General features: G+C 62.7%; 63 protein-coding genes (2 of these 63 running past the window's edge). 24 read left to right on the forward strand and 39 right to left on the reverse strand.

What is annotated here, in order from left to right:
• The 11 genes from V5N12_RS02645 to thpR all read right to left on the reverse strand — a co-directional run.
• Positions 1-385: the 5' portion of a magnesium transporter gene (locus V5N12_RS02645; RefSeq protein ID WP_332897602.1), read on the reverse strand. Its footprint begins 173 nt before the window's first position; only the first 385 of its 558 coding nucleotides appear in the window; the start codon lies at positions 383-385; its stop codon lies beyond the left edge, outside the window.
• Positions 386-964, reverse strand: a complete 579-nt coding sequence (locus V5N12_RS02650; protein ID WP_332897603.1) for a magnesium transporter — start codon at positions 962-964, stop codon at positions 386-388.
• A gap of 46 nt (positions 965-1,010) precedes the next feature.
• Positions 1,011-2,399, reverse strand: a complete 1,389-nt coding sequence (locus V5N12_RS02655; protein WP_332897604.1) for a signal recognition particle protein Srp54 — start codon at positions 2,397-2,399, stop codon at positions 1,011-1,013.
• A gap of 60 nt (positions 2,400-2,459) precedes the next feature.
• Positions 2,460-3,653, reverse strand: coding sequence for a signal recognition particle-docking protein FtsY (ftsY, locus tag V5N12_RS02660; RefSeq protein ID WP_332897605.1), 1,194 nt, complete (start codon positions 3,651-3,653; stop codon positions 2,460-2,462).
• A 6-nt stretch (positions 3,654-3,659) separates the two neighbouring features.
• Complete coding sequence (gene pfdA / locus V5N12_RS02665; protein WP_332897606.1) at positions 3,660-4,115, reverse strand: prefoldin subunit alpha; 456 nt, start codon at positions 4,113-4,115, stop codon at positions 3,660-3,662.
• Entirely contained in the window at positions 4,112-4,303 is a 192-nt protein-coding gene (gene rpl18a / locus V5N12_RS02670) for a 50S ribosomal protein L18Ae (RefSeq protein WP_332897607.1), read from the reverse strand. Before rpl18a ends, pfdA begins: the two co-directional genes overlap by 4 nt.
• 101 nt (positions 4,304-4,404) lie before the next feature.
• On the reverse strand, positions 4,405-5,070 hold the full coding sequence (locus V5N12_RS02675) for a translation initiation factor IF-6 (protein WP_332897608.1): 666 nt from the start codon (positions 5,068-5,070) through the stop codon (positions 4,405-4,407).
• Positions 5,071-5,074: 4 nt separating this feature from the next.
• A complete protein-coding gene (locus tag V5N12_RS02680; protein ID WP_332897609.1) occupies positions 5,075-5,353 on the reverse strand; it encodes a 50S ribosomal protein L31e in 279 nt (92 codons plus the stop codon).
• Positions 5,354-5,355: 2 nt separating this feature from the next.
• Positions 5,356-5,508 (reverse strand): 50S ribosomal protein L39e, encoded by a 153-nt coding sequence (locus V5N12_RS02685; protein WP_276245889.1) that lies wholly within the window; start codon positions 5,506-5,508, stop codon positions 5,356-5,358.
• A gap of 66 nt (positions 5,509-5,574) precedes the next feature.
• Entirely contained in the window at positions 5,575-6,372 is a 798-nt protein-coding gene (locus tag V5N12_RS02690; protein ID WP_332897610.1) for a ZIP family metal transporter, read from the reverse strand.
• Positions 6,373-6,433: 61 nt separating this feature from the next.
• A complete protein-coding gene (gene thpR / locus V5N12_RS02695) occupies positions 6,434-6,988 on the reverse strand; it encodes an RNA 2',3'-cyclic phosphodiesterase (RefSeq protein WP_332897611.1) in 555 nt (184 codons plus the stop codon).
• 83 nt (positions 6,989-7,071) lie between these two features.
• On the opposite strand from thpR, the gene V5N12_RS02700 reads away from it, so the two are divergent.
• From V5N12_RS02700 to V5N12_RS02715, 4 genes are all read left to right on the forward strand, one after another.
• Entirely contained in the window at positions 7,072-7,806 is a 735-nt protein-coding gene (locus V5N12_RS02700; RefSeq protein WP_332897612.1) for a tetratricopeptide repeat protein, read from the forward strand.
• Complete coding sequence (locus tag V5N12_RS02705; protein WP_332897613.1) at positions 7,803-8,096, forward strand: DUF424 domain-containing protein; 294 nt, start codon at positions 7,803-7,805, stop codon at positions 8,094-8,096. The genes V5N12_RS02700 and V5N12_RS02705 overlap by 4 nt, the downstream gene beginning before the upstream one ends.
• A 136-nt stretch (positions 8,097-8,232) precedes the next feature.
• Positions 8,233-9,486, forward strand: coding sequence for an aminotransferase class V-fold PLP-dependent enzyme (locus V5N12_RS02710; RefSeq protein WP_332897614.1), 1,254 nt, complete (start codon positions 8,233-8,235; stop codon positions 9,484-9,486).
• Positions 9,487-9,975: 489 nt separating this feature from the next.
• Complete coding sequence (locus V5N12_RS02715; protein WP_332897615.1) at positions 9,976-10,395, forward strand: iron-sulfur cluster assembly scaffold protein; 420 nt, start codon at positions 9,976-9,978, stop codon at positions 10,393-10,395.
• Between the two features lie 73 nt (positions 10,396-10,468).
• Here V5N12_RS02715 and radA read toward each other — a convergent pair whose 3' ends face one another.
• From radA to htpX, 3 genes are all read right to left on the reverse strand, one after another.
• Entirely contained in the window at positions 10,469-11,503 is a 1,035-nt protein-coding gene (gene radA, locus V5N12_RS02720; RefSeq protein WP_332897616.1) for a DNA repair and recombination protein RadA, read from the reverse strand.
• 124 nt (positions 11,504-11,627) lie between these two features.
• Positions 11,628-12,233, reverse strand: a complete 606-nt coding sequence (gene pspAB, locus V5N12_RS02725; RefSeq protein WP_332897617.1) for a PspA-associated protein PspAB — start codon at positions 12,231-12,233, stop codon at positions 11,628-11,630.
• Positions 12,234-13,115, reverse strand: a complete 882-nt coding sequence (htpX, locus tag V5N12_RS02730) for a zinc metalloprotease HtpX (protein ID WP_332897618.1) — start codon at positions 13,113-13,115, stop codon at positions 12,234-12,236.
• A 107-nt stretch (positions 13,116-13,222) separates the two neighbouring features.
• Here htpX and V5N12_RS02735 point away from each other — a divergent pair, with 107 nt between their 5' ends.
• Positions 13,223-14,332: a 60S ribosomal export protein NMD3 gene (locus tag V5N12_RS02735; RefSeq protein ID WP_332897619.1), complete on the forward strand. Its 1,110-nt coding sequence runs from the start codon at positions 13,223-13,225 to the stop codon at positions 14,330-14,332.
• Positions 14,325-15,326, forward strand: a complete 1,002-nt coding sequence (locus V5N12_RS02740) for a class I SAM-dependent methyltransferase (RefSeq protein WP_332897620.1) — start codon at positions 14,325-14,327, stop codon at positions 15,324-15,326. Before V5N12_RS02735 ends, V5N12_RS02740 begins: the two co-directional genes overlap by 8 nt.
• On the opposite strand, the gene V5N12_RS02745 is transcribed toward V5N12_RS02740, so the two are convergent.
• Entirely contained in the window at positions 15,327-17,150 is a 1,824-nt protein-coding gene (locus V5N12_RS02745) for an ATP-dependent DNA helicase (RefSeq protein WP_332897621.1), read from the reverse strand.
• Positions 17,151-17,193: 43 nt separating this feature from the next.
• Positions 17,194-17,391 (reverse strand): DUF7561 family protein, encoded by a 198-nt coding sequence (locus tag V5N12_RS02750; RefSeq protein WP_332897622.1) that lies wholly within the window; start codon positions 17,389-17,391, stop codon positions 17,194-17,196.
• A 204-nt stretch (positions 17,392-17,595) separates the two neighbouring features.
• Between V5N12_RS02750 and V5N12_RS02755 the strand changes: the two genes are divergently transcribed.
• The 4 genes from V5N12_RS02755 to V5N12_RS02770 are packed head-to-tail and all read left to right on the forward strand — an operon-like array spanning position 17,596 to position 22,106.
• The gene (locus tag V5N12_RS02755; RefSeq protein ID WP_332897623.1) at positions 17,596-19,548 is read left to right on the forward strand and encodes a beta-propeller domain-containing protein; all 1,953 of its coding nucleotides are present in this window, start codon (positions 17,596-17,598) and stop codon (positions 19,546-19,548) included.
• Between the two features lie 39 nt (positions 19,549-19,587).
• On the forward strand, positions 19,588-20,460 hold the full coding sequence (locus tag V5N12_RS02760) for a YkgJ family cysteine cluster protein (protein ID WP_332897624.1): 873 nt from the start codon (positions 19,588-19,590) through the stop codon (positions 20,458-20,460).
• A 25-nt stretch (positions 20,461-20,485) separates the two neighbouring features.
• Complete coding sequence (locus tag V5N12_RS02765) at positions 20,486-21,391, forward strand: NAD(P)H-binding protein (RefSeq protein ID WP_332897625.1); 906 nt, start codon at positions 20,486-20,488, stop codon at positions 21,389-21,391.
• A complete protein-coding gene (locus V5N12_RS02770; RefSeq protein ID WP_332897626.1) occupies positions 21,384-22,106 on the forward strand; it encodes a DUF7530 family protein in 723 nt (240 codons plus the stop codon). The genes V5N12_RS02765 and V5N12_RS02770 overlap by 8 nt, the downstream gene beginning before the upstream one ends.
• Here the strand turns inward: V5N12_RS02770 and V5N12_RS02775 are convergent.
• Complete coding sequence (locus V5N12_RS02775) at positions 22,084-22,260, reverse strand: DUF5786 family protein (protein WP_332900065.1); 177 nt, start codon at positions 22,258-22,260, stop codon at positions 22,084-22,086. The two genes, V5N12_RS02770 and V5N12_RS02775, sit on opposite strands and share 23 nt — an antisense overlap.
• A 132-nt stretch (positions 22,261-22,392) precedes the next feature.
• On the opposite strand from V5N12_RS02775, the gene V5N12_RS02780 reads away from it, so the two are divergent.
• Entirely contained in the window at positions 22,393-23,394 is a 1,002-nt protein-coding gene (locus V5N12_RS02780) for a DUF5784 family protein (RefSeq protein WP_332897627.1), read from the forward strand.
• Here the strand turns inward: V5N12_RS02780 and V5N12_RS02785 are convergent.
• Positions 23,391-23,681 carry a DUF5789 family protein gene (locus tag V5N12_RS02785; RefSeq protein WP_332897628.1) on the reverse strand — a complete coding sequence of 97 codons (291 nt, stop codon included), beginning with the start codon at positions 23,679-23,681 and terminating at the stop codon, positions 23,391-23,393. The genes V5N12_RS02780 and V5N12_RS02785 overlap by 4 nt on opposite strands.
• 132 nt (positions 23,682-23,813) lie before the next feature.
• Here V5N12_RS02785 and V5N12_RS02790 point away from each other — a divergent pair, with 132 nt between their 5' ends.
• Both V5N12_RS02790 and V5N12_RS02795 read left to right on the forward strand, forming a co-directional pair.
• Complete coding sequence (locus V5N12_RS02790; RefSeq protein WP_332897629.1) at positions 23,814-24,623, forward strand: PHP domain-containing protein; 810 nt, start codon at positions 23,814-23,816, stop codon at positions 24,621-24,623.
• A gap of 7 nt (positions 24,624-24,630) precedes the next feature.
• Positions 24,631-24,786, forward strand: coding sequence for a DUF6757 family protein (locus V5N12_RS02795; RefSeq protein WP_332897630.1), 156 nt, complete (start codon positions 24,631-24,633; stop codon positions 24,784-24,786).
• A gap of 14 nt (positions 24,787-24,800) precedes the next feature.
• Here the strand turns inward: V5N12_RS02795 and V5N12_RS02800 are convergent, their stop codons facing one another.
• The 6 genes from V5N12_RS02800 to V5N12_RS02825 form a co-directional block, all read right to left on the reverse strand.
• A complete protein-coding gene (locus tag V5N12_RS02800) occupies positions 24,801-25,136 on the reverse strand; it encodes a 4Fe-4S dicluster domain-containing protein (protein ID WP_332897631.1) in 336 nt (111 codons plus the stop codon).
• Between the two features lie 124 nt (positions 25,137-25,260).
• Positions 25,261-25,992: a helix-turn-helix domain-containing GNAT family N-acetyltransferase gene (locus tag V5N12_RS02805; RefSeq protein WP_332897632.1), complete on the reverse strand. Its 732-nt coding sequence runs from the start codon at positions 25,990-25,992 to the stop codon at positions 25,261-25,263.
• Positions 25,993-26,017: 25 nt separating this feature from the next.
• Entirely contained in the window at positions 26,018-26,410 is a 393-nt protein-coding gene (locus V5N12_RS02810) for a hypothetical protein (RefSeq protein WP_332897633.1), read from the reverse strand.
• 1 nt (position 26,411) lies between these two features.
• Positions 26,412-28,076 (reverse strand): FAD-dependent monooxygenase, encoded by a 1,665-nt coding sequence (locus V5N12_RS02815; RefSeq protein ID WP_332897634.1) that lies wholly within the window; start codon positions 28,074-28,076, stop codon positions 26,412-26,414.
• The gene (locus tag V5N12_RS02820) at positions 28,073-29,578 is read right to left on the reverse strand and encodes an electron transfer flavoprotein subunit alpha/FixB family protein (RefSeq protein ID WP_332897635.1); all 1,506 of its coding nucleotides are present in this window, start codon (positions 29,576-29,578) and stop codon (positions 28,073-28,075) included. Before V5N12_RS02820 ends, V5N12_RS02815 begins: the two co-directional genes overlap by 4 nt.
• 2 nt (positions 29,579-29,580) lie before the next feature.
• Complete coding sequence (locus V5N12_RS02825) at positions 29,581-30,432, reverse strand: electron transfer flavoprotein subunit beta/FixA family protein (RefSeq protein ID WP_332897636.1); 852 nt, start codon at positions 30,430-30,432, stop codon at positions 29,581-29,583.
• Between the two features lie 276 nt (positions 30,433-30,708).
• On the opposite strand from V5N12_RS02825, the gene V5N12_RS02830 reads away from it, so the two are divergent.
• Positions 30,709-31,176, forward strand: coding sequence for a cupin domain-containing protein (locus V5N12_RS02830; RefSeq protein ID WP_332897637.1), 468 nt, complete (start codon positions 30,709-30,711; stop codon positions 31,174-31,176).
• Positions 31,177-31,191: 15 nt separating this feature from the next.
• On the opposite strand, the gene V5N12_RS02835 is transcribed toward V5N12_RS02830, so the two are convergent.
• The 4 genes from V5N12_RS02835 to alaS form a co-directional block, all read right to left on the reverse strand.
• On the reverse strand, positions 31,192-31,884 hold the full coding sequence (locus V5N12_RS02835; RefSeq protein ID WP_332897638.1) for a CPBP family intramembrane glutamic endopeptidase: 693 nt from the start codon (positions 31,882-31,884) through the stop codon (positions 31,192-31,194).
• A 52-nt stretch (positions 31,885-31,936) separates the two neighbouring features.
• On the reverse strand, positions 31,937-32,653 hold the full coding sequence (locus V5N12_RS02840) for a type 1 glutamine amidotransferase (RefSeq protein ID WP_332897639.1): 717 nt from the start codon (positions 32,651-32,653) through the stop codon (positions 31,937-31,939).
• A gap of 82 nt (positions 32,654-32,735) precedes the next feature.
• Complete coding sequence (locus V5N12_RS02845; protein ID WP_332897640.1) at positions 32,736-33,500, reverse strand: alpha/beta fold hydrolase; 765 nt, start codon at positions 33,498-33,500, stop codon at positions 32,736-32,738.
• A gap of 52 nt (positions 33,501-33,552) precedes the next feature.
• Positions 33,553-36,339 carry an alanine--tRNA ligase gene (gene alaS / locus V5N12_RS02850; RefSeq protein WP_332897641.1) on the reverse strand — a complete coding sequence of 929 codons (2,787 nt, stop codon included), beginning with the start codon at positions 36,337-36,339 and terminating at the stop codon, positions 33,553-33,555.
• A 353-nt stretch (positions 36,340-36,692) separates the two neighbouring features.
• Here alaS and V5N12_RS02855 point away from each other — a divergent pair, with 353 nt between their 5' ends.
• On the forward strand, positions 36,693-37,193 hold the full coding sequence (locus V5N12_RS02855; protein ID WP_332897642.1) for a TspO/MBR family protein: 501 nt from the start codon (positions 36,693-36,695) through the stop codon (positions 37,191-37,193).
• Here the strand turns inward: V5N12_RS02855 and V5N12_RS02860 are convergent.
• Positions 37,190-38,167, reverse strand: a complete 978-nt coding sequence (locus tag V5N12_RS02860) for a replication factor C small subunit (RefSeq protein ID WP_332897643.1) — start codon at positions 38,165-38,167, stop codon at positions 37,190-37,192. The genes V5N12_RS02855 and V5N12_RS02860 overlap by 4 nt on opposite strands.
• A 146-nt stretch (positions 38,168-38,313) precedes the next feature.
• Between V5N12_RS02860 and V5N12_RS02865 the strand changes: the two genes are divergently transcribed.
• From V5N12_RS02865 to V5N12_RS02875, 3 genes are read left to right on the forward strand one after another with little or no spacing between them, the layout of a single operon-like run.
• Entirely contained in the window at positions 38,314-39,408 is a 1,095-nt protein-coding gene (locus V5N12_RS02865) for a bactofilin family protein (RefSeq protein WP_332897644.1), read from the forward strand.
• A 39-nt stretch (positions 39,409-39,447) separates the two neighbouring features.
• The gene (gene samp2, locus V5N12_RS02870) at positions 39,448-39,645 is read left to right on the forward strand and encodes a ubiquitin-like small modifier protein SAMP2 (RefSeq protein ID WP_332897645.1); all 198 of its coding nucleotides are present in this window, start codon (positions 39,448-39,450) and stop codon (positions 39,643-39,645) included.
• Positions 39,645-40,007 carry a GNAT family N-acetyltransferase gene (locus V5N12_RS02875; RefSeq protein ID WP_332897646.1) on the forward strand — a complete coding sequence of 121 codons (363 nt, stop codon included), beginning with the start codon at positions 39,645-39,647 and terminating at the stop codon, positions 40,005-40,007. Before samp2 ends, V5N12_RS02875 begins: the two co-directional genes overlap by 1 nt.
• A gap of 3 nt (positions 40,008-40,010) precedes the next feature.
• Here V5N12_RS02875 and V5N12_RS02880 read toward each other — a convergent pair whose 3' ends face one another.
• The 5 genes from V5N12_RS02880 to larB form a co-directional block, all read right to left on the reverse strand.
• Positions 40,011-40,187, reverse strand: a complete 177-nt coding sequence (locus V5N12_RS02880) for a hypothetical protein (RefSeq protein ID WP_332897647.1) — start codon at positions 40,185-40,187, stop codon at positions 40,011-40,013.
• A 76-nt stretch (positions 40,188-40,263) separates the two neighbouring features.
• Complete coding sequence (locus tag V5N12_RS02885) at positions 40,264-41,637, reverse strand: phosphoglucomutase/phosphomannomutase family protein (protein ID WP_332897648.1); 1,374 nt, start codon at positions 41,635-41,637, stop codon at positions 40,264-40,266.
• Between the two features lie 57 nt (positions 41,638-41,694).
• Positions 41,695-41,931, reverse strand: coding sequence for a GIY-YIG nuclease family protein (locus V5N12_RS02890; protein ID WP_332897649.1), 237 nt, complete (start codon positions 41,929-41,931; stop codon positions 41,695-41,697).
• A 110-nt stretch (positions 41,932-42,041) separates the two neighbouring features.
• Complete coding sequence (locus V5N12_RS17125) at positions 42,042-42,200, reverse strand: DUF7563 family protein (RefSeq protein WP_442904922.1); 159 nt, start codon at positions 42,198-42,200, stop codon at positions 42,042-42,044.
• 116 nt (positions 42,201-42,316) lie between these two features.
• A complete protein-coding gene (gene larB, locus V5N12_RS02895) occupies positions 42,317-43,087 on the reverse strand; it encodes a nickel pincer cofactor biosynthesis protein LarB (RefSeq protein ID WP_332897650.1) in 771 nt (256 codons plus the stop codon).
• 129 nt (positions 43,088-43,216) lie between these two features.
• Here larB and V5N12_RS02900 point away from each other — a divergent pair, with 129 nt between their 5' ends.
• Positions 43,217-43,384: a DUF1931 family protein gene (locus V5N12_RS02900; protein ID WP_332897651.1), complete on the forward strand. Its 168-nt coding sequence runs from the start codon at positions 43,217-43,219 to the stop codon at positions 43,382-43,384.
• A gap of 78 nt (positions 43,385-43,462) precedes the next feature.
• Here V5N12_RS02900 and rpiA read toward each other — a convergent pair whose 3' ends face one another.
• Complete coding sequence (gene rpiA / locus V5N12_RS02905; protein WP_332897652.1) at positions 43,463-44,152, reverse strand: ribose-5-phosphate isomerase RpiA; 690 nt, start codon at positions 44,150-44,152, stop codon at positions 43,463-43,465.
• A gap of 81 nt (positions 44,153-44,233) precedes the next feature.
• Here rpiA and glmM point away from each other — a divergent pair, with 81 nt between their 5' ends.
• Positions 44,234-45,538 (forward strand): phosphoglucosamine mutase, encoded by a 1,305-nt coding sequence (gene glmM, locus V5N12_RS02910; RefSeq protein WP_332897653.1) that lies wholly within the window; start codon positions 44,234-44,236, stop codon positions 45,536-45,538.
• A 48-nt stretch (positions 45,539-45,586) separates the two neighbouring features.
• Complete coding sequence (locus V5N12_RS02915) at positions 45,587-46,297, forward strand: SDR family NAD(P)-dependent oxidoreductase (protein WP_332897654.1); 711 nt, start codon at positions 45,587-45,589, stop codon at positions 46,295-46,297.
• Here V5N12_RS02915 and V5N12_RS02920 read toward each other — a convergent pair.
• From V5N12_RS02920 to V5N12_RS02930, 3 genes are read right to left on the reverse strand one after another with little or no spacing between them, the layout of a single operon-like run.
• Positions 46,294-47,418 carry an ORC1-type DNA replication protein gene (locus V5N12_RS02920; protein WP_332897655.1) on the reverse strand — a complete coding sequence of 375 codons (1,125 nt, stop codon included), beginning with the start codon at positions 47,416-47,418 and terminating at the stop codon, positions 46,294-46,296. The genes V5N12_RS02915 and V5N12_RS02920 overlap by 4 nt on opposite strands.
• 58 nt (positions 47,419-47,476) lie before the next feature.
• A complete protein-coding gene (locus V5N12_RS02925; RefSeq protein ID WP_332897656.1) occupies positions 47,477-47,635 on the reverse strand; it encodes a hypothetical protein in 159 nt (52 codons plus the stop codon).
• A gap of 41 nt (positions 47,636-47,676) precedes the next feature.
• Positions 47,677-49,659, reverse strand: coding sequence for a MutS-related protein (locus tag V5N12_RS02930; RefSeq protein WP_332897657.1), 1,983 nt, complete (start codon positions 49,657-49,659; stop codon positions 47,677-47,679).
• A 204-nt stretch (positions 49,660-49,863) separates the two neighbouring features.
• Between V5N12_RS02930 and V5N12_RS02935 the strand changes: the two genes are divergently transcribed.
• Genes V5N12_RS02935 through larE form a run of 3 tightly spaced genes read left to right on the forward strand, consistent with a single transcriptional unit; the run spans position 49,864 to position 52,489 of the window.
• Positions 49,864-51,090, forward strand: coding sequence for an MFS transporter (locus V5N12_RS02935; protein WP_332897658.1), 1,227 nt, complete (start codon positions 49,864-49,866; stop codon positions 51,088-51,090).
• Positions 51,087-51,575, forward strand: coding sequence for a PaaI family thioesterase (locus tag V5N12_RS02940; RefSeq protein ID WP_332897659.1), 489 nt, complete (start codon positions 51,087-51,089; stop codon positions 51,573-51,575). Before V5N12_RS02935 ends, V5N12_RS02940 begins: the two co-directional genes overlap by 4 nt.
• A 44-nt stretch (positions 51,576-51,619) precedes the next feature.
• On the forward strand, positions 51,620-52,489 hold the full coding sequence (larE, locus tag V5N12_RS02945; RefSeq protein ID WP_332897660.1) for an ATP-dependent sacrificial sulfur transferase LarE: 870 nt from the start codon (positions 51,620-51,622) through the stop codon (positions 52,487-52,489).
• Here larE and V5N12_RS02950 read toward each other — a convergent pair.
• A protein-coding gene (locus V5N12_RS02950) for a histidine phosphatase family protein (RefSeq protein WP_332897661.1) crosses the window boundary here: on the reverse strand, positions 52,486-52,957 show its 3' portion. The gene runs 137 nt beyond the window's last position; the window shows 472 of its 609 coding nt (coding positions 138-609); the start codon falls outside the window, past its right edge; the stop codon is at positions 52,486-52,488. The genes larE and V5N12_RS02950 overlap by 4 nt on opposite strands.

Raw genomic sequence — 52,957 nt, forward strand, 5'->3', positions numbered from 1 at the left:
CCGAGACGAGCAACACCGTCAGTACCGAAAGGTCGGTGCCGACGGTGAGCCACGCGAGCACCCACGCGCCGATGCCGACGACCGGAAAGACGGTAAGCGCGAGGCCGATTGTCGCAAGCGCGTTTCCGAGAAGGGTTTCATCCGCCCGGCCAAAGGAGAGCAGTCCGAGGTGAAACGCCGTCGAAAGCCGCGCGGCGAGAATACTTCCAAGATTCCCCGCGGTGCCGATGGTGACGGGGACGAGCACGAGCAGCGAGGGGTGGCGAATAAGTGTGCTCTCGAACGTCCCGAGGACGAGTCCACTCCCGATTTCGACAAGCGTGAGCGGGAGTAAGACGGGCAACATCGCGCGGGTAATCGCTTTGATGGTCCACTCGGTGGGCATCTAGCCACCCCCCAGCGCGAGCACGGTTCGCACGGCGAGCAGGAGAAAGGCGAGACCGAACACGTCGCCGGTCGTCGTCACGACGGGGCCAACGAGCGTGTCCGGGTTGTGCCCGCGTCGGTACCCCGCGAAGACGACGGTCACGACGACCCCCGAGAGCGCAATCCCCGAGAGTAAGCCAGCGACGAGTGCAATCGCCAACAACGTCCCGAGCGGTGCGACCGGTCTCGACAGCCCATCGAGGACGAAAAACGCGACCGACGCTGCGAACAGACTGGCGAGAATCCCATTCGCCATCGCCGCCACCACCGCAGACTGGAGCCTGCGGTCACCGTTGAAGACGTGTGGCTCGACAAGCCCTTGGTGGAGTCCGGTTGCCAGTCGCGCGCCAAGCGAGCCATAGACGTTCCCGCGGGTGGCGAGAAGCGCAGGAATCAACACAAGCAGTCCGGCCACGTCCTGAAGTTCGGCGCGCATCCCACTGAGGACGACGCCCGCGAACAGGCCGCCCGCGACACTCGCAGTGAGCGCCGGGAGGGCTTCCCGGTACGCCTCTAGTGCGATGTCGCGGGCACTCATGGTCTGACTGTGCGCCCGCAGGGATAAAAAACCAGTTTACGGCGACTCAGAACGGTCCCATGCCGCCGAGGCCACCCATGCCGCCACCGCCTTGTTTTTCCATCCGCTTCATCATCCGCTGCATGTCGCCGTCGCCCATGCCACCGAACTGCTTCAGCGTCTGCTCCATCATCTTGTGTTGCTGGAGCAGTTCACGCACCTTCTCCTCTGAGGTGCCAGAGCCACGCGCAATCCGTTTGACCTGACTCGCGCTGATAGACCGCGGGTTCTCCAACTCGTTTTCGGTCATCGAATCCATGATGAACTCGAAGACGCGCATCCGGTCTTTGGTCACGTCCATCGCGTCGTCGGGGAGTTGGTCTTTGAGTCCGCCGCCGAGGCCGGGAATCATGTCGAGCACCTGGTCGAGTGGTCCCATCTTGTTCATCGCCTGCATCTGCCGGCGCATGTCCCGGAGGGTGAACTTGCCTTTCAGCATGTCCTCTGGGTCCCAGTCATCGTCTTCGTCCTGGGTTTCCGCCATCGCGCGTTCGACGCGCTCGGTGAGTTGTTTCAGGTCGCCCATCCCGAGCAGCCGCGAGATGAAGCCACTCGGCTCGAAGCGTTCGATGTCCTGGACCGTTTCACCCATCCCGAGGAAGGCAATCGAGGAGTTCGTCTCCTTGACCGCGGTGAGCGCACCCCCACCTTTGGCCGTCCCGTCGAGTTTCGAGATGATGACGCCGTTGATACCCACCGACTCGTCGAACTGCTGGGCTTGCGCTTTTGCGCCCTGCCCGATTGCCGCGTCAAGCACGAGCAGCGAGCGGTCTGGGTTCACTGCCGCGCGAATCTCCTCGATTTCTGCGATGAGGTCGTCTTCTAACGCGTGGCGACCGGCCGTGTCCACGATTTGCACGTCCGCATCCTTCGTCGCTTCGAGGCCCTCGCGGGCGATTTTGACGGGGTCTTCTTCGTCGGGGTCGCCGTAGAAATCGACTTCTGCTCGCCGACACATCTCTTTTGCCTGGTCGTAGGCACCCGGTCGGAAGGTGTCCGTTTGGATGACAGCGGGGCGCAGGCCTTTCTTCGAGAACCACCACGCCATCTTCGCGGCTGAGGTCGTCTTCCCCGACCCCTGTAAGCCTGCGAGCATGATGGTCTGTTTTTCGAGTGGCAGTTCGGTGCTCTCACCGACGAGGTCTACGAGTTCTTCGTAGACGATGCGCAGGACGTGGTCGCGCGCGGAGGTGCCCCCCGGCGGTTCTTCCTCCAGTGCGCGTTGTTTGATGTTGTCGGAGAGTTCCATCACGAGGCCGACGTCGACGTCGGCCTGCAGGAGAGAGCGCTGAATCTCCTTGACGATCTCCTCGACATCCTCCTTGCTGAGACGAGATTTCCCGCGGAGTTTGTCGAGGGTGCCCCGAAGGGAACTCCCGAGATTGTCAAGTACCATGTTACGCGAGCCTAGGCGGTCGAAGTGATAAAGGCTTTTTCTCGGGCGGTGGCCCCGAGATTACTCGCCAAGGAGGCGTTCGAGCATCTGCTCGGGGTCGAATCGCTCGATGTCGTCGTACCCCTGCCCGACGCCGAGGAAGAGAATTGGCTTGCCCGTGACGTGGGCGATGGAGATGGCCGCGCCGCCGTTCGAGTCGGCGTCGGCTTTCGTCAAGATTGCGCCGTCGATGGCCGCGGCGTTGTTGAACGTCCGGGCGCGTTCGACTGCGTCCTGTCCGGCCACCGCTTCGTCCACGAAGATGGTCATGTCCGGCCCGACGACGCGGTCGATTTTTTCGAGTTGCGCCATCAGGTCGTTGTTCGTGTGGAGTCGGCCGGCGGTGTCACCGAGCACCACGTCGATGTCGTTTGCCTTCGCGTACTCGACGGCGTCGTAGATGACCGCCGTCGGGTCGCTGCCTTGGTCGTGGGTGATGATTTTCTTCTCGAGCAGGCGCGCGTGTTCTGCGAGCTGCTCGTTCGCGCCCGCCCGATACGTGTCGCCGTTTGCGAGCACCGTCGAGAGCCCCTGTTTCTCGAAGTATTTCGAGAGCTTGGCGATGGAGGTCGTCTTCCCGACACCGTTTACACCCGTGAAGATGATGACGACGGGTTTGTCCGCCTCCTGAATCCGCCCGTCGAAGTCGAACTGCCCGACGCTAATCACGTCGTAGAGGGCGTCGTGCAGCGCTTCTTCGACGATGTCGCCCGTACTCCGTCCGCGGACGCGCGTCTCACCGACGAGTTTCTCGCGGATGCGGTCTAAAATCTCCTCTGCGACGTTCATCTCCACGTCGCTTTGGATGAGCGCCATCTCCAGATTCCAGAGCGGGTCTTCTAAGTCGTCTTCGTCGATGACAACCCGACCGGTGGCGAACAGTTTCGCGCGCTCGCCGAGGCTTCTGCCGTTCGATTTCTCGGCTTCCTCGGTTTCCACGTCTTCAGCTACGTCGACCGGTTCTGGCTCTGATTCGGACTCGGCTTCCAGTTCGGTCTCAGGTTCGGCCACCGGTTCCGGCTCGGCTGGCTCCGGCTCCGACTCCGGCGTCGCGTCGGGTTCGACAGATTCCGGCTCGGACGCGGCGTCCTGCACTGGCTCCTCGGTCGCGTCCGTATCGGCTGCGGGCGAGTCGTCGGCGTCCTCCTCGACTTCGGCCGACTCCTCGACGTCCTTTCGGAAGCTCGAAAGCTTCTCTTTTAGTCCATCGAACATCCTGCCTTATTCTTCGCCGCCTTCGCCCTGCTGTTGCATCTGCTGCATCTGCTGTTGCATCTGCTGTTGTTGCATCTGCTGGGCCTGCTGCTCTAACTGCGAGGACTGCTCTTCGATTTCTGCGACTTCGTCCTGAAGCTCGCTGATTTCTTCGTCGACCGTCTCTTTCTTGTGCTTCAGGGTTTCGATGGCGTCTTCCTGTTCGCGTTCTGCGGCGTAGCCGCCACCGAGGGTGACGACGACTTCGTCGATGTCCTGAATCTCTGCGCGGAGGTGTGCGCCGCCACCGAGTGGCACCTGCACCGTCGAGCCGGATTCTAAGAGTTCGAGGGCTTCGATTGCCTCGTCCATCGACTGCTTTTCTTCGCGCTTCTGCTCGATTTCAGCTTCGACTTCCTGACGCTCTTCATCGAGAGCCTGAAGCTGTTGGGAGAGCTGCTGCATCTGCTGTTGGGCACTCATGCTGCGACCTCCTCCGCCTCTTCGACGGAGTCAATGGTGATCTTCGCTCGGTTGAGACCGTGTTTCGAGCCGAACTGCGTGTAGATGCGCTCTTCTGCAACGTTCTCGTTTGGCGCGTCGATTGTTTTTGTGTACGACTCCCAGCCACGGCTTGTCTTGAACTGACCAGTCACGGTGAATTGACTCATGGAACAACTTTCGGAGAGCGAGCGGGAAGTATCTTCCCTTCTCCTCACGAGCGGGTGTCGCCTCGACTGCGGGCCGGAGAAAAATGGCGCTAGTCAGCCGGTTATGCGATGTAGTCAAGCGCGTCTTCGATACGGCCGAGTTCGGGGCCGGTCGTATCTTTGCCGGCGACGTAGCCGGTGTCGTTTGCGATGAGTCCGGAGCCAACGAGCGGGGCACCGTAGTTGATGGTGCCGATGTCGGCCGGGACGCCGAGCAGGGCTTCGATTGCGTCGAGTTCCTGGTCGGTCGCTTTCGGGTGACAGAGGACGCCCTTGTTGGTGGCGACCGCCGCCGCGCCAACGGTTCTGACGCCGGCGAGGTCGCCGCGTTCGACGGGCACAGAGAGGCCGTCGCGAACCGCCTCCACCGCCTCGTCGCTGAGGTCGGGGTGGACGTACGCGCCGGTGTCGTTTGCGAGAATCACGTTTCCAGCGGCGTTGATGCGCCCGGGCAGTTCGTACACCGGGACGGAGACGCCGTCTGCGAGACGCTCGTATTCGTACTCACTGATGCGGCTCGAAACGAGCAGGCCGTTTTCGTTTCCGGTGACGAGCGCGCCAAGCGCGCCCGACCCGCCGACGGTCGTTTGCACTGGGTCGACGCCGAGTTCGTCTGCGATATCGGAGACGAGGGTGTCCTCGACGTCGGGGCGAACGACTACGCAATCGTCAGTGGCCCGCGCGAAGATACCGACGTACGCGGAACCGGAGAATGCCGCACGAAGCACAGCGTTACTCTGCCGGTTCGGCTTCGACGATGTGGGCGCCGTCCTCTTCGAAGCGTGCTGCGCGAACGCGGAGTTTGCGCGGCGGACGCTTCTGACCCTGAGACCAGATGGCCTCGTTGATGGCTGGGTCGAGGCGGACGTCTTCTGCGTCGACTTTGAAGTTCTTTGCGAGGTGTTCGCGGATGATTTTCATCGCGCGGTTTGCTCGCTGGTGCTTTGCTACTGCCGTCACGTCACGAAGCGGCACCGTGATGATGCGCTCCTCGAAATCGCTTGCGCTCATGATTATTCGTCAGTGTCGCTTCGCCGCCAGCTGCGGCGCTTGTAGTTCTGTCGGACTTCCATGTCCGTCTTCATCATGACCCACGCGGGGACGCGCGTGTTCTGGCGAGTGAGTTTGGCCAGGCGCTTTTTCTTGGCCTTCGACTTCTTGCCCATAGTACACGGGCGTACCCCTTGATGGCTTAAATTCTTGTTCCTTTGACTCTGGCCACCCTCACTGGTTCAGATGAACGCGAGGGGCACCATGATGAGCACGCCCACGACGAGTCCGGAGACGAGTTCCGCCCGCCCACCGCCGGGCACTGCCTTGCCCAGTTCGAGCGCCTCGGGGATGAACTCAGAGAGGACGAGATAAATCATCGCCCCTGCGGCAAAGCCAAAGCCAAAGGGCAAGAACTCCCGCGCGATTCGGACGAAGTAGAAGGCAATCACCGCCCCGATTGGCTGGGGGAGGCTCGAAAACACGGCCCACCACACCATCCGCCACTTCGAGACGCCCATCGACTGCAGCGGGATGGAGATGGCGACGCCCTCGGGAATGTTGTGAATCGAGATGGCGATGGTCATGAAGATGGCGAGCAACGGCACGCTGAATCCGAGCAGGGAAAAGCCCCCGTCCAGATTCAGGTCGGCAAACGAGACGCCGATGGCCACGCCTTCTGGAAACGAGTGGACAGTGAGGATGCCGAGAATCAACAGGAGTTTGCGAAAATCCGCCTGCTCGTAGCGCTTTGGCGAGACTTCGACGCCCGAGATGATGCGGTGGCTCACGACGACGAGCACGACGCCCGCGGCGAGGCCAACGCCGAGTTCTGCGGGCGTTCCGTTCGCAAGCCCCTCGCTAATCAGCCCGAACAACGACGCAGACACCATGATGCCCGAGGCAAGCCCCCACAGCGCGACGTTCCATCGGTCGCTCACGCGTTCGACCAGAAAAAACGGCAACGCACCAATCCCGGTTGCCAGTGCGGTGATGAATCCCGCGACGAACACCAGCGTGAGATTCGCCAGTAGTCCCATACCCTTCCTTGTGCTGGCGCGGGCTTAAGAATTATCACTCAGTTGAAAAGTTTTGGCCGGCCTAAATCAGTTCGACCCGAGAACGCGTGACGTACACCGGGCCGTCGTCCGTAAGCAGACTCTCTTTGAGTCGCACCTCGGTCACCTGCATCGACCCCGCCGTCACCCCCTCTGCTTCGAGTGCGCGCTGTACCGTCTCTTTGCCCCCACCGTGGCGCATCCGCCCGAGGGTGACGTGCGGCGTAAATCCGTGGCTCTCCGGTTCGAACCCCTCCTCGATGAGGCGGCGTTCGATTGCTTCGTAGAGCCGCGTGAGTTCTTCGGTTCCCTCGCCCACGCCGAGCCACACGACCCGAATGTACTCCGCGCTCGGAAACGCGCCAAGCCCCTCGAACGTGGCTGAAAAAGGGCGCACCGCCGCGGTTCTGACCGCGTCTTCGAGGGCGGCTTCGATGTCGTCGATGCCCTGTTCTGCGACCTCGCCGAGGAATTTCAGTGTGATGTGGGCCTGTTCGGGGGCCACGAGGTCGAGGCCACTCGCCGTCGAAAGCGGTTCTTGGACGGCGGCCACCGCGTCTTCGAGCCCGTCTAAGTCGATGCTCACGAACAGTCGCATACCGAACGTTCGCCGGTCGAGACGATTACTCTGCGGGTCACTGTGGCGTAGCCCTTAATGCGCGTGATTGCCTACGCCCGGCAATGACCGACTCCGACCGCGACCCACACCAGTTCTCGGAGGGACAGGGATTCTCTGAGTCGTACGACGAGTTTGACCTCGACCCACCCGAACTGAAAGTCGACCCCTCGAAGGTCGACCCGGTTGACGCGCGTGTCCTCACCGACCTGCTCGACCAGCGCCAGCTCGCGACGGACAACGTCGATGCGCCACAACTGCTCGAAGTCGGCCTTGGCTACATGCAAATCAACCGCTACGAGCAGGCAACCGACGCCTTCGGGCGGGCCGCACAGTTCGCAGACGATGACCTGACCGCTCAAGAGGCGTGGGTGAACAAGGGCGTCGCCCACGCCGAACTCGAAGAGTTCGACGAGGCGATTGGGGCGTATCAAGAAGCGCTCTCGCTCGACGACCGCTCAGAACACGCCGCGAGCGCCGAGACCAACCTCGCCTACGCGCTCTGGGAGTTCGGCCGCCCAGAACAGGCGCTCGAGCACGCAGAACGCGCCGTCGAAATCGACCCGCGCTTCCCACAGGGCTGGTACAATCGCGGCTTTTTCCTGCTCGAACGCGGCCTCGCAGAGGAGGCGGTCAACTGCTTTGACAACGCCGTCCGCCTCGGCTTCCGGAGCATCGACCTGTTAGAGGAGAAAGCCCGCGCTCACGAGAAGGTCGGCGAAGACGAACTCGCAGAACAGTTCGCCGCAGAGGCAGAAGAACTGCGCCAAGAGGCAGAGCGCAAACTCGTCGACGAATGATTGTCAACGAACGCGAAACCCCGGAGGGCCTGCTTGTCTCCGTCTGTGACTCTGAGATTCTCGGAAAAACGTTCTCCGAGGGCGACGTCACCATCTCGGTGAGCGAAAGCTTCTACGGCGGCGAGGAGATGACCGAAGAGGGGGTCGTCGCAAGTCTCCGTCGCGCGACGGTCGCAAACATCGTTGGCACGCGCTCGATTGCCCTCGCGGTCGAACACGGCTTCGTCGATGAGAGCACCGTGCTCACCATCGGTGACACCCGTCACGCGCAGGTGCTTCGACTCGGGTAACGCCGCAGTTCGCCGTCTCTGGTATGATCTCTCTGTTCGTGTTTCTCGCCGTCTCGCGGCGCTTTTCGCCCGTTTTTCTGGCACAAGCAAGCGCCGACCGAAGGAAAGTTCAGTCTCCACTGCTATACTTCACCCAATGGGAACCCAAGAGTCAGCACCACTCGACGTCGCCCGGTTGCGAGAGGATTTCCCGATTCTCTCGCGGACCGTCGGCGACGACACGCCGTTGGTGTATCTCGACAACGCCGCGACCAGTCAGACGCCAAACCGCGTCATCGACATCTTCGGGGACTACTACCGGGGGTACAACGCGAACGTCCACCGGGGCATCCACTACCTGAGTCAGGAAGCCTCCATCGCCTACGAACAGGCCCACGACCGCGTTGCAGAGTTCGTCGGCGCAGACGGCCGCGAGGAGATGATTTTCACGAAAAACACGACCGAGAGCATCAACCTCGTCGCCTACGCGTGGGGCTTGAACGAATTAAGCGAGGGTGACAACGTCGTGCTCACGGAGATGGAACACCACGCCTCGCTCGTCACCTGGCAGCAGATCGCCAAGCGAACGGGCGCAGAGGTGCGCTACATCCGTATCACCGAGGACGGGAAACTCGATATGGAGCACGCCCGCGAACTCATAGACGACGACACCCAGATGGTGAGCGTCGTCCATATCTCGAACGTGCTCGGGACGGTCAACCCCATCTCCGACCTCGCCCAACTCGCCCACGACCACGACGCCTACATCTTCGCAGACGGCGCACAGGCCGTCCCGAACCGCCGCGTGGATGTGAAAGACTTGGGCGTGGACTTCTACGCCTTTTCGGCCCACAAGATGTGCGGCCCGACGGGCGTTGGCGGCCTCTACGGCAAGAAAGCCATCCTCGAAGACATGGAGCCGTTCCTTTACGGCGGCGAGATGATTCGCAAGGTCACCTACGAGGAGTCGACGTGGAACGACCTGCCGTGGAAGTACGAAGCGGGCACGCCGCTCATCGCGGAAGGCATCGCCTTCGCTGAGGCGTGTGACTACTTAGACGACATCGGGATGGACAACATTCAGGCGCACGAACACCAGCTTGCGGAGTACGCGCTCTCGCGGTTCGCTGAGTTCGACGACGTGACCACCTACGGGCCGGGTCTCGGTGAAGACCGCTCAGGGCTCGTCGCGTTCACGCTCGACAGCGTCCACGCCCACGACCTCTCCAGCATCGTCAACGACTACGGTGTGGCCATCCGCGCGGGCGACCACTGTACGCAGCCGCTCCACGACCGCCTTGGGATCTCCGCGTCCGCTCGCGCATCGTTCTATCTCTACAATACGCGCGAGGAAATCGACGCACTCGTAGACGCGGTGGACGCCGCTCGCGAACTGTTTGCTGATATTTAATCAGACCGTTCCACTGGCTGCTTTTTACGAATTTTTAAAAACCGCGAACGAAACCCCCCAGACACCCCTCGTTTTCTCGCCCACCCCCATGGGCGTGCAGTGAATCGTCCCCCAACGAGCCACCGCGGTTCACCCCCGTGAACCACCCCCCTTGCTGTATAGTATTGATTCGCGTCCCCACGCGAATTCGGTTACGAAACCGAAACATACGGCTCAGCAGTTTGCTGCAATTTTCCCCCACCAATCCCCCACAGTTGATACCCCATTCCAAGAACTCGGAATCTCTGGTATCAACCATATAATGAACGCTATCGGTAATAAAGTTATTGCTAATCACTCATTCTTGATAGGTGGAATTTGCCGTAATCAGACTTTATTCCACACACTATCGGTTATTGGGATATTTATGTATATTTTTTCAGACCATTTCTGAACGCACGTTTTCCGCTGCGGAATCCTTTTAGGCTGCACTCTCATATTCAGGACAATATGGGACTGGGTTCGGACATGTACCGACAGCAGATTCTCGACCACTACAAAAACCCGCGTAACTACGGGAAATTGGAGAATCCGACGTTCACGCACGTCGGCGAGAATCCGTTGTGTGGTGACGAGATTCGTATGGACGTCGTCTTAGACGAGGACGAAGAAACGATCGTCCACGTTGCCTTCACCGGCGACGGCTGTGCCATCAGTCAAGCAAGCGCCAGTCTGCTCTCACAGAAGCTGCCGGGAATGACCGTAGACGAACTCGAAGCCTTAGACCGCGACGACATGACCGAGATGCTCGGCGTTGACATCAGTCCGATGCGCATAAAGTGTGCCGTGCTCGCTGAGAAAGTCGCCCAGGACGGTGCGGAAATTTACTTCGGTGAGAAAGAACTCGATAAAACCGTCACCGAAGAGTAATCCAGCGCTCTGAAACCAATCGTTTTCGATTTTCACCCACGGTAGCAACGCCAACGAGAAAAATCGAGACCGCTTACTCTGGTTTCAGCCCTTCGCCTTCGACGCGCATGACCGCTTCGCCGTCGGGGAGGTTCGGAGCGTCAACGAGGCGGACGATACGCTTCGTGCCCTTCGACTTGCGCAGGTACATCCGGAACGTCGAGGTGTGGCCGAGGATGTTCCCACCGATTGGCTGGGTTGGATCGCCGAAGAACGAGTCGGGGTTCGAGGAGACCTGATTGGTCACGAGCACGGCGGTGTTGTTGAGGTCGCCAACGCGCATCAGGTCATGGAGGTGTTTGTTGAGTTTCTGCTGGCGCTGGGCGAGTTGGCCACGGCCGACGTACTCAGCACGGAAGTGGGCGGTCAGCGAGTCCACACTGAGCAGGCGCACCGGCCAGTCGGTTTCCTGTGAGTCGCTCGCAATCTCCTTTGCTTTCTGGGCGAGCAGCATCTGGTGGTTCGAGTTGAACGCCTTTGCGACGTGGATGTGGTCTAAGAAGTCCTGAATGAGCAGTTCCATGGCTTCGTCGTCGCCGGGACTGCCTTCGATTTCGCGCCGTTCCATCGATGCGGCGAGGATTTCGTCGTCGAGGCCACGAACCATGTCGTCGATACGCTCTGGGCGGAAGGTGTCCTCTGAGTCGATGAAGATGGCGCTGCCCTCAAGCCCGCCGAACTCGCGGGGGAGCTGGACGTTCACCGAAAGCTGGTGGGTGATCTGGGACTTCCCGGCACCGAACTCGCCGTACACTTCGGTGATCGACTGGGTCTCGACGCCGCCGCCGAGCAGTTCGTCTACCTCCGGGACGAGCCAGCTGAGTTTACCAATCTTCTGGCGTCGTTCGAGCACCGAGGAGCCGGTCTCGAAGCCGCCGATGTCCGCCGTCTTGCGGGCGGCGTTGATGATGTCTGCGGCGGTCGACTCACCGATGTCTGCGGTGTTCGACAGTTCGCCGGGGCTCGCGACTGCGATGGATTGGAACGTGTCGAACCCGGCTTCGATGAGCTTGTCTGCGGTTGCCGGACCGACACCAGGGAGACTCTCAAGATCGACGTCTTTTGCCATACTCCGTCCTTTTTCTCACAGGGGTATAAAGCCTCGTTAACAGGAGGGTGAAAGTGAAACTGCCGGGTGGTAAATCGGTGGTCACGACTTCCACGCAAAACTATTTCCGTGAAAACTCAGGCTGCTATTCCCACGGGTGGCGACCCGGCGAACTCGGCCAGAGCGGGTACCAGTACTCTTTCTGGGGTTCGAGTTCGAGTTCGCCGTCGAGGACGCTTTCGAGTTTGAACTCCACGCTCGAGTCGTGTTCTTTGCTGCCCTTCGGCGCGAACGGGTAGTACGCCCCGCGCCGGAACGAGTAAATCCAGTACGCCGATTGGCCGTCTTTCTCGAAGCCGAACACCGCGGCGAGCAGGCGCGAGCCATAGTCGCGTTCGATGAACGTGTCTGCGGCGAAGTGGATGCTCGTCACGAGGTCTTCTGGGTCGTCGTCTTCGAGCACCACCCACTCGTAGCCGTGGCCGTCTTTCTGGAACGACACGTCCGTCCCGGTCTCTTCTTTCCCGGCGTGGAGGATGTCGTCCACCTCGCGGACGGTGTCTGCGAAGTCGGTGTTGTCGACGCCCGCAAAGCAGAGCGCGGCCTCCGCTGACGGCTCGAAACCGAGGTCTGCTTCCATCGTGAGATACGCCGTACTCATGCCGAACAGGTCGTCCGGGTCTGCGGCGCGCATCGAATCGGCTTCGGCGCGCATCCCGAGGACTTCCCGAATGGTGTCGAAGATACCCATCTATGCGCGTTCCATCTCGCGTTCGAGTTCGCGGAGTTTCTCAATGCGCTTTTCCATCGGCGGGTGGGTGCTCGCAATCCGTCCGATGAAGCCGCTCTTTATCGGGATGATGAAGAACGCGTTCATCTCAGCCTGCTCGCGCAGGTCTTCTTTCGGCACGCGCTCCATCCCGCTCGAAATCTTCATCAGCGCGGAGGCGAGCGCCGACGGGCGACCTGTGATGATGGCCCCGCCGCGGTCTGCGGAGTACTCGCGGTAGCGCGAGAGCGCACGGATGAGCAGGAACGAGACCACCCAGACGACGAGCGAGACGAGGATAGCCACGATGACCGGCGCACCGCCCCCGTCGCGGTTGCGCCCCCCACCGCCGAACAGCCAGCCCCAGCGCACGATGAGGAACGCAATCGTCGAGAGGAACGAGGCGATGGTCATGACCATCACGTCGCGGTTTTTGATGTGCGCGAGTTCGTGGGCGAGCACGCCCTCCAACTCGTCGTCGTCGAGCGTCTGCATGATGCCCGTGGTGACTGCCACCGCCGAGTTCTTCTGCGAACGCCCGGTTGCAAACGCGTTTGGCACGCGCGAGTTTGCGACCGCGACCTTCGGTTTCGGCAGGTCGGCCTGCTGGGCGAGGCGGCCAATCATGGCGTGTAACTCGGGGTATTCGTCCTCGTCTACGACTTTCGCGCCCATCGAATAGAGCGCCAACTTGTCGCTGAAGAAAAACTGGGCGAACATGAAAATGCCCATCATCATGACGATGAGAATGAGGCTGTCAAAGTACAGCGTCAACACGCCGATGAAGACGATGTAGAGGGCAAACAACAGGAACATGGTGAGTGCCATGCGCCCGCGCAGACCCCAGTCTGGCTTCCAATTCATGGCTGGTCGTAAGCGACTCGCAACCTAAAGCTTCCCTGTTATACTGACGCACAGTTCTGGCCGCTCGGACGCGGCGTTTTTACCACCTGAACCGCGTAGAGCTACCAATGACCGATTCGCGCGCCTTCTGTCCACGCTGTGGGGAAACGATGGCCCCACCCGAGGAGCCACGGCCGGGTGAGCCAGTGGACCCGGACGCGAAGCTCTGTGATGCCTGTTACTTCGAGAACTTCGAGTTCGTCTCCGCGCCCGACCGCATCGAGGTGCTCGTCTGTGCCCACTGCGGGGCGCTCCACCGCAAGAGCTCCTGGGTAGACGTCGGCGCAGACGACTACACCGACATCGCCATCGAGGAGGTCTCTCGCCACCTGCAGGTCCACATCGACGTCGAAGACGTAAACTGGGTGGTCGAACCCGAACAGGTAGACCAGAACACCATCCGGATGCACTGTTATTTCACGGGCGTCATCCGCGACACGCCCGTCGAAGAGGAAGTGATGGTGCCCGTCAAAATCTCACGCCAGACCTGCTCTCGCTGCGGGAAAATCGCGGGCAGCTACTACGCGAGCACCGTTCAGATTCGCGGGCGCAATCGAACGCCAACTGCCGAGGAGATGAATCGCGCAGAGGAAATCGCAAACGAAGTCGTCGCGAGCATGCAGGAAACCGGCGACCGCGAGGCGTTCATCACCGAGACCAAACGCAGCGACGACGGCCTCAACGTCAAGGTCTCGACCAACAAAATCGGGATGAAAATCGCCCGTCGAGTGGTCAACGAGTTCGGCGGTTCCTACTCCGACTCAGAGACGCTCGTCACCGAGGACGAAGACGGCAACGGCGTCTACCGCGTCACCTTCGCCGTCCGGCTGCCGCCCTTCACTCCCGGCGACGTTATCGACCCCGACGACGACGCGGGGCCGGTGCTCGTAAAGAGCGTCCAAGGCCACCTGAAGGGGATTCGTCTCACGACGGGTGAGCCGTTCGAAGCGCCCTTCGGCGACGAAGAGGCCGCGAGCGCGAAGAAGGTCGGTTCTGCGGATGACGCAGAAGAGACGACGCTCGTCACCGTCGAAGACGAACACGCCGTGCAGGTGTTAGACCCCGAAACCTTCGAGTCAAAGACCATCTCGCGACCGTCGTATCTCGACCCGGACGCGACGATGGTGCCCGTCCTCAAGAGTCGCGCTGGTCTCCACATCCTCCCCGACGATGCGTAATCTCGCCGCGCTCGTCGCAAAGCCCGACGCGGAAGCCGCCATCGACTCGCTCAAAGCTGAGGGCGTCTACGACGACTCGCGCAGAGTCGTCTCCCACGACGACGAAACCGTCGAACTTCCGATTCTCACCGCGCCGAGCGAAACCGCCGTGTTCGACGTGATTCACCAAAGGAACCCCGAGCGGCGCACCCGCACGCTCGAAGACGTTCTTGCCACACGAGGCTGGACGGACGCAGAACTCGAACACGCCCCAACCTCGTGGGCGGTCATCGGCTCGGTCGTGCTCGTCCAACTTCCAGACGAAACGCCGCGCCCCGAAGAGGTGGGAGAGGCGCTCCTCACCCTCCACGGTGAGGCGGACACTGTCCTCTCCCGCGAAGGCATCTCTGGTGAACTTCGGGAACCTTCTGGAACCGTCCTCGCGGGCACCGGCGACACCGAAACCGTCCACACCGAACACGGCACGAAGTACGCCCTCGACCTCGCACAGGTCATGTTCTCGCCGGGCAATCAGGCAGAACGCGCCCGGATGGGCGAGGTAGTCGAAAAAGACGAGCGCGTCTTCGACATGTTCGCGGGAATCGGCTACTTCACCCTCCCGATGGCGCGCGCCGGCGCGTCCGTCACGGCCACCGAGCGCAACCCCAACTCGTTCAAATTCCTCGCAGAAAACGCCATGCTCAACGGCGTGACCGACCGCGTGAACGCTATCCTCGCAGACTGCCGCGACGTTGACGTGTCCGCAGAGCGCGTCGTGATGGGCTACTACGACGCCTACGAGTATCTGGACTTGGCGCTCGCCGCGCTCGAATCTGGGGGGACGCTCCACATGCACGCGACGACGCCCGAGAAACTGCTCTGGGAGCGACCGCTCGACCGGCTCACAGCGGCCACAGCCGAGACTGACCGCTCGGTCGAAATCCTCGACACGCGCAAAGTAAAGAGCCACAGCGAGGGCGTCTGGCACGTCGTCGTGGACGCGCGAATCGACTGACTACTCGCTCCAGATATCGGAGAGCGGGTGGTCTTCGAACGATTTGTTTTTCGAGTCACCCTTTCGCCGCGAGCGGGAGCCACCGGCAGCCGAGGATGTGGACGACCCCGATGACGACCCGGACGACTGCGTCGAGTTACGCGTCGGCGGCCGTTTTGCCTGCCGCGAGGGGCTGCCGAACTTCTCGCCCGCGGCGGCTTTCCCGTCGAACTCGGGCAGGTCGGGGACGCTCATCGCGTCTACCTGCTCTTTGAACCACGGCGGCATGTCCGGTTCGGCGCGCTCGAACAGGTCGAGTAAACTCGAATCCGCGAGGTACGTCGCGCCGTAGTCGTCCGGTGCTCTGACCACCCGGCCACAGCCCTGAATCACGGTTCGGAGGGCGGCGCGGTGGTACCACGCCCACTGCCCCTCTTCGAGGCGACGGGCCACCCGCGAGTCTGCGGTGTTCAGATACGGCGCTTTACAGAGCACCTGCCAGCGCGCGAGGTCGCCTTTCAAGTCGAGCGCCTCCTCCATCTTGACCGAGAGGAACACGTCGGGGTCGTCGGTGGCCTTCCAGATTTCCAAGTCCTCGTTGCGATTCTCCCGGCTGTGTGCCTGCACGCGCCCGCCGACGCCGAACTCACCAAGCATTCGCTTCAACTCGGCTTGAATCGCGTACGAGTGGGCGTGGACGATACCCTTCTCGTCGGGGTGTTTTTGCATCAACTGGACGATGAGACGGGCGATTTTTGGGAGCGTTTGCTCCCGGTGCTCGTAGGTCATCTTCCCTTGGGTCACGTCGTAGAGCTGCCGGTTTTCGAGCGGGAACGTGTGGGGTACGTCCACGAGCACGACTTTGTTGGGGTCGAGGCCGACCTGCCGACAGAACGCCTCGCGGTTGAGAATCGTCGCAGAAAGGAGTGCAAACTTGGTGCCTCTGTCCCAGACGGTGTGGCGCAGATACCGCTCCGGATTCATCGGTTTCACGGTGACGCCACCACCCTCGCCGTCGGGTTGGTCTACGACCCACGTCGTCGGACTCTCGGGGTTCCGGTAGTCTTCGACGAACCATTTGAGGTCAGAGATGAGTTTTTGCAGGCGGTCGCGCTCTGCGACTTCGGCGGGCGAGAGTTCGATTTTCCGGATGAGTTCGTCCTTCCGGCGGGTGCAGATGTCTTTGACGCCGTCTGCGAACTGCACGGCGCGGTCGAGGCCGTCGATTTCTGGAACCTTCAGGTGTTCCCAGACCGGCACCGTCCGCGGCTGGAGGTCAATGGTCGCGTACATCTCCGCCCACTCCGCGAGGCCGTGGGCTTCGTCTATCACGACCACGTCGCGCTGGCCGAACGCTTCGGTGCCCGCCGTTTGCATGAAGTAAGCGAGCGTCATCGCCGCAATCGAGCGGTTCGCCGCGATAGCGCGGTCAGAAAAGTACGGACACCGGTGTTTGACGTTGCAGTCAAACCCCTTCTCGCGGGCGCAGGGCGCTTGATTGACGGGCGTGGTCGATTCGCCCGGCAGGATGCATTTGTAGTTACCCTTGCCCCTGATAATCTGTAAATCTTCGAGCAGCGCGTCGCCTGCCACGTCGTCTAGCTGCGACACCTGCGGGGTGGTGTAGTACGCGCCAATCGGCCGGGTCGGGTCGCCCTCGCCCGGTTTGCGTGCGCATCCGGCGATGGCGCGGGCGAGCAGCGACTTTCCACTGCCCGTGGGTGCGCGCACGAGCACCACGTCGTTGCCCGCTTCGTAGGCCTGCTTGATGTCGAGGAGCGCCTGCTTCTGGGCACCGCGAAAGGACGGTGCGGGAAACTCGTCTAAAATGCGCTCCGGGTTCACGGTAGAACGCTCTGCCCGCGCGGGGAAAATACCACCGAACCCACTAGAGCGCCTCTACGTCCTCTGGGGTGGCAGCCGCCGGAAGCTGCTCGATACACTCAAAACAGAGGAAATACTCGCGGCCGTCTTCGTATTCGAGCGTCATCCCGTCTGACGGCCCGTAATCGAACGACCAGAGGTCGCCAATGCCGCCAGCTATCTTGACTTTGCGCCCGCACGCCTCACACGACCGTCGTGCCATACCCCATTGACTCGCTCCATGGGTAAAGCAATATCCCGACTGCGGTCCACTCTCGCCCCCTCGGCTCAATTTTTCGAGAAAACCGACACGTTGCGGCCAAAACCGACTCCCGGCACGATAACTCAAACCGGTATTTGATGTTAGGCAATCGCTATTTGACTCTCTCACCTTACTACATCCTGAGCAGTTCGCTCAGAGACTACCATGGTTCGCCTAACGCCGTTTCGCATCGTAACGCTCTCGCTCGTGATACTCGTCACGACGGGGGTGCTCGTCGGTGCGATGTTACCCGCACTTGACCGCCCGGGGGACACCCCGAATCCAGACCCGACGCCCGCCGCGCTCGAACGCTTCGAGTCGCAAGCCGCCTTCCAGCAGTATCTCGAAGCCGGACGCGCCCGGAGCAGTAGCTACGGCGGCTTTGGCGGTGACGTGGCCGTCGAAGAAACCAGCGCAGACGGTGCAGAGGGCGCGCCGTCGTCCACCACGAGCCAAGGCGGCGACGGTGGCGGCGACGCTGGCGTTTCACAGCCTGAACGCGTCTCTGGCACGAACGTCCAAATCGTCGGCATCGACGAACCAGACATCGTGAAAACCGACGGGACGCACCTGTTCGTGAGCCAAGGCCAGTACTACTACTATTACGAACGCGCAGACGACGGCTCGTACAAGGAACCGGAGACGAACGTCGTGAGCGCGCTCCCACCGGAACAAGCGGACGTGGTCTCGAAAATTGACGCCTCCGGCGAACTCCTGCTCGCGAACGACACGCTGCTCGTCCTCGGTGGCGACCGCATCACCGCCTACGACGTATCCGACCCCGAAAACCCACGCCAGTCGTGGGAAAAACAGGTGAACGGCTATGTCCACACCGCCCGCTTGATGAACGGCACGGTGTACCTCGTCGTCCAGCAGAACATCAACTACGGCGAACCCTGCCCGATTGAACCCCTCGCTGGCGTGTCCGTTCGGTGTACGGATATCCTCCACCCGTCTGAGCCAGTTCCAACCTCACTCACCTACACCGCGATGGCCGTCGACCCAGCGTCCGGTGACGTGACCGACCAACTCGCCTTCGTCGGCGGCTACGCCTCCGTCGTCACGATGTCCGAGACCGGCATCTACCTCACCTACTCCGAGTACCCAAGTCAGGGCGACATCATGCTCGACTTCCTGCTCACGGACGCCCGCGACCTGCTCGACCAGCAGACGGTCGACCGCTTAGAGCGCCTCGAAGGCTACGACCTCTCAGATCAAGCACGCACGGTCGAGGTGCAGGCCATTCTCCAGCAGTGGTACGCCTCGCTCTCCCAGCAGGAACGCGAACGGCTCGCCAAACAGCTCGAACAGCGTGCCCAGAACTACGTCGAGAAACACCAACGCGAGTTCATCACCACGAGCATCGTGAAAGTCGCCGTTGAAGACGGCTTTGAGGTAACCGCGACGGGCGCGGTTCCCGGCACGCCGCTCAACCAGTTCTCGATGGACGAACACGAGGGCAACCTCCGCATCGCCACGACCATCTCCGCGCCGTGGTTCCTCGGCGCACAGACCCAGTCGGTGAACGACGTGTACGTGCTTGACGAGTCGCTCTCGACGATTGGCTCGGTCCAAGATATGGGTGAAAACGAGCGCATCTTCGGCGTCCGCTTCGACGGCGACCGCGGCTACGTCGTCACCTTCCGCCAAATCGACCCGTTCCACGTCTTAGACCTCTCTGACCCGACCAACCCGACCCTCGAAGGCGAACTGAAGCTGCCCGGCTTCTCGTCGTACCTCCACCCAGTCGGTGACGACCGCGTCCTCGGCATTGGCCAAGACAACGGCTCGGTGAAGGCCGTCATGTTCGACGTCTCTGACCCAACGAACCCAACCATCGAAGACGACCTGAAACTCGATGACCGCTGGTCTGCCATCCAGCAGAGCCACCACGCGTTCCTCCTCGACGCGAAACACGGCGTGTTCTTCCTCCCCGGCGTGGAGCAGGGCCACATCGTCGCCTACGAAGACGGCCTCTCCATCGAGAAGTCGGTGAACATCGACAACCCACAGCGCGCCGTCTACATCAACGACCACCTCTACATCATCGGCTCGACCGAGATTGTGGTACTCGATGAGACGACGTGGGACGAAGTCAACCGCATCTCGTTGCGCTGACGGCGGTTCTTTTTACCCCGTGGTATCGTGGGTCACGCTATGCGCGTGAACTGCGAGGGCTGCGCTGGCTGCTGTATCGACTGGCGCGTCATCTCCCCGACGACGCTCGACCACGAGCGACGCGGCCCGCGCCAACCGCTCGATGACGTGTACAATCTCGTTCCGCTCCGCCGTGAGGAAGTCCGGCGCTTTCTCGACGCGGGCTACGGCGACGCGCTCGTCCCCCGGCTCTTTCAGGACGACAACGTCGCCGACTCCCGGGTCACGGTCGACGGTATCACGCTCGCCGCAATCGAAGGTGGCCCGGCGTTTTTCGTCGGGCTTCGCAAACCGCCGAAGCCGGTCGCTCCCTTCGACACCGACCCGACGTGGCTCCCGACGTGTGCGTTTCTCGACCCCGAAACGCTCCAGTGTCGCATCCACGCGAGCGACCTCTACCCCGAGGAGTGTGCGGTGTATCCGGGCTATAACCTCTCGCTCGACTACGAAACAGAGTGCGAGCGCGTCGAAGGACTGTTTGGCGGCGAGCGCCTGCTCGACCGGACGCCGACCGACGCCCGGCCACTGTTCGGCCGTCACGCCATCGGTGAGAAGGTGTTCGTCCACCCCGACCCCGATCGACTGTCGGGAATTGTCTCCCGGCTCGCCGCCCGCGAGGCGACCGACGAAGACCGCGCCGAATTTATCGCCGTCGCCGCCGCTTCGAGCCCCGGCACGACGGCGATAAACGAGGCGAAGTACGCCTCCGCCCGCGAGCAGGTGGTGGACGCCGATTCGTGGGTCGGGCAGACAATCGCTGAGTGGACAGCCCGGGCTGGTGAACTTGGGACGCCTGCGCCTCCCGGCCTCGCGGGGGCCATCGAACGCGCACGAGGCGCACCCGAAACCGCCGGGTGGGACACAGACAATTAAGCCGTCTGCGAGACTTCTTAGCAGTATGAACATTCTGGTCACCGGCGCGACGGGATTCGTTGGCCGTCGGCTGGTTCCTGCGCTGCTCGATGCTGGCCACGACGTGCGAGTTCTCGTCCGGGATGCCGCGAGCTACGACGCCCCCACAGGCGTCTCGGTCTTCTCGGGGGACTTACTCGACCCGTGGGGCGTAGACGCCGCCGTCGAAGACGTAGACGCCGCCTACTACCTCGTCCACTCGATGGGCGCGGGCGACGACTTCCGCGAACGCGACCGCCGGGCAGCCCACAACTTCGAGCGCGCCGCGAGCCGGGCAGGCGTTTCGCGCGTCATCTATCTCGGCGGCCTTGGTGAAGACCGCGACCACCTCTCAGACCACCTCCGGTCGCGCCGCGAGGTCGAACTCGTCCTCAGGGAGGGTGCCTACGACCTGACGACGCTCCGGGCGGCCATCATTATCGGTGACGGGAGTGCGAGCTTCGAGATGGTGCGCCAGCTCGCAGACCGCCTGCCGGTGATGGTCACCCCGCGCTGGGTGAACACGAAGTGCCAGCCCATCGACGTAGACGACGTGATTGCCTACCTCGTGGGCGTCCTCTCCGTCCCCGAAACCGCGGGGGAAACCTACGAAATCGGCGGCCCGGACGTGCTCACCTACCGCGAGGTGTTAGAACGCACCGCCGAGATTCAGGGCCACGACCTGACCATCATCCAGGTGCCGGTGCTCACGCCGACGCTCTCTGCGTACTGGCTCGATTTGGTGACGGATGTCCCTTCGAGCGTCGCCCACCCGCTGATTCACGGCATGAAAAACACGGTCGTCGTCACCGACCACCGCATCGAAGGCCTGATTTCAGTCCCCGGAATCCCGTTCGACGACGCCGTGAGAAAAGCCCTCGGCGCAGGTACCGTCGAGGTCATCGATGGGTGAGCCGCCGTCAACGTACGGCGACGCGTGGGTGTACGAGAGCATCGTCGGCGCGCTGCCCGGCGTCAGCCTCTCGCCGTGGCGCTCTGCGCTCGTCCAGTTCGTTCTCTTCGAGGGTGGCTTGCTCGTCGTCGCGGCGCTCTCTGGCCGCTGGAACGCCGTCCCGGCGGGGACGACCGCCATCGTGGTTGCGGCGGTCGGCAGTCTTGCCATGAGCCGGATTGCGAACCGGATTCGCACCGCAGATGCCCCGCGAACCTACCGGCGACTGCTCTTTGGCCCGAACGTCGAGGTCGTCCTCGCGGTGCTCGCCTTCGTCGCCTTGGTCACCTACCTGTTCACCTTCGACACGGGCACAGAGCCGTTGGTGACCCAACTGCTGGGCGAGTCGCCGCCCATGCTCGGGGTGTACCTCCTCTTGCTCGTCTGCTGGGACCTCTGCTATCGCATCGGCACGGGCTGGTGGGCGAGCGTCACCGCGCTCTGGCGGTCGTGGACGTACGAGTTCCCCCCAGACCAGGCGCGTGCGCTGTCTCGTGCGGACGGCGAAACGCTCGCATTCGGGCTGTTACAGCTCGCGCTCGTCCCGTTTGTGGCTGGCCAACCAGTGCTCGCCGCGGCGCTCCTTGGCCACGTCGTGGCGATGGTGGTCGTCACTGGCCTCTCGCTTTTGTTACTGTGGAAAAACAGAAGCGTTACTGTTGTTTCATCTTCTTGAACTGTTCGAGCAACGCCGCAGCGGAGTCGCCGGAGTCGTATTCGACTTTACCCTCGTACCGAAGGCGTGTGTCGTCTGGGTTGTCTGCGTTGACACGGCTGGTTTTCTCTTCGCGGCGCATGTGTTCCTGTTCGTCATAGGCACCCATTGACATGCGAAATACACTCATACTTGCAGGTTTTTCACTATCAATGTATCGGTACTTGTCTTTTTGCTGAAACACGCCAATTCGATGACCAGTCAGTTGTTCGTAACCCGTATGCACCTCCACCCCGTCTGACCACCTGTGGCAGGTCCGCTTCGCTTCCGGCGTTCACCCCAGCAGTGGTCCGAAAAGCGGGTGCGCCGGGCACTGCTTTCGGAACTCGACGACACCATCGGCGCGACCATGTCCGGGCCGTGGTTCAAACCACCCGGCGGCTACGACGCGCGCCGGTTCACGATGGACAACGGCGACTTCGCGCTCTTTTGTTGGAACGACAGCGAGGCCTACTGGCTTGGGAACACCCAAACCCCGAGTACGCTCTGGCGGACGGACAAGTACTCCTTTGACGAAGTGCCCTACCCCGTCGCGCGGTGGGCACAGCGCGAACTCTTGGCCGACCTCAAAGACACGGACCCGTGGCTCGCACGCTACGACCACGTCGCGTGGTTCTTCCTCCCCGTCTTCTTTTCGAAAGACGGCCGCGAGACCACCCGTCGGTACTTTTACGACCACGCTTCTGGGTTCCCGGACGCAGACCGCGACGAGGCCATCCAGTTCTACGAAGACCTCTTGGACACCGGCTTGCTCGACGAGTATCGCTACACGATGGCGTCGAAACTCGGGACGAGCGCCCGCCTCGACCAGACGCGCATGGACGCGACGATGGGCGAGTTCAACGCCGCCCGCCTCCTCATCGACGCGGGCTACGAGTTGGTGCCAGAAATCGACGTTCACACCGGACACACCCTCGATTTTCGCGCCCTCAAAGGCACCGAGGATGTCATCGTTGAGGTCACCCGCCCGCGTCCGCCGACCAAACGCGTGGCAAACACGCCAACCGCGGCGGTCAGGGACACCGCGGCGACCAAGACGAACGGCCAACTCAGCGAACACCATGACGCCGTCCTATTCGTTGACTGCACCTCGTTTCGGGATGACGAGTGGAACGCCGTCGCTGGCGAGCAACCGAACGTCCACCACGAACCAGCCGTCGTGTTTAGAGCACGACCCGACGGCTCGTTCAGTGGCTACAAAAAGGGGGCTGTGCCGCTCTCACTCGACAGCGTGATCGACTGGGCCTAGAAGGAAACGGCCTCCGGACTGTTCTCACCGATGTCGAACGATTCACGATCAGAGTAGTAGCGCCGCCCAACGCCCTTGTGGCTCACTGCCTGGAACGCCGCGAGCTTTGCGTCCTCTGCGTCGGTGAAGGTTTCGTCGGCTTCGTACAGGCCGAACACCTCACCGAACGTCTCTGCGCCGTTTGCGAGCTGGATTTCCTCCTCGCCGTACTGCTCGACGAAGTCGCCGGAGGTTGTTGGGTAGGTCTGGGCTTCGATGAGTTCGCTTGCGCCGTTGTTGAGTCTCATACCCAATCGTGCATGAAGAATAATTATAACTGTTGTCCATGTATGACTATTGATTCTTAATGGTCTTTAAGGAAATATTACTGACATGCGTCCACCCGAAGGGGTATCCGCCCTCCCTGCGTGGGGTTTTCTATGCCGGTTGCAGACCTCCACGTACACACAACGGCGTCTGACGGCACGATGGCGCTCTCCGACGTGCCGCGGGCGGCGACGCTCGCGGAACTCGACGTGGTGGCCATCACCGACCACGACCTCATCCACCCCGGCCTCGCAGCGCCCGTGACAACCCACGAGGACATCACGTTCATCCGTGGCATCGAACTGCGCGTTGACGCCGGAAGCTTCGACATCGACCTGCTTGGCTACGCCGTCACGCCGACCGACCCCCTCGTCTCGACGCTCGACCGCATCCAGCAAAACCGCCTCGAACGGGCGCGAGCAATCGTCGCGGCCGTCGAAGCCCGCCTCGGCGTCTCCCTCGACATCGAGTACAAATCGGGCGTTGGCCGCCCGCACATCGCCCGCGCTATCGAGGCGAGCGAGGCACCGTACGCCTATCAGGACGCCTTCGACGAACTCATCGGCGACGACGGGCCGTGTTTCGTCCGTCGGGCGGCCATCCCCTCCTTCGACGACGGCGCGAAACTGCTCACGGACGCCTGCGCCGTCGTCAGCCTCGCCCACCCGTTTCGGTACCCACACCCCGAGAAAGCTCTCGACCTCGCCACCGCGCTCGACGCCATCGAGGCGTACTATCCCTACGACCGCCCCGTAGACGACGCGCTCGTCTGGGAGGCAGTCGAAGAACACGACCTCCTCGTGACCGGCGGCAGCGACGCGCACATCGACGTACTCGCAAAAGAAACCCTCTCAGGGACGGAGCTCGACCGCTTTTGTCAACGCTTGTCGGGGTCGGAGCCTTCAACTGCTAGAGAAGCGTAGTCACTGTATGCGCTGTCACTACTGCGACCGAGAGGCTGCCTTCGCCGTGGAAAAAGACCACATGAAGGTCGGACTCTGTGAACAGCACCTCCGCGAACGAATGCGGGAACTCGCAGACGCGCAGGCGTTCGGCACGCTCCCGGACGGACTCGATACGAAGTAAAATTCGCTTTTTCGTTACCAGCCGCCACCGGCCTGTCGGCCGGCGTCCACGTCGATTGCATCGACCGGGCACACGTCTACACAGAGCATGCAGTCGATACACTGGGCTTCTTTAGCCGGGTCTGCCTTTCGCTCGCTTTCGGGGTGGCCGGGGGTGTCTACCCATTCGAACACGTCTACGGGGCAGTCTTCGAGACACGCGCCGTCTTCGATACAGATGTCAAAATCAACTGCGACGTGGGTTCCGTGGATACCGAGTACTTCGGGTTCGTCGACGGGACCCCACACGTCGTGGCCGTTGTGTTCGTCCACTACCTCGCGGTTTTCGTGGAACTGTGGGTCAATTGCCATGCTGAGGTGAATGTCGGCAACCCACTTAAAACCATGTTAATGGCTAGCGAGGCGTGTCGCTTTCGGGCGATTTCCGGCGCGTTCGCTCGCTTCTGCACCGTGAAAAACTCTCTCACAGCCGTCGTCAGAGCCGCACGGCCATCATCACTTCATCGATGTACGTCGTACCGAGTTTGTAGTGTTTCGCGCGCGTCGCCTCGATTTCCCAGTCGTGGGATTCGAGGAACTGGATTGCGTCGGTGTTCGTAGACGGCACCGAGTTGTAGATTTTCTCGAAGCCGTTTTCCTTGGCCCATTCGAGCCCGCGGTGCAGGAGATGGCTCCCGATGCCGTGGCCCCGGTACTCGTCGATGACGCCGACGGTCAACTCCGCGGTGTGACCGAGTTTTTCTAACTCAGGCGCGCTCAGATGCACCCAGCCGACGACCTCTCGGTTCACGCACGCGACGAAGAACATGCGCGACTCCAACTCGTTGTGCCGGAGCAACACCTCTTCGTGGTCGATGACGTCCGCGACCGACTCACCAACGATGTAGGTTTTCTCCTCTGAAACCTGGCGAATCGCGCCCACCAGCCCCGTGAGGTCTTCTTGCCGGGCGGGGCGGATGATGTAATCGACGCCCTCGTCGGTGAACTCCTCTTCTGCCCCGGCCTCGATGGAGACGAGCAGCTTGTCGTCTGCGACTTCGATGAGATCGTCGCGTTTGAGAATCGCAATGTGGTGTTTGAGGCCGCTCGGGTCGACGCGGAGCGTTCGCTCTAGCTCTTTTGGCGTCACCGCCCCGTGGCTCTCGATGTATTCGTAGATGAGACGTCGGTCTTCGTGGCCGAACTCAAGCTTGTCAGAGAGTTTCATGACAAGCCTTACCACGCCGTCTTCCCTAATAGTTTTTCGTGATTGTTGACCGTCTGGTTGGCACGCCGGTGAGCAGTTGTGCCGTGTCGCGGATGTTGTCCGTTTTTAAGAGTAGCTCTGCGACCTCGCGGACGGTGAACTCGGCTCCCAACTCGACGCCGTAACAGTGGGCATAGCAGTCGAGCCAGTCGTTCAGCGCACGTTCGAGCAGCGAGAACTCGACTGTGGAAAAGCGCACCTGCTCGTCGCCGGTGCGCGCCTCGATGTAGACGAGCGCGACTTGGCCGACTCCGTCGCGGAGGTAGGTTAGCGCCCGCTCGTCGGCCGCCTCGCCGCGTGCGAGTGTCGACTGCTCGCGGTCTGCTTGTGCCCGCTCTGCGAGCGACGAGATGCGCTCCCAGTACGGCGAGTGGGACATCTTAGCCCCACTTGAACTCGACGCCCTTCTCACCGCGTGGGTGTTCCCACTTCGTCTCTGCGACCACCGCGCAGGTGCCACATTCGACACACGGCTGGGTGTCGAGGCTCACGATGCGCTCTTCTTTTCCGTCCACCATAATCGTCTCCTCGCGGTAACAGCCACCGCCGAAGTCCATCGCGCTCACCGGACACGCCGTGACCGCCGCCCCGCTGGCCTCCAGTGAGTTGTCGAGCAGTTTGATGTGCGGGTTGCCCACGTCCGTGTCGTAGGTGAGGTTGCCAATCCGGTCTGCGAGCGACGGCGGCGTGACCTCGCTCTCGGTGCTGATACGCGTCCCGAGTTCCTCTGCAATCACCGTCGGTAGCGTGACGTACGGCGTCTGGGTGTCCGGCACCATCATCGACAGCGACGGCGCAGAGTAGAGTTTTTCGAGCCGGCCACCGAGCGCACGGACGCCGAGGCGACCCACCGGCGAGGTGAGCAAGCCATCGAGAATGCCCTCCGCTGGGCCGTTTTCGCCGACCCGCCGGGCCACCTGATAGCCGCGCGGGCGGAGCTTTTTCATCACGCCTTCGTCGTAGAGTTTGTCGGTGTAGCGCTGGCCAACTGCCTCGATGTCGCCGCGGGCGCGCGCCTCTGCGAACGCCTCTGCGGCGAGCGCACCGGCGGTCACGGCGTGGTTCATGCCCTTGATAATCGGCCCTTGGGCCTGCATCTGGCCCGCAGCGTCGCCAACGAGCACGAGGTTGTCCTTGAACGGTGACGTGTGGGCCACCTTCTTCGAGTCGGGAACGAGTTTCGCGGAGTATTCGAGTTCCGTGTAGTCGTTGCCGAGCCAGTCTGCGAGCAGCGGATGGGTGAGCAGGTTGTCGAGCAACTGGTGGGGCTCTGCGCGCTCTTCCATGAGCGAGTCCAAGTGGAACACCGTCCCAATCGACAGCGACTCTTGGTTGGTGTAGAGGAAGCCACCGCCGCGGACGTTGCCAAAGAGGTTCCCCGAGAACAGGTGGGCAACCCCTTCGTTCTCGCTCACGTCGAATCGCTCTGCGATAACGTCTGCGGGCATCTCTGCGACCGCTTTCACGCCCTGGAACCACTCTTCTGGTTCGTCCCAGTCCATCAACCCGGCTTGACGGGCGAGTTCCGAGTTCACGCCGTCTGCGGCGACGATGAGGTCTGCGGTGATGGGGTCGAGTTCGTCGCAGGTGACGCCCACGATTTTCCCTTTTTCTCGCAAGAGGCCGTTTACGCGCACGCCGGTGAGCAGGCCGCCACCGGTCTCGCGGGTCATCTCGTGGACTCTTCCGGCGAGCCACGAGTCCATCTTGCGGCGGAGCACCGCATCAGACCACTCGGTGTCGTGTTCGTGGAGATCGGTGATGTCGAACGACTTCACCTTGTTTCCGGCGATGTTGTGGAGGTGGTACTCCGTGATGGGCCGTTCTGCGGCTTCCTCGCGGAAGTCGGGGAACAGGTCGTCAATCGTGTAGGGGGCAGATTCCTCCGCGTAGAGGAGGCCGCCTGAGACGTTTTTCGACCCGGCGTCGACGCCGCGTTCTAAAACGAGTGTTTCGATACCGTTTCGTGCGAGCACCGCGGCCGCCGCCGCCCCACCGGGGCCAGCGCCGACCACGACTGCTTCGTAGTGTTCGTACTCAGTCATTGTGCGTCACCGCGTCCGTCCGCGAGTGCTTTCAGATTCAATTCGCCGCTTTCGAGCGCCTCGGTCAACTGCGGGAGCACCTCGAACAGGTCTCCCTCGATGAAGTAGTCGGAGAAATCGCGAATCCGCGCGTCGGAGTCGGTGTTGATGGCGATAATCGTGTCCGACTGGTCGACGCCGACTTTGTGCTGAATCGCCCCGGAGATGCCAGCCGCGATGTACAGCGGCGGCGCGACCACCTGTCCGGTCTCACCGAGTTGGCGCTCCTCTGCGACGTACTGTTCGACGTGGCCGCCGACCTTGTACGACGCCGTCACCACCCCGCGCGAGAGGCCGAGGTCTGCGTCGTCGAACTGTTTGACGAGGTCGAGCGCGAGTTCGATTCCCTTCGTCGGGTCTTTGCCAATGCCGCGACCCACCGCCACGATGACTTCGCGGCCAGTGAGGTCGACGCCCTCGTCGAGTTGGTTGAACTCCGTGACGTGTACCTTGAACCACTCGTCGGGTAATTCGAGGCTGTGGTCGACGATGAGGCCAACCCGGTCTTCGTCCGCCTCGGGGACGGGGAAGCTCCCCGGAATCACCGACGCGCCTTGTGGGTGGAACTCCCGAGTCGGGTTGTCGAGACAGAGAATCGTCGAATACTCGAATCCGCTGAAGTCGGGGCGTTTCATGTGCAACACGCGCTCGAACTCGACTTTCACGCCGGGTTCGCCCGTCTTCACGGGGTTCGAGATGAGTTCGTCCGTGATGTAGAGGTCAGAACAGTCACTCGCCAGCCCGCTGTCGAGTTCGGCCTGCACCATCGCAGAGAGGTCGCGGCCGTTGTTCGTCGCCGGGAACAGGAAGTATCGCGGTTTGTCGTAGTCGCGCCAGTCTGCGTCCCCCCGACTCATGTCCGAGACGATTTCGGTGTACGGCTTGTGCTGGAAGCGTTCGAGGCGGTCGTCCTCGTGGTAAATCGCCACGTCCGCGCCGTAGGCGATCACGTCGTCTGCGAGGTCGCTCGCATTGTCACCGATGACGACGCCGACGACCCGTTCGTCCGCGTCGTAGTCGTCGTTGTACTCGTCTATCAGCTCGCGCGCCTTCCCGAGCATCTCCTTTGACACGTCGATGAGTTCGCCCGCCTGGGTCTCGCAGTACACCCACATGTCGCGGTAGGTGCCGCCAACGAGCGCGCGGACGTGTTTTTTGTCCGCCGTGGGGTGTTCGAGGCCGTCCGGCAGGTCCTCGGCGAGTTCGATGACATCGATGGCGCGCTTGGCCTTCGGTCGCTCTTTCGCGCCTTCCGGCTCGTCCTGAACCTCGGCTTCGTCTACCTCGTCGCCCGTCGGTTCGTCAACCGCTTCCATGCGGGCTTCGATGGCGGCGATGGCGGTCGTTCGATTCTTCCCGTCTTTTTCGGCTTCGAGTAGCTCGGCTAGCGCCGTCGCGTCGTCTATCTCCGCGAGTGCGGATTCGAGTTCCGGAACCGTGTGGTTGGATGGGTCGAGTGCCATGATTAGTCCCCCGCCGCGAACGCGTCCATCACGTCAAACACTTCTTTCATCCCGTCCATGTCCGTCGCCTCGACCATCGTCGCCTCGCGCTCTGCGGGCGCTTTCGGAATCGGGTCGACCGAGGACACGATGGTCGGTGACCCATCAAGCCCGATGAAGTTCGGGTCTAAGTTCAGCGCGACGTGGTCCCAGACCGTAATCGCGTTCTCTGCATTCTCTGCGCGTTTTTGGGTCTCCTGGCGTAGGTCTTTGAACACGAGTCGGTGTTCGGCCCGTCGATAGCTCGGCTCGAACTCGGGGTCCATCACGATGAACGCAGGCAGGTCAACCTCGACGGTCTCTACCTCCTTGATGTCGCCTTCGACGAGACGTTTTGCACGAACGCGTTTTTCCTCCTCGTCCACGTCGAGGGCGATGACGTGGGTAATCATCGGCCAGTCGAGACACCACGCCGTCTGGGGACCGGTGTGGCCCGTCTCACCGTCTGCGGTTTTGAACCCCGCAAAGATGAGGTCTGGCTCACCGAGTTTCTCGATGCCCGCGCTGAGCGTAATCGCGGTCGCCCACGTATCAGAGGCGGCCATCTCGCGGTCTGAGAGCAGATACAGGTCGTCTGCGTAGACGTCTCGCATCGCTTCTATGAGGATGCCCTGATAGCCCGGTGGCCCCATACTCATCACGCTGACGCGGCCGCCGTGTCTGACTTTCGTCTGCATCGCCGCCTCCAGTGCGAACTTGTCGTTCGGATTCATCACCGTCGGCGTCTTTCCCCGTTCGAGGTGTCCCTCCTCGTTAAAAGAGACCTGTCCCTCTCTGAAGTCGGGGACGCCTTTCGTAAGAACAATTGAGTGCATTGATATCGAACCTCGTGACTCTTCGTCCCATGTTACTCCTACCTCATGGTTTATTATTATGTCGGGCCGCCAATTGGACTGGCGGGTGCCACTTTCACCCCTCTCCAAAATCCGATTCGCGCGTCTCCACGCCGTTCTCCCTTGGATTCGGTGAATGAGCGCGACGGAGCCTGGACTGAGAAACCACACGAATCCACCCGAATCCGCCGCCGACTACTGGACAGGCAAAAAACACGAGGGCTAGGATTTTTATCGCTCCGCACCCGCGTTCCACCCATGCAAAAGGTTCGTATCGACGAGTTAGACCGTCGAATGAGTCCGGCAAGCCGCCGGGTTCCCGTCGCAAAGGCACTCGAAACCGAGGGCCTCGCGCTCAACTACTTCGAACTCGCCCCCGGCGAGAGCTTCGCCTTCGGCTATCACTGCCACCACGACCAAGAAGAGGTGTTCTACATCCAAGAGGGCACGGCAACGTTCGAAACCGACGACGGCGAGGTCACAGTCGAGGAAGGCGAGGCCATCCGCTTTGCCCCCGGCGACCACCAACAGGGGTTCAACCACACCGACGAGCGCGTCGTCGCCCTCGCCATCGGGTCGCCCAAAGAATCGACCGACATCGACCTCTACGGCGACTGTGCGGACTGTGGCGAGCGCACCCCGCAGAAAATCGAGATGGTCGAGACCAAAGACGCCCTCGTCACCGTCTGTCTCGACTGTGGCGCACAGACCGGCCGGTACACGTAAGCTGCGAGCCGTTTTTTAGAACCCAAGCACCACGTACGCCGTCCCGAACAGCACCGCATCGTACAGTCCATGAACGAGCATCGGGATGACGAGATTTTGCGTGCGGTCGTAGAGAACGCCGAGGAGGGCGGAAATCCCGAACAGCACCGCGCCCGCGACGCCCACCGCGAGTGGGTCGGGCGTGGCGAGAAGTGACGTTGGGACGTGGGCGAGGGCGAACAACAGACTCGTGAGCGCGATGGCGCTCGCCGTGCTGAACGACTCGGTGAGATACCGCTGGAGGACGCCGCGAAACAGCAATTCCTCGGCCGGGCCAATCACCAAAATCGAGAGGGGGACCAACACGAGCAACGTGTCGCGAAACCCGTCGAGGGCGGGGTCAACGATGGCGTTTCCCGCGACGGGAAGGCCGAGGGCGAAGATGAGGAGCAACGAAAGGTATCGGAAGACGAGCAGGCCCACCGTCCCGGCGACGATGGCGACGTACCCGCGTCGCGCTGGCCAGTGGAGGTTGAAGTAGTCGAGGTGGTGGTGGGCAACCACGAGGAACACGCCTGCAGCCGCTGCAAAGCCGAGTTCAGAGAGGATGACGATAATCGTGAATCCGAGAAGCGTCTCCGCTGAGATAAAGAGCGCAGGCAACGAGAGCGCCACGCTGAGGACGAACGCCCCGGCGGTGATGAGGAGCGCGCCACCGAGGTGTCTCACGGGAGTGGGTGAACGGACTGCCATAGCCGTAAAAAGTGCGACTCGGGCTTAGTTAGTCGGGCGTTCCTACCGACGGGCCGGTGCGCGGGATGTCCTTGACCTCGCGGACGTAGTCACAGAAGTTCTCGAACACGAGTTTCGCCTGCTGGGCGCGGGCGTAGTTTTCCTCGGTGATGCCACCCATGACCTCGGCACGCTTCTCGTCGGTCAGGTCCTTGCTCTCGGTGAGCAGTCTCGCCGTCTCCATATCGTATTCGGGGTGGAACTGGACGCCGAAGCTGTCGCCCAACTGGAAGCCGTGGACGCCGTAGTCGTTCTCTGCGGTGCGCGTTGCGCCGGGTGGGAGTTCCGTGACGGCGTCTTGATGTGAGGTGAACGAGAGAAAGTGCTCATCGATCCCCGCAAACAGCGGCGTGTTGTCGAGGTGCGTAATCTCTCGATACCCGATTTCGTAGGCTCCCATCCCTTCGACCGTGCCGCCGAGCACGTCCGCGAGCAGTTGGTGGCCGTAACAGACGCCGAGGGCGGGCAGGCCCCGGTCTACGGCTTCGCGCGCCCAGTCTTTGAGGGGTTGAATCCACGCTTCGTCCCAGTACACAGACGAGCGCGACCCGGTCACGAGAAAGCCATCGAAGTCAAAGCTGTCTGGCAGTCTGCCTTCGGTGGCGTGAAACTCCACGAGGTCTGCGTCCACTTCGCGCCGGAAGTTGCGCTTCGTGTCCGTGTCGTCGTGAGCGGCGTTTAAAAGGGCGAGTCGAAGCCGAGTCATTACTGTCTAGAATGGGAGCAACCGTTTAGTGCGTTACGCTCCCGTGGGTTTCTGCCGGGCGTTTGTGCGCCCGAGCCGCCGATTATCGTGCTTCGAGAAACCCCAACAACTCGTCGTTTACGACCTGTGAGTGCTCGACATGACAGAGGTGGCCCGCACCGGAGAGCGGGAAAAAGTCGCCCTTCGGTAAGCCCTCTGCCAGTTGTTCGCCTCCCGAGACGGGCCACACCGCGTCCGCGGTTCCGTGGCAGACAAGCGCCGGGAGCGTGATTTCGTAGAGCGCGCCCGCATCGAACGCCTCGATGGCGACCTGCTGGGCGGCCCACCCCGCTTGCGTCGCGTCTTCTATGCGCCACTCGACCAACTGGTCGATGGTGGTGTCTTGCTCACTGAAAAAGTCGGGCGACAGCGCGTTCCTGAGCGACGCCCGAAGCGCCGCCGGGTCGTCGCGCGGTGCAGCAAGCGGCGTCGTGTCGATGCCCCCACCGTTCGCGGCCGTCCCAATCAGACACAGCGAGCGCGCCCGCGAGTAGCGCCGGGCGTAGTTGAGCGCCACCATCCCCCCAAGACCCGCGCCGACGAGGTGGGCTTTCCGCACGTCGTGGGCTTTCAACACCGATTCAAGGTCGTCTGCGAGCGTTTCGACCGTGTAGGGACCGGGCGGCGCATCCGAGCGCCCCGTCCCGCGGTGGTCGTACACGAGCGTTTCGAACGGCCCGGTCAGGGCGGCGTGCTGCCAGCCCCACTGCCACGCGCCGTAGCCAGCGTCGCCGACGAGCGCGACCGTCTCGCCGCTCCCGGCGATGCTGGAGACGAGCGTCGTGCCGTCTGCGGTGGTGACTTCCATAGCTGGCACTCGGGGGACGAAGATAAAGAGAATAGCGACTGCGAAGCCCGAGTTACGCGTTCAGGACGCTTTTCAGGACTTCGGGAGCCTCGTCTAAGGCGTCGTCCAGCTTGTCGGCGTCTGGGCCGCCCCCTTGGGCGAAGTCTGCGGGGCCGCCACCGCCACCGCCGACGCGACGGGCGAGTTCGCCAACGACCTCACCGGCGTTTACGTCCACGCCGTCGGGAACGGCGACGACGAACTGCGCACCCGACGCGCCACTGCCGAGAACGGCAATCTTCCCGTCTTCTGCGAGGGCGTTCGCGGTCGCGCGGAGTTCGTCCATGTCGGCGTCGATGCGCTGGACGATGGCGACCGCGCCGTCGCCCAGTTCGACTTCCTCGCCGCCCGCGCCGCCGCTGGCGCGAATCTCGGCGAGCTGTTCTTTCAAGTCCTCTATCTGCTTGCCGCGGCCCTTCCACTCCTCGAAAAAGCGCGCTGCGGTCGCGGGCACTTCGTCGGGGCTCACGTCGAAGATGTCTGCGGCTTCGTAGAGCGAATCTTCGTTCTCCTGGGTCGCCTCAATCGCGGCGTCACCGGCGGCGAACACGAGGCGTTCGACCCCGTCTTGGACGCGCTCGGTGGTGAGAATCTTGATGGCTCCGATGTCGCCGGTTCGAGCGACGTGGGTGCCACCGCACGCCTGCACGTCGTCTGCGACGTAGATGAGACGGATGTTCTCACCCGGTGGGATGCCGCCTTGATACAGGTCGAAGCCGTGTTTGCTCTCTGCGTCGTGGCGGTCTGGCCACTCCTGTTTGACCGGCGTGTTGTCCATCACGATTTCGTTCGCGAGGCGTTCGATTTCCTTCACCTGCTCGCGCGTGATGCGGTTGTAGTGGGTCACGTCGATGCGCGAGGAGGTGAGTCCCTTCTGCGCTCCGGCCTGTCGGATGTGCTCGCCGAGCACCTTGCGCGCGGCGTGAATCACGACGTGAGTCGCGGTGTGGTGGCGCATCAGCCGACGGCGACGGGTCGTATCGACCTGTCCGCGGACGAACTCGCCCTTGCCGGGGTCGTCGTCGGTTCGATGCAGGACGACGCCATCGACGATTTGCACGTCGGTGACTTCGACGCTCACGTCGTCGGTCGAGAGCGACCCGCGGTCTGCTGGCTGGCCCCCGCCTTCGGGGTAGAACATCGTCTGGTCTAAGACGACGTCGTAGCCGTCTTCGCGCTCGAACACGTCGATGACGACGGCTTCGAACTCGGTGCGCTGTTGGTCTTCGTAGTACAGACGGTCTGTTTTCGGCAGTTCGGCGAGGCGGTCTTCTGCCGATTCTTCTCGCTCGTCTTCGTCCTCGAAGGCCTGCTCGCCGCCGTGGCGCGAGGCCACGAGGCTGTAGAAGTCATCTGGGACGTTCACGTCTGCCCCGACGTCAAGAGCAATCTCCTCGACCATGTCCGGCTGGATGCCGTGGGAGTCGTACAGTTCGATGAGTTCGCGCGTCGGGATGGCCTCGCCGCGCGCTGCGTACTCTTCTGCGAGCTGGCGAACCCGGCGACCGCCGCGTTCGAGCGTCTCGCGGTACTTCTCGACTTCCGTCCGGACGATGTCGCGGATGGTGTCGCGGTTGCGGTAGCCGAGACGTTCTGCCTGCATATCCACGAGTTCGTCTAACGGCGCGTCGATGCCGACGTTGTCCACGAGGCGTTTGGTGCGCCGCAGCACCATGCGCGTCAGGTAGCCCGTCGAGACGTTCGAGGGGACGATGCCGTCGCCGAGCATGTACGCGAGCGTCCGACAGTGGTCGGCGATGGCGTAGATGTCCTCTAACGGCTCCATCAACTCGGTCAGTTCGGTCGTGGAGACGCCGATGTGCTCTGCGATGTTGTCGCGGGCGGACTCCATGTCCTCTGCCTCGTCGATGTCCATGTGCCCCGCGAGCTTCGCGGCGCGGTGGACGATGTCCTCTTGTTCTGCGGTGAGTTCGATGCCTGCGTTCTCTTTGAGGAACGCAATCATGTCGGGGTAGACGGCTTCGTACACTGTCGGCGTGCCCTGACTGACCCACGTCCAGCGCTCTAAGCCGTACCCGGTGTCCACGATGTACGTGTCCATCTCGGAGTACGTATTGCCGTCTTTCATCTCGTAGTCGCCCTCCGGGTCCTGTTCTAAGGACATGAAGACGAGCGTGGCGAGTTCGACGCCCTTGAAGATGACTTCGAACGCCGGTCCGGCGTTGCCGCCGCCAACCCACGGGTCTTCGATGTAGGTGATCTCGACGGGGTCGACGCCGAGCGATTCGAAGAACTTGTCGCAGTACTCGACCGTCTCGGATTTCCAGTACACTTCGCCCTCGTAGGCGTACTTGTCGCCCGCCTCCTCTTTGGCGTTGAAGGCGTGGTGGGCCATCATCTCGAACGCCATCGTGTGGCGGCCCGTCTTGCCCACGTTGTCGATGTCTTGCATCCGGATGCACGGCTGGCTAATCGTGAGCGGGTTCGCCGGTGGCGGCGTCTGCCCGCTCGTGACGAGTGGCTGGAAGTCGTAGATGGATGCTTGGGTCAACAGCACGTCGTCTCGCCAGCGGTTCGCGGCGACGGGATAGGGGTCGATGCGCGTGTGGTCGTTCGTCTCGAAAAACGAGAGAAACGCCTCGCGCATCTCCTCTAAGGTGTATTCGCCGTCGAACCCGGGGTTGTCGATGAAACTGTACTCAGCACACGGCGGCTCACCACAGGTCTCGCGAGACCCATCTCGCGTCCAGAAGTGCGCCCCGCACTCAGAGCACTCCAGTCGGTGGAAGTCCTCCGTCTCGAAATATTCGAGACGATACTCCGCTTCGAGGTCGCTCATTCGTGTCCACAACTGGCCTGTGTGCGCGTAAAACAGTTCCGCATACTCTCTCAACAGTGGACAAATCGACAGGTAGCGCCCGTCAGGCGGCTTAACTGCGCGGTCACCCGACGTAACTCACTCACCTCCTGCTTACCTCGGGTATTTACATTACCAATAGTTACCGTCTAACTGGGAGTTACCCGAATTCGCGTATCGTCATATCGTGTTTGTGTCACGCAGGGTTGCGGGAACTCCTCCACCCACCAGGTGGCCACAGGCAAAGCGGGTTCCCCCACCCCCTTCCCGTGGAACATGGTATTTTCCCACCTCTCTCCCCTTTCCTCAAAACCCGTGAGCACGTACTGGTCACCATGGACGTCTCTCATTCGTCGCTCCCGGTCCGACGCCCGTACAGCACCCTCGCCGGAGCGATTCTCGGCGCAGAACTCCTCGGCGCGCTCGGAACCGTGTTCACCGCGTCGCAAATCAACACGTGGTACACAACTCTCGCCAAACCTGCGTTCAACCCGCCAAACTGGGTGTTCGGCCCGGTCTGGACGACGCTCTTTGCGCTCATGGGCGCTGGCGCGTGGCTGGTCTGGCGAGGCGGCTTCCACAGACGTGCCGTGCGCGTCGCCCTCGCCGCGTTCGCCCTCCAGTTCGCGCTCAACATCGGCTGGTCTGCGGCGTTTTTCGGCCTCGAATCGCCGTTTCTCGGGCTGGTCACCATCGCCGTGCTCTGGGTGGCCATCGTCGCCACCATCGCGCTGTTCGACCGCGTCGACCGCCGCGCAGCGCTGTTGCTCGTTCCCTATCTGCTCTGGGTGTCGTTCGCCGCGCTCCTCAACTACGAAATCTGGCGGCTCAACTAGTTGTGGAGCGCGAGCGAGGCCAATAGCGCCTCCAACTGCACGCGTTCGTTTGCGCCCGCGGTAATCCGGTAGTCGGCTTCTCCAATCCGATCCATGACGCGCACGGCGTCCTTGTCAGAGAGGCCGAACTCCCAGACAGAACGGTGGAGTTGGTTGATGATGTCGCCGCCCGCGAGCCCTTTTTCGGTGAGCAACTCATCGAGCGTCGAGCGCGCGGCGGTGAAATCGCCGTCGAGCGCCTTCATGACCATCTCCTTTATTTCCTCGGGGCGGGCGGTCGAGGTGATGGTGAAGACGGCTTCCTCGTTCACTTCTTCGCCCATGACCGCGGCGGCCTGCAATGCGTTGATGGCCTTTCGCATGTCACCATCTGCGGCGTAGACGAGGGCATCGACGCCCTCGTCGGTGACCGGGATCCCCTCGGTTTCTGCGATGATGCGCACCTGTGCAGCCACGGCCTCGTCGTCGAGGGGCGCGAAGCGGAAGACGGCACACCGAGACTGGATGGGGTCGATGATGCGCGAGGAGTAGTTACACGAGAGGATGAAGCGCGTGTTGTTCGAGAACTGCTCCATCGTCCGGCGGAGGGCGGACTGGGCGTCTGAGGTCAGCGAGTCTGCCTCGTCTAAGAAGATGACGCGGTAGTCGTAGCCGCCGAAGCTCGCCCGGGCGAAGTTCTTGATGCGGTCGCGCACCACGTCGATGCCGCGCTCGTCCGAAGCGTTCAGTTCGAGAAAGTTCTCGCGCCAGTCGTCGCCGTAGAGTTCGCGAGCGATGGCGACCGCCGAGGTGGTTTTCCCGACGCCTGCTGGCCCCGAAAACAGGAGGTGGGGGAGGTCGTTTTTCGCCACGTAGCTCTTGAGCCGTCCCACGATGTTCTCGTGGCCCACGACGTCGTCTAACGTCTGTGGGCGATACTTCTCGATCCAGATTTCCTCGCGTCCGGCTCGCGATTCAGTGTCCGCCTCGCTCATGGCCGAAGTGAGGGGCCATCGGCTTGTAAACGCTCCGAGACTCAGGTGGGGTCGAAGGGACGTTCCAGCCCGGGTGAGACTCTGTATTGCACACAACGCACTTTATCGTCTCTTCTGGCGTACATTTACCTACCATGAGGGTACGGGTGGGAACACACAGACACATCCTTGCGGCCTTGCTCACGCTCATCGTCCTGTTCGGAGCGATACCGGGCGTCGTCGCGGCTGACACGCGCACCGGTGGCGACGTGACGATCGCCGCCGGCGAGACCATCAACGACAACCTCGACATCTTCGCTGGCAACGTCGTCATCAACGGCGTCGTAAACGGCGACGTGAACGTGTTTTCGGGGAACGTCGTCATCAACGGTGAGGTGACCGGCTCCGTCTCCGCCTTCGCGGGCACCATCACGGTGAACGGGAATGTCGCCGGCGACGTGGGAGCCTACGGTGGAACGACAACGCTCGGGCCTGAGGCGACCGTCGGCGGCGACTTCGAATCCGGCTCCGGTTCGACCGTTGTGAACGGCCAAATCGCCGGTGACGCGCGCATCGACAGCGAGAGTATCGTCCTTGGCTCAACCGCGGCCATCGCGGGCAACCTCGAGTACGACGGCGAACTCAACCGCGCGCCCGACGCCACCGTTGGCGGCGCGGTCACGCGCAACGCTGGACTCGGTGTCGGCCCGGTCGTCGAAACGCCCGATACGGGCTTCTTCGACGCGACGCTCACCATCTACGGCTTCCTCGTGAGCTTCTTGCTCGGCGCGGTGTTATTGCTCGTCTTCCCGAAGTTCTCGGGTCGGGTTTCGACAGCCGCGACGACCGCCCCGCTGCGCTCGGGTGGCGTTGGCCTGCTCACGCTGATTGGCGTGCCAATCGTCCTGGTGGTGCTGTTGTTCACCATCGTCGGCATCCCGCTCTCGCTCGCGGGCATCTTCCTGTTCGCCGTCGTCCTGTGGATTGGCACCATCTACGGGCGCTTCGCCATCGGGACGTGGCTGCTTGAGTTCGCGGGCTACCCGAACCGCTGGGCCGCGCTGTTCCTTGGCCTGCTCGTCGTCGCCTTAGCCGCGCGCATCCCCTTCGTCGGGGGCATCATCTCATTCCTCGTCCTCCTGCTCGGGCTTGGGGCGCTCGCGCTCACGGCGTATCGCACCTACCGCGGCGAGCGGACACCACCGGAACCGCTGGTGGAAGAACCCGACGACACGGGCGATTCGTGGGTACCGCCGACCTAACGCGACACGTTTAGGGCGCGTCCGGTCGTGTTTCACGCCATGCGCGTCACGGTCGAAGTCGTTGGTGAGGACACCCACGAGGTCACACTCGAAGACGGCACGTACGCAGACCTCGTGGAAGCGGTGGGCCTCAACGTCCACGAAGTTTCGGTGTTAGTCGATGGCTCGCTCGTCCCCGAAGACCAGCCGGTTGACGCAGCGCGCGTGAAGATTCTCCGACTCATCAAGGGCGGATAATGCGTGTCCGGCCCGCCACCGTGGAGGAATTGCCGACGGTCATGACCATTTTAGACGGCGCGATGCTCGAAATCGACGCCGCCACCGTCCGCGAAAAGTGTGACACGCGCGAGGCGCTCGTCGCCGTAGAGGGCGGGCGACTTTTAGGTGCGCTCGTCCGCTCTGGTGGGCATATCGACGCCGTCGCCGTCCGCCGCGCCCGCCGCGGGCAGGGCATCGGGCGGACACTCGTGGAAGCCGCGAGCGAGGATGTTGACCAAATTGAAGCCGAATTCGACGCGAAAAACCGGCCGTTCTACGAGAAGTTGAATTTCGACATCGAAGAACTGGAAGAGGGACGATTTCGCGGCGTCAGGCGCTAACTTTCAGGCGTTTGCCTGCGTTCGCTCGCCGGTTTTGACGTACCACACCAGAAGCGAGAGACTCCCAACTGCCGCGAGCGCTGCAACCCCTGCCTGAATCGTGTTCCGGTCAATGAAAAACCCAACCGCGAGCGCCGCATAGGCCAGAAACAGGACGAACAGGAGTCGCAGATGATTCACTCCGCTTCAATCGCTGTGTGAGCTTATTACTGTATCGTGCTGCCATGTCTGCGAATAATGGCGCTCTCCGGCCGATTCAGACGAGCGGTTCGACCAGTTCTCGGCCTGCCTCCAGCAACTCAGCCACGCGCTCGTCGCTGCCCGCCTCCGCATACACGCGAAGTTTCGGCTCCGTTCCAGACGGTCGAACCAGCAGCCACGAGCCGTCAGCGAGGAGGATTTTGAAGCCGTCTTTCGAGTTCACGTCTTTGACCGCGACCCCGGCCACCGTCTCGGGGAGGTCGCCGTCGAGTGCTGCGAGCACCCGCGCTTTCTCCGAGTCGGGGCAGTCCAGACTAATCTTGTTTTGTCGAATCTCACCGTGCGTTTCGAGCAAGTCCGTGACGCGCTGGTCGAGCGATTTCTCGGACTCTGCGACGGCGGCGAGCAGCGCCATCAGGACGCCGTCTTTTTCGGGGACGTGGCCGCGAATGGAGAACCCACCCGACTCCTCCCCGCCGATGAGCGCGTCCGATTCCTGCATCGCTTGGGCGACCCACTTGAATCCAACCGCAGTCTCGACGACTTCTTGGCCGTGGGATTCTGCGATGCGGTCTATAAGGTACGTGGTCGACACCGTCCGCACCGCTGGCCCCGAGTCCGATTCTAAGAGGTAGTCGTAGATGGCGGCGAAAAACAGGTTCGCGCTCAGGTAGCCCCGCTCTGCGGTCACGACGCCGATGCGGTCTGCGTCGCCGTCGTTGGCCACGCCGAGGTCGGCCTCGCCCGATTCGACGGCGACTGCGAGTGCCTGCAGATTCTCGGCATTTGGCTCCGGTGGCGTGCCACCGAAGGTCGCGTCCTGTTCGTCCCGCAGGCGGATGACCTCCGCACCGGCGGCTTCGAGCAGGGCGTCGGTGACGCCGCGACCGCTCCCGTGCATCGCGTCGTAGGCAATCGTGAGTCCAGAGAGGTCGCCCGAAACGAGATCGAGCGCGTGGTCACGGTGTGCGCCGACGAAGTCCACTTCCTCGACGCTGCCGTGGTCGGCTTCGGGAAGCGATTCGGGTTCTGCGAGATTCGAGACGATTTCGTCCGTGACCTCGGGGAGGGCGGGCGCGCCGTTGTCCGGGATGAACTTCACGCCGTTGTACTCGGGTGGGTTGTGGCTCGCCGTGACCATGAGCGCGCCCGCGAGGTCCCGCTCCACGATGTTCCACGCGACGGCCGGCGTCGGGCAGTCACGCGGCGGCATCACCACGTCGAAGCCGTTCGCGGTGAGGACGTCTGCGAGCGCGTCTGCGAACCCGCGTGAGGTCTCCCGGGCGTCGTAGCCGATAGCGACGGGTCGCGTTTCACCCGTGTCTGCGAGGGTGGTGGCGACGGCTTGCCCGACCATGCGCACGCGTGGGGTGGTGAACACGTCGAGGGTGGCGCGCCACCCGTCGGTGCCGAATGAAATTTTGTCCATACGCTTCACTCCGGGCGTGGGGTGAAAAATCTCGCTGCTGGCGGGTCGGGAATTTACTCACTCACACAGCCGCTCTTTTCGCGCCCGGGAAAACTGTTTAATCTCGTATTCGCGGCTCATCGCCCGCGACTTCGATTCGAACTGTTCTGTGTGGACGAGTTCGACGGGGCCACGTCCGCGCGTGTACTTCGCTCCGGTTCCGGCGTTGTGTTCTTCGACGCGGCGTTCTACGTCGGTCGTATAGCCCGTGTAGAGTGACCCGTCTGCACACTCGATGAGGTAGACGTAGTGCATCTAGTTGCGTAAACGAAACCGACAGCCGTAGCGATTTCGGCGAATGAGAATGGGGGGTAGGGAGGAAAACGCGCCGAATAATTGGTCTCTAGTCGATACGAATCCGCGGATTATCTGGCGGGTTGTCGATCCGCACGGGTCTTGGATGCCTCCGCAATTCCCGCGTTCGCTGAGCAGTTCGGACATGCGTTTACCTGTCCACTCTCGTCTGCAAATACTCGAGCGAAGCGGTCAGACACGTGGGAGCCACAGTAGTTGCACTCTGGCATTATACGCGCCGGCACTTGTCTACCGGCAGGAATCGTTCGCGGCCGAGGTAGATATACTCTTGCACGATTCTTGCCCGATTCTCCTGAGAATCGTACGATAGTCTGGCAAAATCCGGTTAGTTCTGCCGATTCCTTGCAGAATGGAGCCGTCGCGCAATCAATCCGGCTTGCGCCCCTGCAACGAAGCCCGCATCGACGTTCACGGTTGTCAACGCCGTACACGACTGCAGCATACCGAACAGCGCGGCTTCGCCATCGCCGCCGACGCCGTAGCCAGAGGCGATGGGCAGGGCAATCACCGGCACGTCTACGAGTCCGGCAATCACCGTCGGCAACGCGCCTTCGCGACCCGCCGCCACGATGAGCACGTCGAGCGCGCGCAGGTCTTCTAAGGAATCGAACAGCCGATGGATGCCCGCCACGCCCACGTCGTCGATGCGTTTTACGGTCGCACCCATCTCGCTCGCAATCGCCGCCGCCTCGCCTGCAGGGCCGCCGTCTGCGGTTCCGGCCGTCACGATGCCGACCGTCGCGTCCAGATCACGGCGCTCGAAGTCTTCTGCGTGCGCTCTGAGCACGCCCGCGCGCTCGTCGAACGAGAGCGTCCCGGAGAATGCGGGGCGGAGCGCAGAACGCACCGCATTCGCGTCTTCGATGGTCAGTCTGGTGGCGATTGCTCGCCCCGTCGTTTCCAGTGCAGTTTCGACCAGCGAACAGATTTCAGCGGTCGTTTTGCCCGTCCCATAGACGGCTTCGGGGACGCCGCTTCGGTGCTCGCGGGCGGCGTCAAATCGCCCGGCGTCGTCGGTTGCATACCCCGCTAACTCGGCTTCCGCGGCCGCGGGGCTCAACTCACCTGCGGCGACGGCTTCTAAGATGTCGCGCATACCCCCTCGTTTACACTCGAAGCGCACCTAGTTATCGACTCGAAACGGGGGTTTGTCGGGGGTAGGGACCTTCTTACACCGAGTCCATTTGAGAAACCTTATAAACGGTGATGGGAAACAGAAGTCCGTATGGCAGACCTGATCGTCAAAGCCGCCGTCAAGGAAGCGCTCGATGACATGAACGTTGCGTCCGACTTTTACGACGCACTCGACGAGGAAGTCGCAGAGCTTCTCGAAGACGCCGCACGCCGCGCCAAAGAGAACGACCGTAAGACGGTCCAGCCGCGCGACCTCTAAACTCGGATAGTCTCTCTCCCATTCTGGGGGAAAATCAACCATTCTTTCACACCCCACACCCCTGAGCGCCAGCGCCGCCTAAAACGGCTGTTCTTCGACGCCCGCGTCCGTGCCGACGAACGCCGTATCGACGAGATTGATGAACAGGCCGTGTTCGACCACGCCCGGAATCGCGGCGAGGTCGAGTGCGAGCATGGCCGGGTCGCGTATCTCACCGAACTCGCAGTCGAGCACGACGTTCCCGTTGTCCGTGACGACGGGGCCGTCTTTGCGCTCGGCTTCGCGGAGGGTGGCTGCGCCGCCGACTTTGTTCGAAATATCGTCTGTGACGACGGTCCACGCCTCGGGGATGACTTCGACGGGAACCGGATGGTCGAGCGTCTCGACTTGTTTTGTCCTATCGGCGACGACGACGAACCGCTCTGCGGCCGCATCCACGATTTTCTCGCGCGTGTGGGCCGCGCCGCCGCCTTTGATGCAGTGGCGACCGGCGAGTTGGTCTGCGCCGTCGATGGCGAGGTGGACGGTGTCTACTGCATCGAGTGAGGTGAGTGGAATCCCGGCGCTCAGGGCGAGCTGGCGCGACTGAAACGAGGTCGGAATGCCTTGGATGTCGAGGCCCGCGTTCACCGCTTGCCCGAGTGCGCGAATCGCGTAGGCGGTCGTCGACCCCGTTCCAAGGCCGACGACCATTCCGTCTGTGGCTTCTGCCGCGGCGCGTTCGCCCGCGCGGCGCTTTGCGTCATCGCTTCCACCGGTCGCTTTCATGTGCCCACCATAGACGTGGGGTGTCAAAAAGCACCGCGGCCGGCCACGCCCTTTTTGGTTCCGTACTCCGTCGCCAGTATCATGTTTGGAACGAGTGGTATTCGAGGCCCCGTCGGTGAGGTCGTGACAGCAGACCTCGCACTCGCCGTCGGGCGGGCACTTGCCGCCGAAGCCGACCGCGTCGTCGTCGGCCGCGACCCCCGCGAAAGTGGTGAATTTTTGACTGATGCGCTGGTCGCCGGGCTGCGAGAAAGCGGCACCGACGTCATCGACATCGGCCTCGCCGCCACGCCAACCGTCGCCCGCGCCGTCGCGGGCGAGGACGCAGACGCAGGCGTCTCGATTACCGCCTCCCATAACCCCGCCCCCGACAACGGTATCAAGCTCTGGAACCCCTCCGGGCAGGCCTTTGACGAAGCCCAACGCGAGGCCATCACCGCACGCATCCGCGACGACTACTTCGACCCCGTCGGCTGGGAGGGCCTCGGCAAGCGCCACGCGAAAGACGGCGCAGAGCGCCACATCCAGACGCTCGTCGACGCCGTCTCGCTCGACGAACCGCTCTCGGTCATCGTGGACGTGGGCAACGGGGCAGGCGGCGTCACCGCAGAAGCGCTTGCCCGCCTCGACTGTGAGGTCGAAACCCTGAACGCCCAGCCGGACGGCCGGTTCCCCGGTCGCCCGAGCGAACCAACCGCAGAGACTTGCCAGTCGCTCTGCCAGCTCGTCGCGGCCTCCGACGCAGACCTCGGCATCGCCCACGACGGCGACGCAGACCGCATGATGGCCGTCACCGGCGACGGCGACTTTATCTCTGGAGATATGCTGCTCGCGCTCTTCGCACTCGACGCCGCAGGCGAGGGCGAGCGGGTCGCCGCGCCCGTAGACACCAGCCTCGTCGTCGCAGACCTGCTCGCAGAAAAAGGCGCAGAACTCACGCGCACCAAAGTCGGCGACGTGTACGTCGCAGAGCGCGCCACGGAACCGGACGTGGTGTTCGGCGGCGAACCCTCTGGCGCGTGGATTTGGCCCGACGAAACCCTCTGTCCGGACGGCCCGCTCGCCGCGGTTCGCCTCGTCGAACTCGCGAGCAAGCGCTCGCTCGCAGAGCGCGTCGGCGAATTAGAGCCGTATCCGATTCGCCGCACCAGCCTCGAAGTCGAGCGCAAAGACGAACTCATGGCGGCTATCGAAGCCCGCGTGCTCTCCGAGTTCGACGACGTGCAAACCTTAGACGGCGTCCGCGTCGACCTCGGTGACGCGTGGTTCCTCCTGCGCGCGTCTGGCACCCAGCCGCTCATCCGCATCACCGCAGAGGCCCGCGACCCCGCCCGCGCAGACGAAGTGTTCGAGCGCGCGACCGGCATCGTCGCGGACTCGCAGTAGCCGCCTTCGGAACGAACTGTTTTCTCCTCACGCGGATATTGAACAGCAATGGGCGAGACGGTAGTCATTTCGGGGGTGGGGCCAGGACTCGGAGCGGCGCTCGCGCGCCGGTTCGCGGTCGAAGGGTGTCAGATTGCGCTGCTCGCACGGTCGGGTGACTACCTCGACGCACTGGTCGACGAACTCGACGCCGCGCCCGGAACCGTCCTCGCCGTCCCCGTGGACGTGACCGACCCTGCGGCCGTGACCGCCGCCTTCGCCACCGTCCGCGAGGCGTTTGGCCCAGTCTCCGTGCTCGTCAACAATGCGAGCGACTCGGCGCGGAAGGGCGTGCGAGACATCTCGATCGCTGAGTTCGAACACGCCTGGCGCGTCGCCGCCGTCGGTAGTCTGCTCTGTACGAAAGCCGTCCTCCCCGACATGCTTGACGCCGGACGCGGCACCATCATCTTCACCGGCGCGACCTCCTCGGTTCGCGGTAGAGAGGGCGCGGTCGGCTTTTCAGCCGCCAAGTTCGCGGTTCGCGGGATGGCCGAATCCATGGCTCGCGAACTCGGCCCCGAGGGGATTCACGTCGCTCACGTCGTCATCGACGGCCCGATTCGAGACCCGACGGTCACGGATGCAGCCGTTGAGGGCGACCCGTATCAGTACCTCGACCCAGAATCGATTGCGAATTCGTACTGGCATCTCGTAGAACAAGAACCGGACTCATGGACGCTCGAACTGGACGTGCAAGCGCACGTCGAGACGTTCTAAAGCCGGTCTAAGACAGCTTGGGCGTCGTATTTCAGCGTCAACTCGCGCGACCGGCCGCGGCCTTCGACGTTCGTGTAGCGCGCTTCGATGAGGCCGAGTTGGTCGAGTTTGTTGATGAGTTCAGAATAGCGCGTGTAACCGAGGTCGGTCTCCTCGTGGAACGATTCGTAGACGGCTCCCGCCTGCTCGCCTTCGTGTTCTGCAATTACCTTGATGAGCGCACGCTCTGGCTCTGACAAGCCTCTAAGGCTCCGCGAGAGGTGGATGTACTTCGATTTGTCGAAGGCGGCTTCCACGTCGTCGCCCGTGACGACGCGACTCGCACGCATCTCAGCGTTCAGCCCCGCCCGGCGCAGGAGATCAATCCCGACGCGCAGGTCGCCTGCGTCCGCGGTGAGCGCGGCCACGCGGTCTAACACGTCGCCTTTGATGACGCCCTCGTGGAAGCCGGGTTTCGCGCGGTCTGCGAGGATGTCGCGAATCGCGGCTTCGTCGTAGGCCGGGAAGAACACCTCTTCGGGGCGGAACACGCTCTGGACGCGGCTGTCGAGTTCCTCGATGACGTCCAAACTGAGGTCTGAGGAAATCACCACGACGCCGATTTTCGCCCCGGCGTGGGCCTCGTGAGCGCGCAAAAGCGAGTAGAGCGTGTCTGAAGCCTCCGATTCGTAGAACAGGTAGTTCACGTCGTCGAGGGCGACCACCAGCACTTCGTCTTCGTCCACGAGGTGGTCGGTGACTTGGCCGAACAGCTTTTTAAAGGAGATGCCGCTTGAGGGCGGCTCGTAGTCGAAGATTCCCTGGAAAATGCGCGAGAAGACGGAGTAGCGCGTCGAATCCACCTGACAGTTGACGCGCACCGTGCGCACATCGGTTTCGGCGTTGAGTTCCCCGAACAGGCTCTGGACGGCGGTCGTCTTGCCAGTTCCGGGCGGCCCGCGAATCAGGACGTTCAGCGGGCGCGACCCCCGCACCGCTGGCCGGAGTGCGTATTTCAGACTCCGCATCTGCGTCTCGCGGTGGCGGAATACTTCGGGGACGTAGTCGATTTCGAACACATGCTCGTCTCGGAACACCGACTCATCCCACGAAAGCATCCCCCCGTCGGGGTCATCAGCCATCACTTTCACCGTGCCTGTGACGCTACTTAACTGTTCGCCAAATTGGGGTTTATCGGTGTCAGACGAGCGTCATCGTGCGTCTGACTTCTGCCCCGGAGACGGGCGTGTCGTGTTTGAGTTCGTGGTGTTTGACGGCCATCGTGAGGACGTGATTCTCGTCGTCGGCGCGCACCAGAAACGCACAGCCCTTCACTGGACACCGGTACTGGGAAGACATCACCGAAGATAGGCGCGCTGAAAGCTTAGAAGCCGCGGGCTTCAGGCTTCGAACTTTTCGAGCAACCGGCCGTAGAAGGTGGCGTCGCCCTCCGCCGCGAGCTTTTCGACGATTAACTCCGGCGTCGAGCGCGCGAGATGATTTTTCTGCGGCGAGCGGTTCACGACCAGCTCCCCATCCACGAGTCCCACGGCTTCGATGCCGTCCACCGCGACGGTGTAGTCCGCCGCATCGCGTATCTCTCCCGCGAGGTGGGAGACGAACACACCCGAGGCGTCGCGCTCGTCCAAGGCTTCGAGGATGCCCGCGATGATTTTCGCACTCGCGCCGGGTTCGGTAATCGACTCCAACTCGTCTACGAGCACGAGCTTTTTCGCCTCGCCCGTGACGAGCCCCGCGAAGTCGCGGAGCGTGCTCTCGAACGCACCGGCGTCGAGCGTGCCCTGCGTTTTCGCGTGATAATGCAGTTCTTCGACCAGCCCGACGCGCGCATGCTCAGCGGGCACGGGCAGGCCCATGTGCGCGAGGATGACGATGACCGCACAGAGGTCGAGCGTCGAGGTTTTCCCCCCGCTGTTGACCCCTGAGAGCAACGTCACGCCGGAGACGGCGTAGTCAACCGGCTCGACGTCTTCGAAGGACACGTCGAGCAACGGCGAACGCCCACCTTCGATGGCGAACCCCTCGCCCGACAACTCGGGCATCACGCAGTCGAAATCCGCGACGAAGCGCGCGATGGCGAGTTCCACGTCGAGTTCGAGCGAGGCGAACACGAGTTCGTCTACTGCCTCCGTCAGCCCAGCCAACTCGCGGGCGACTTCGCGCTTTCGGCGCGCTGCCCGGCGGTCACGCGCCACGGTCAAATCCTCACGGAGTCGGTTCACAACCTGCTCTTGATACCCCACAGGGAACGTCGGCTCCTCACCGAAAATCATGCGCCCGACTTCTTCTTCGCCTGCGTCGAGCGACAGCGAGTCAACGAGATGGTCGCGTGCCGCCTCGATGGCCGCGTCGTACTCGTCTGCGAGTTCGCGCGAGAGCAGGGAATCGACGCCTGCGCCCTGTTCGACGAGTGAAAGCAGGTCTGAGCCTTCGATGGTCACGTCGCGGGCCTGAATCGCCTCGCGCAGGCAGTCGTTCGCCACGTTTTCGGCCATCGACACCGCCGCGTCGAGGTCGTTTGCGGCCGCAGTGAGCCGTTCGAGTTCGTCGTCACCCTTGACCGTGCCGTCGTCGTTCAGTCGGGCGAGTCCGGCTTCGAGCGCGTCCAAATCGAGGCCCGCAGGCGGCTTCATCCCCGCCGCGCGGTGGACGCGAATCGCCGCCTGTAGGCGCTCGCGGTTGGTCGCAAAAAAGGAGAGCGTACGCTCGGGGACGATTTCGACGACGTTGTCGAGCGCGTCGGGTTTCACCTGCACGTCGCCGTCTATGTCCACGCCCGCGAACTCCTCGTCTAAGGCGATGACGGTGGCGTAGCCCCGCGCCAAATCTCCGAGACGGCGAGCGTCGTCGACGATTTCGACGCTCAACTCGGGGATGGCTTCCTTCGCGCTCGCGTAGGTCTCTGCGTCCATCGTCGCCAGACAGCGGTCGCGCACCCGGACGCCGCGCGGGTTGACGAGCGGTTCGACCGCAGAAAGCGCGTCTAATACCTCCGGTGTCGGTTCGCGCTCCGTTGCCACCTCCACGAACGCACGCACCTCGTCGATGCGCGAGCGTTTCGAACTCGGAAACAGCGTCTCTAAGCGCTTTTTCGCGTACGTCGTGACGGTGCGCTGTTGGAGCAACGACAGGGTGTCAGCGTACAGCTCGCGGGCGCGGCTGGTGGCGAGAAATCGGCCGGGGTCGCCGTGTTGCTCGCGGATGGCCGCCCGCGCGATGCTCGCCGCGCGCCCTTCGGTGATGCCGGGTGCGCTCGATAACCGCAGGACGTCGCCGCGTTTGAGCGCCGTCTCGGGGTCGTCGAGTTGCGCAAGCGCCGCCGCTGTTTTCTCGCCAACGCCCGGGATGCCCTCGAAATCCATTCAGCGCAGTGATACCCACCCCGAGACAAAAAGCGTTCGCGGTAGCACACCGCCGCGCCACGGCCCGAAAATTTCCCGCGAGAGTCCGGTTTTCTGGAGTTACAGGCCCTCATGAATCAGGATTATCCATGCTGCGAGCGACGTAGCTAGTATGGTGTGGTTAGTGCGTGGGGACAGACCGGTCGCCGCGCGGGGGATGGACTGATGGCTGGACGTTTCTCGTCGGGACAGGTTCCGTGGCGCTCACGGACGGTGCAGGTTGTGCTCTTGAGCACGCTGCTCGCGCCAATCGGCGTCCCGCTCATCGCCCCGGCGCTCCCGGTGATTCGTGACGCCTTCGTCGTCACGGACGCCCAAGCAAGTCTCGTAGTGAGCGCCTACTTCGTCGTCGGCATCGTGCTCTCGCCGTTTATCGGCCTGCTCGCAGACCGCGTCGGGAGAAAGCGCGTGCTCGTGACGAGCCTGTTCGCCTTCGGTCTCACCGGCGGGGCCATCTTCTTCGCGCCGAACTTTACGGCACTACTCGTCCTTCGGGCAATTCAGGGGACCGCCGCCGCCGGACTGTTCGTCGCCACGGTGACCATCATCGGCGATACCTACGAGGGCACCCAGCGAAACGCCGTTCTCGGCATGAACATCGCCGTGCTGTCTGCGGGTGCGGCGCTGTTCCCGCTCGTCGGCGGCATCCTCGTCACCTTCGGGTGGAACGTCCCCTTCGTCGCCTGCCTCCTCGCACTTCCGGTGGGACTGTTCGCCCTCCTCGCACTCGAGGAACCGGCCATTGACCGTGAGATGCGCAGCCTCACCTACCTCCGAAATGCGGTTTCGGTGGTCACGGGGCCGAACACGCTGTTCCTCTACGCCGCGGCCTTTGCGACTGAACTGCTGTTGTTCGGGGCCATCATCACGGTTCTGCCGTTCTTACTCTCAGAACAGTACGCCCTCGCGCCGGTGTTCATCGGCGGCACCATCGTTGCGGCGGAAGCTGGTTCCATCGTCGTCTCGACCCAGAATGGCCGCCTCGCGCGCTACATCTCGAACGGCCTGCTCGTCGCGGGCGGGTTCGTCTGCTTCGGCCTCGGCCTGCTCGTCATCTGGCTCGCGCCGAGCGTCCTTGTCGTGGCCGTCGGTGCGGTCATCGTCGGGGCAGGCCTCGGCCTCTCGATGCCCGCGGTTGACGCCGCCATCAGCGACGCGGTGAGCGGCGAGTACCGCGCCGGGGCGCTCAGCCTGCGCAACAGCACCACTTTCCTCGGCCGGGCAACCGGGCCGGCGCTGTTCGCGGGGCTTGCGACCGCCACGGGCTATCCGCTGCTCTTGCTCGGCGCGGGACTCGTCTCGATTCTCTTCGCGCTCGTCATCGTCGCCGTCGCAAGCCGACTGCTCGCAGAGACGCCGCTGCCGCCCGAAGAACCGGAGGAAATCGTATGACTGCCACACAGCTTGCCGTCCAAGATTCGTGGCCGGAGTTGACCTGCTACGGCTGTGGTCCCGCCAATCATCACGGGTTTCAGCTGAAGAGCTACGAAGACGGCGAGGCGCTTGTGGCTACGGTGCACCCCGACACGCAGTACAACGCCGGGTTTGCACAAGTGCTCTACGGCGGCTACATCGCCTCCGTCATCGACTGCCACGCCATGTGGACGGCGATGACGGCGGCCTATCGCGCCGAAGGTCGGCAACTCGGAAGTCAGCCGCGTATCGTCTGCGTCACCGGTCGTCTCGACGTCTCCTACTTGCGGCCAACGCCAATCGGCCCAATCCACCTGCGTGGGTGGGTGGAGGGAGGGGTTGGCCCGAAGATGCGGGTTCGAGTCGAACTTGGCCCTGAAGGCGAGGTGACCGCCACCGGGTCGGTTCTCGCGGTGCAGTACGACCTGTCGCGCGACCCGCTCGTCCGGCCCGCACACCCCTGACGCGGGACAACGTGCTTTTCTGCGCGCGGGAAGTAGCGACGCGCATGCCTACGGTCGAGGAGAAAGCACAAGCCGTCCGCGACGACCTCGCGCAAAGAGAGAGCGTCCTCGTCGCCTTCAGTGGTGGTGTCGATTCGAGCGTGGTCGCGGCACTCGCCGCAGACGCCCTCGGTGAGAACGCTGTCGCCTGCACCGCAAAGAGCGAGACGCTGCCCGACGCCGAACTCAGCGACGCCGTTTCGGTCGCAGAAGAAATCGGGATTCGCCACGAAATCGTGGAATTCAGCGAACTCGACAGCCCCGACTTCGTCAAAAACGACGAAGACCGCTGCTATCACTGCCGGACGATGCGCCTCGGCAAGATGTTCGACAAAGCCCGCGAACTCGACATCGAACTCGTCTGCGACGGCACGAACGCTTCCGACCTCGGCGAGGGCCACCGCCCCGGCCTGCGCGCCGTCGAGGAACTGAACGCTTACTCGCCGCTCGTCGCCCAAGGTATCACCAAAGCTGAAGTCCGCGAGATTGCGGAGTTGTACAACCTCTCGGTGGCCGACAAACCCGCGATGGCATGTCTCTCCTCGCGCATCCCGACCGGCCTCGAAGTCACCGAAGAACGCCTCACGCGGGTTGACAAAGCAGAACAGTTGCTCCGGACGTGGGGGTTCTCGCAGTTCCGGGTGCGCGACCACGACGGCCTCGCGCGCATCGAAATCGACGAGCAGGAACTGGAGCGCGCCCTCGACGTAGACTTCATCCGCGCCGCCCGCGACCACCTCAAAAACGTGGGCTTCGACCACGTCACGCTCGATTTATTCGGGTATCGAACGGGGAGCGTGAGTCCGGCCGGGCAGCAAGAAGATGAACCCCTCGTTGAGAACGTGTTCGATGCGGAGTATCCGACCGGTAACTAGTACGGCGTCTCGTTTTCGCGCACGACTCGCGCGTCTCCGTCCTCGACTGCGATTTCTGAGACGGCGCAGTTTTGCAGATTCATACGCATGTAGCTCTCGACGATGTCGTGACCTTGGAGGTGGCCAAGCAGCAAGTAGAGCGGGCCGCCGTGGCTCACGACGAGCACGGTGTCGTCGTCGTGGCCGTTTGCTGTGAGTTCCTGCCAGCCGCCGAGCACGCGCTCTCTGACCTGCACGATACTCTCGCCCCCGTCTGGCACCTTCGCGGCGGCTTCCAGTCCGGCTCTCTGGAGCGAAAACTCGGGGAATCGCTCGGTGATGTCGTCGTAGGTGAGTCCCTGATACACGCCGAGGTCGCGCTCGCGCCACGCGGCGTCGAAGGTGACGGCTGCCGCGACTGATTCGCGGATGAACGCCGTCGTCTCGCGGGTGCGCGTCAGGTCGGAGGCGTAGATGTGGGAGATGTCG

Source organism: Haladaptatus sp. CMSO5 (assembly GCF_036689885.1).
Classification (GTDB): Archaea; Halobacteriota; Halobacteria; order Halobacteriales; family Halococcaceae; genus QDMS2.

What these genes read in the sequence shown, in the direction of transcription:
- V5N12_RS02815 (WP_332897634.1), bottom strand. Translation starts at nt 28,076, where the DNA reads ATGACTGAGTACGAACACTACGAAGCAGTCGTGGTCGGCGCTGGCCCC.
- V5N12_RS02755 (WP_332897623.1), top strand. Translation starts at nt 17,596, where the DNA reads ATGGTTCGCCTAACGCCGTTTCGCATCGTAACGCTCTCGCTCGTGATA.
- pspAB (WP_332897617.1), bottom strand. Translation starts at nt 12,233, where the DNA reads ATGGGTATCTTCGACACCATTCGGGAAGTCCTCGGGATGCGCGCCGAA.
- V5N12_RS02920 (WP_332897655.1), bottom strand. Translation starts at nt 47,418, where the DNA reads ATGGCTGATGACCCCGACGGGGGGATGCTTTCGTGGGATGAGTCGGTG.
- V5N12_RS02805 (WP_332897632.1), bottom strand. Translation starts at nt 25,992, where the DNA reads ATGAAACTCTCTGACAAGCTTGAGTTCGGCCACGAAGACCGACGTCTC.
- V5N12_RS02795 (WP_332897630.1), top strand. Translation starts at nt 24,631, where the DNA reads ATGCGCTGTCACTACTGCGACCGAGAGGCTGCCTTCGCCGTGGAAAAA.
- V5N12_RS02690 (WP_332897610.1), bottom strand. Translation starts at nt 6,372, where the DNA reads ATGGGACTACTGGCGAATCTCACGCTGGTGTTCGTCGCGGGATTCATC.
- V5N12_RS02810 (WP_332897633.1), bottom strand. Translation starts at nt 26,410, where the DNA reads ATGTCCCACTCGCCGTACTGGGAGCGCATCTCGTCGCTCGCAGAGCGG.
- V5N12_RS02735 (WP_332897619.1), top strand. Translation starts at nt 13,223, where the DNA reads ATGACCGATTCGCGCGCCTTCTGTCCACGCTGTGGGGAAACGATGGCC.
- V5N12_RS02760 (WP_332897624.1), top strand. Translation starts at nt 19,588, where the DNA reads ATGCGCGTGAACTGCGAGGGCTGCGCTGGCTGCTGTATCGACTGGCGC.
- V5N12_RS02825 (WP_332897636.1), bottom strand. Translation starts at nt 30,432, where the DNA reads ATGCACTCAATTGTTCTTACGAAAGGCGTCCCCGACTTCAGAGAGGGA.
- samp2 (WP_332897645.1), top strand. Translation starts at nt 39,448, where the DNA reads ATGCGCGTCACGGTCGAAGTCGTTGGTGAGGACACCCACGAGGTCACA.
- larB (WP_332897650.1), bottom strand. Translation starts at nt 43,087, where the DNA reads ATGCGCGACATCTTAGAAGCCGTCGCCGCAGGTGAGTTGAGCCCCGCG.
- V5N12_RS02875 (WP_332897646.1), top strand. Translation starts at nt 39,645, where the DNA reads ATGCGTGTCCGGCCCGCCACCGTGGAGGAATTGCCGACGGTCATGACC.
- rpl18a (WP_332897607.1), bottom strand. Translation starts at nt 4,303, where the DNA reads ATGAGTCAATTCACCGTGACTGGTCAGTTCAAGACAAGCCGTGGCTGG.
- V5N12_RS02890 (WP_332897649.1), bottom strand. Translation starts at nt 41,931, where the DNA reads ATGCACTACGTCTACCTCATCGAGTGTGCAGACGGGTCACTCTACACG.
- V5N12_RS02840 (WP_332897639.1), bottom strand. Translation starts at nt 32,653, where the DNA reads ATGACTCGGCTTCGACTCGCCCTTTTAAACGCCGCTCACGACGACACG.
- V5N12_RS02790 (WP_332897629.1), top strand. Translation starts at nt 23,814, where the DNA reads ATGCCGGTTGCAGACCTCCACGTACACACAACGGCGTCTGACGGCACG.
- pfdA (WP_332897606.1), bottom strand. Translation starts at nt 4,115, where the DNA reads ATGAGTGCCCAACAGCAGATGCAGCAGCTCTCCCAACAGCTTCAGGCT.
- thpR (WP_332897611.1), bottom strand. Translation starts at nt 6,988, where the DNA reads ATGCGACTGTTCGTGAGCATCGACTTAGACGGGCTCGAAGACGCGGTG.
- V5N12_RS02785 (WP_332897628.1), bottom strand. Translation starts at nt 23,681, where the DNA reads ATGAGACTCAACAACGGCGCAAGCGAACTCATCGAAGCCCAGACCTAC.
- V5N12_RS02715 (WP_332897615.1), top strand. Translation starts at nt 9,976, where the DNA reads ATGGGACTGGGTTCGGACATGTACCGACAGCAGATTCTCGACCACTAC.
- radA (WP_332897616.1), bottom strand. Translation starts at nt 11,503, where the DNA reads ATGGCAAAAGACGTCGATCTTGAGAGTCTCCCTGGTGTCGGTCCGGCA.
- V5N12_RS02710 (WP_332897614.1), top strand. Translation starts at nt 8,233, where the DNA reads ATGGGAACCCAAGAGTCAGCACCACTCGACGTCGCCCGGTTGCGAGAG.
- htpX (WP_332897618.1), bottom strand. Translation starts at nt 13,115, where the DNA reads ATGAATTGGAAGCCAGACTGGGGTCTGCGCGGGCGCATGGCACTCACC.
- V5N12_RS02740 (WP_332897620.1), top strand. Translation starts at nt 14,325, where the DNA reads ATGCGTAATCTCGCCGCGCTCGTCGCAAAGCCCGACGCGGAAGCCGCC.
- V5N12_RS02915 (WP_332897654.1), top strand. Translation starts at nt 45,587, where the DNA reads ATGGGCGAGACGGTAGTCATTTCGGGGGTGGGGCCAGGACTCGGAGCG.
- larE (WP_332897660.1), top strand. Translation starts at nt 51,620, where the DNA reads ATGCCTACGGTCGAGGAGAAAGCACAAGCCGTCCGCGACGACCTCGCG.
- V5N12_RS02940 (WP_332897659.1), top strand. Translation starts at nt 51,087, where the DNA reads ATGACTGCCACACAGCTTGCCGTCCAAGATTCGTGGCCGGAGTTGACC.
- V5N12_RS02930 (WP_332897657.1), bottom strand. Translation starts at nt 49,659, where the DNA reads ATGGATTTCGAGGGCATCCCGGGCGTTGGCGAGAAAACAGCGGCGGCG.
- V5N12_RS02845 (WP_332897640.1), bottom strand. Translation starts at nt 33,500, where the DNA reads ATGGAAGTCACCACCGCAGACGGCACGACGCTCGTCTCCAGCATCGCC.
- V5N12_RS02750 (WP_332897622.1), bottom strand. Translation starts at nt 17,391, where the DNA reads ATGGCACGACGGTCGTGTGAGGCGTGCGGGCGCAAAGTCAAGATAGCT.
- V5N12_RS02860 (WP_332897643.1), bottom strand. Translation starts at nt 38,167, where the DNA reads ATGAGCGAGGCGGACACTGAATCGCGAGCCGGACGCGAGGAAATCTGG.
- alaS (WP_332897641.1), bottom strand. Translation starts at nt 36,339, where the DNA reads ATGAGCGACCTCGAAGCGGAGTATCGTCTCGAATATTTCGAGACGGAG.
- V5N12_RS02820 (WP_332897635.1), bottom strand. Translation starts at nt 29,578, where the DNA reads ATGGCACTCGACCCATCCAACCACACGGTTCCGGAACTCGAATCCGCA.
- V5N12_RS02935 (WP_332897658.1), top strand. Translation starts at nt 49,864, where the DNA reads ATGGCTGGACGTTTCTCGTCGGGACAGGTTCCGTGGCGCTCACGGACG.
- V5N12_RS02680 (WP_332897609.1), bottom strand. Translation starts at nt 5,353, where the DNA reads ATGAGCGCAAGCGATTTCGAGGAGCGCATCATCACGGTGCCGCTTCGT.
- ftsY (WP_332897605.1), bottom strand. Translation starts at nt 3,653, where the DNA reads ATGTTCGATGGACTAAAAGAGAAGCTTTCGAGCTTCCGAAAGGACGTC.
- V5N12_RS02900 (WP_332897651.1), top strand. Translation starts at nt 43,217, where the DNA reads ATGGCAGACCTGATCGTCAAAGCCGCCGTCAAGGAAGCGCTCGATGAC.
- V5N12_RS02775 (WP_332900065.1), bottom strand. Translation starts at nt 22,260, where the DNA reads ATGTCAATGGGTGCCTATGACGAACAGGAACACATGCGCCGCGAAGAG.
- V5N12_RS17125 (WP_442904922.1), bottom strand. Translation starts at nt 42,200, where the DNA reads ATGCCAGAGTGCAACTACTGTGGCTCCCACGTGTCTGACCGCTTCGCT.
- V5N12_RS02700 (WP_332897612.1), top strand. Translation starts at nt 7,072, where the DNA reads ATGACCGACTCCGACCGCGACCCACACCAGTTCTCGGAGGGACAGGGA.
- V5N12_RS02885 (WP_332897648.1), bottom strand. Translation starts at nt 41,637, where the DNA reads ATGGACAAAATTTCATTCGGCACCGACGGGTGGCGCGCCACCCTCGAC.
- V5N12_RS02925 (WP_332897656.1), bottom strand. Translation starts at nt 47,635, where the DNA reads ATGTCTTCCCAGTACCGGTGTCCAGTGAAGGGCTGTGCGTTTCTGGTG.
- V5N12_RS02855 (WP_332897642.1), top strand. Translation starts at nt 36,693, where the DNA reads ATGGACGTCTCTCATTCGTCGCTCCCGGTCCGACGCCCGTACAGCACC.
- V5N12_RS02830 (WP_332897637.1), top strand. Translation starts at nt 30,709, where the DNA reads ATGCAAAAGGTTCGTATCGACGAGTTAGACCGTCGAATGAGTCCGGCA.
- rpiA (WP_332897652.1), bottom strand. Translation starts at nt 44,152, where the DNA reads ATGAAAGCGACCGGTGGAAGCGATGACGCAAAGCGCCGCGCGGGCGAA.
- V5N12_RS02650 (WP_332897603.1), bottom strand. Translation starts at nt 964, where the DNA reads ATGAGTGCCCGCGACATCGCACTAGAGGCGTACCGGGAAGCCCTCCCG.
- V5N12_RS02800 (WP_332897631.1), bottom strand. Translation starts at nt 25,136, where the DNA reads ATGGCAATTGACCCACAGTTCCACGAAAACCGCGAGGTAGTGGACGAA.
- glmM (WP_332897653.1), top strand. Translation starts at nt 44,234, where the DNA reads ATGTTTGGAACGAGTGGTATTCGAGGCCCCGTCGGTGAGGTCGTGACA.
- V5N12_RS02705 (WP_332897613.1), top strand. Translation starts at nt 7,803, where the DNA reads ATGATTGTCAACGAACGCGAAACCCCGGAGGGCCTGCTTGTCTCCGTC.
- V5N12_RS02655 (WP_332897604.1), bottom strand. Translation starts at nt 2,399, where the DNA reads ATGGTACTTGACAATCTCGGGAGTTCCCTTCGGGGCACCCTCGACAAA.
- V5N12_RS02770 (WP_332897626.1), top strand. Translation starts at nt 21,384, where the DNA reads ATGGGTGAGCCGCCGTCAACGTACGGCGACGCGTGGGTGTACGAGAGC.
- V5N12_RS02765 (WP_332897625.1), top strand. Translation starts at nt 20,486, where the DNA reads ATGAACATTCTGGTCACCGGCGCGACGGGATTCGTTGGCCGTCGGCTG.
- V5N12_RS02685 (WP_276245889.1), bottom strand. Translation starts at nt 5,508, where the DNA reads ATGGGCAAGAAGTCGAAGGCCAAGAAAAAGCGCCTGGCCAAACTCACT.